Source organism: Prochlorococcus marinus str. MIT 9314, assembly GCF_000760035.1.
Lineage (GTDB): Bacteria > Cyanobacteriota > Cyanobacteriia > PCC-6307 > Cyanobiaceae > Prochlorococcus_A > Prochlorococcus_A marinus_B.
In genome coordinates this window covers 172769-230439 of record NZ_JNAO01000012.1, presented here as the reverse complement: position 1 = coordinate 230439, position 57671 = coordinate 172769, and the positions used below count along the sequence as shown (strand labels likewise).

Here is a 57671-nt window from a genome sequence, read left to right as displayed (position 1 = left end):
GAATAATTAGGATAAGTACCTTCTAAAGTTCTTGTAGTAATTATTTGATTAGAAGATATAAATACTACTTGACCTTTATCATAGAAAAGCTTTATTGAATTTTCTGAGCTTCTCAAAGATACTAGTTTTTCAATTTCTCTTAATGATCTAGTTGGGATCGTTACCGATAAATCATCAGGATTTGAAGATAAGTTTTCTTTATTTTCAATATGTTCTTCATTCCCAATTAAAGCAACAGCCAATCTATGGCCATCTGTGGAAGCAGACTCTAAATAATTTGGTTTGAAAGTAAAATTGACACCTGTGAGTAGCTGCTTTGAATCATCATTACTGCTGGCAAAAATTGTAGATTTTAAAGACTTTAAAAAAGAACTAGGATCAATATTCAAAGAAGTACCACTTTCAACAAATGGTAAATTAGGATATTCATCAGAGGGTATCCCCTTTAGATTAAAAGAACCTCTGTCACTTTTTATAAGGATATTATCTGAATTCTCTTCTACTTCTAGAGAAACAGGAGTTTCATTAGGTAGTTTATTTACTATTTCGGATAAAAGTTTTGAAGGTATAGTAATAGCTCCACTATTTTTAACGGTTCCATCAAAAGAAGTTTGAATTCCTAAATTCAAGTCAAATCCTGTGACGCTAATTTTATTAGTCCCTTCGTCAGCTGTTAACAGTATGTTTGCAAGAATTGGATGCGTCGGTCTTGAAGGAACTGCTTTGCTTACTAGTTGGATAGCATTATTTAATTCATTTTGATTACAAATAATTTCCATCAGAATTTGGAAGTTTTTACAAATACAATATACTTTTTTCGTAAATTAAATTCAATAAATTCTTTTTTTACTTTTTTCTAATATAAAAATAAAATAATAAAATAAAAATTTAGTAGTAGTAGTTCTTGTGGGAACTGTGGAATTCTTAAATTAAATAGCTTGTCTACCTAGTTTACGAAGAAAAGAATATGTGTAAAAAATTTTTAATTTGTTGAATATTTTTTTCTTTTTTCATGAATTACAAATTTATTCAACAAATAGAATTTCTTTTTATGAACTTCTCAACAAATGATGTTTGTTTTTAATTGATTTCCACAGACACTTTTTTTTTTGGATTTTAATATCCTAATATTTTAGTTATATTTTTTAGTGAAGGTTCAATATTTTTCCTAAAAATAGCATCATTGTTTTTTATAGCGCAATCAGGATCTTTCAAGCCATTTCCAGTCAGAACACAAACAATAGTCGATTCTTTCTGAATTCTATTTTTATTTTTAATAAGTCCAGCAACTGATGCTGCACTGGCAGGTTCACAAAACACTCCTTCTTTGGCAAGGATTTTATAAGCATTGATTATTTCTTCATCTGTAACTGACTGAAAATCTCCTTTACTCTCTTTTTTTACTTTTTTTGCTTTTTCTCTATTAACGGGATTACCAATTCTTATTGCAGTTGCAATTGTTTCTGGATCTTTAACTATTATATTTTTTACTAATGGAGCAGAGCCTTCGGATTGAAAACCCATCATTATTGGTAATTTCAAATTTCTTTTTATTTTTGAATATTCTTTAAATCCCATCCAATAAGCAGTTATATTTCCTGCGTTACCCATTGGAATACAAAGCCAATCAGGAGCATGACCTAGGTCATCAACTATTTCAAAAGCTGCCGTCTTTTGTCCTTGTATTCGATATGGATTAACAGAATTAACAAGTTCAATAGGATGTTGTGCGGATAAATCTCTAACAATTTCGAGAGCCTTATCAAAGTTTCCATTAATAGATATTATCTCAGCGCCATACATTAATGCTTGCGCAAGCTTTCCTTGTGCAACAAATCCTTCTGGGATTAAAACATAAGGTTTTAATCCTCCTCTCGAAGCATATGCAGCAGCAGCAGCAGAGGTGTTTCCAGTACTTGCACAAATTACTGCTTCACGGCCTTCTTCTTTTGCTTTGCTAATTGCCATAGTCATACCACGATCTTTAAAAGATCCTGTTGGATTAAGGCCATCATATTTTAAAAAAACTTTTGTTCCATTTCCAATTAAGTTGCTAATTGACTTGCTTAGAATTAGTGGTGTATTTCCTTCATTGAGGGAAATAATAGGAGTTTTCTTTGTAACTGGGAGATATTGTTTATAAGCTTCAATTAGACCTGGCCATCTTTTTTTTCTGTAATTGATACGCAGTTTATTTTTAATTTTATTTAATAAAACCATGGCTGTTTAATTTGATTTGATTTTTTCTATAGGAGAATTGGTAAAAAAGGTTAATAATTCTGAGATCGATTCTACTTTATTCATAACTTTGCTCAAGGCACTCACATCTAAAATGACAGTTTTAGTTGGATATCCTTCAAAAAAATTTATTAGATTTATTTTTCCATTTCCTATGTTAATTCCTTGAATTACACTTGCTCTAAGAGCCAACATGCCTGTTCTTTCATCAGTTGCTCTAGGTGGGTGGATAATAGATGAAAGTCTTCTTAAAAAAACATTACCTATTTCAGAATATACTAATTTGCTAGCAATAGTAATAGGAACTTCAAAATCTTTATTTAAAACTGTTCTAATCTCTTCATCAGGAGCACCGGTTGCTTTTAAAATTCTTTTTAATGTTTTTGTTGATTTACCTTCTTTAGCATAAGTTTTTAAAGAATTTACTTTAATTGTTCTAGAAAATATACTGTATGTGATTTTAATTTCTTCAGCAGCATTAGTTTTTGAAATATTAAAAAATAATGGAGAAATTATTAAAATAAAAAATATTCTAAATATTAAAAATTTACTAAACTTCATTTAGATATTTGCACCAGCCGCAATCTTAACAAGTCTTACTACTCCTTTTTCTGTTACTTTTTTAGCGATTTTTATACCCATTTCTTTTGTATAAGGCTCATTTATAAGTCTCGGTACCCTTTTTAGAAAAATGTCAATTGAATAGCCGGGCACTTTTTGTAAAATCTCTAAAAAGTTTCTTAATGGCTCTACATACATTATAAGGTCGTTCAATTTGATACTTTCGTTTTTAGTATTTAATTTAAATGATTGTGGAAGAAAGTTATTCAAATTTTTCAATATTTTTAGACTAAGTAAATCTATCTGATTTGTTAGACCTTCAACTATCTCATTTCTAAGAAATCCTCCGTTTGGAGAAAAGAGAAGATTTATAACTTCGTCTAAAAGTTTTTCTAAATCGAGATTTGTTTGCTTTGCAGCGTTAGAAAGCAGATCTTCTAAACGGTCCCATTTAAATTTTTTATTATCAAAAAGCATCTCTTTAAGGCTTTCCCTTAATTGTGGATCCGGGTCTTCCATCAATCTTCTCGCAAAATATGGATAAGCTGCACCTAATATTTTGAAGTTAGGATCTACGCTTAACGCTATTCCTTCTAACGTAAGTAATGACCTAATTATAAGAGCATAATATGGAGGAAGCCTGAAAGGGAATTTATACATAACACCAGACATATCATCTGTAACGCTCTTAAAATCCATTTTCGAAACTCCTTGTTCAACGGCGTTAATAAAAACATCTTGAAATGCTGGAACAATAGGTTCTAGATTAACTTCCTCTGATAAAAATCCCAATTTTACAAAATCTTGAGATAATTTATCAAAGTTTTTATTTACTAAGTGCACTACTGCCTGAATTAATCCTGATCTAGATTCTCTTGAAACCTCACTCATCATTCCAAAATCTAGATAACATAACCTTCCATCTTTTAAGGCTAATAAGTTACCTGGATGTGGATCTGCATGAAAAAAACCATGTTCTAAAAGCTGTTCTAAACTGCATTGCACTCCTATATCAATCATTTCATCAGGATTAATTCCTAACTTTTTTACGTCTTCTAAATTTGTTAATTTTTTACCGTCTATCCATTCCATTGCTAAAACTCTTCTTGAAGTGATTTCTTTATATATTTTTGGTACGGCAATCATTTTATTATGTTTATGCATTTCTCTAAATTTTTCGGCATTTGCAGCTTCGTTTAGATAATCCATCTCTTCAAAAACTCTCTTACCTAATTCATCGATTAAAGCCACTAGATCACTTCTGATTAATCCGATATTGTTTTTTAGCCAATATGCAATATTTCTCACTATGTAAAGATCTAAGGTTATTTGTTCTCTTAAGCCTGGCCTTTGTACTTTTATTGCAACGATCTCTTCATTTTTTAATTTAGCTTTATGAACTTGTCCTAAAGACGCAGCGGAAATTGGCTCTTTGTCAATTTCTAAAAAAATTTCATTTATTTTGTATCCTAAATCTTCTTCTATTAATTCCATAGCTTTATCTCCATCAAATCCTGGCAGTTGATCTTGCAATTCAGATAATTCTTCTAATAGAATTCCTGGAATTATATCTGGTCTTGTTGATAAAGCTTGGCCTGCTTTAACAAATGCAGGTCCAAGTTCTACTAACAAATTTGTTAATTCTCTTGCTCGAAATCTTGCTTGCTGTTCATTTTTCAATCTTCCAGTTAATTTATCCCATCCAATGGAGAAGATGTAAGCAAAAATAGGTATGAGTGTTTGCCAAAGTCTTTTTAAAAGTCTTTTAGGGTTTTTTTTGTAAATTTTAGAAATTGTATCTGGATCATAATTTAAGAGTCCAGATACCTCAATAAAATCAGTAAAATCTTCTTTCATAACTTTATATATTTAAACCCTTTATTTTTTTTAAAAAGAAGTTAATTTTTTTATATGGAAGATTTATCATGTTAATACAACTGAAAATAGAAAATATTGCCTTAATAGAAATTATAGAAATTAATTTTGAAAAAGGTTTGAATATCATAACTGGGGATTCAGGTTCAGGGAAATCATTAATTTTAGATTCTTTAAATGCTTTATTTGGTGGAACTAATATACCTCTAAAACATTTAATACGTCCAGAAAAAGATTTTTGCATTATCGAGGCGATATTTTCTTCTTCTTCTCAAATTAGTAATTGGTTAATTAGTAATGGATTTGAAATAACTTCTTCAGAACTAAAAATTAAAAGAAAATCTTATAAAAAAAATAATAAAATCTTATCCAAATATAGCCTTAATGATTTACCAATTAATAGACAATCCTTACAAAAACTTGGGCTATTTTTAATAGATTTTGCAGGTCAATCTGACACTTTTATCTTTGATTCTCAAGAGAAGAGAAGATTAATAATTGATGACTTATGTTCTCAAGAATCAAGAGATACTAGCGAAAGGATTAAAAGTATATGGGGAGAGACTAAAGTCCTAAAAGGATTAATGAATGAAAAAATAGAATTATCTAGGAATCAAGAAGAAAAAAATTTGGTAATTAAACACATGTTGAAGAGTTTAGAAGAAGCTAATTTAAATTCCAGTGAAGAAATTTTAGAGTTAGAGTTATTAGAAACTAAACTCGTAAATAATCTCGAAATAAATAATTCAATTAAATCATCATTAGAAAACTTAAATAATTTCAGTCATGAAGTACCGTCAGTAACTTCTTTGATAAATCAGTCAATAAAGATTTTAAATAAAACAACAGATTTCGATTTAAAGATTCAAAAATTTAGAGAGAAGTTATTAAATATTCATGCTGATGTTGAAGATTTAATTTTTGATTTAAACTCATATTTGCAAGACATGGAAAATTATGAATCAAATCTTCCAGAAATACAGAAAAGATTATTTTTTTTAAAAAACTTAGAGAGAACTTTTTCATTAGGTTTACCTCAATTAATTGAAAAGCGCGATCAATTAAAGACGTATTTTCAACAAAATGATCAAGGTAATGAGATTTGCGGAATCAAAGCTCAAATTGAGAATTTACAAAGTAATTTAAATTCTTTATTTGTTATTCAATCGAATGAAAGAAAAAAAATTGCTAAACATTTACAAAGTTCAGTAATGTCGATTTTAGGCAATCTTGGTTTAGAAAATGCAAATTTTTCAATTCAATTTTCTGAATGTAATCCTTCTGGCGATGGAATTGACGATATAAATTTTTTGTTTTCGGCTAATCCTGATCAGAAGCTTGCTCCATTATCAAATGTTATTTCTGGCGGAGAAATGTCAAGATTTTTATTAGCTATTAAATCTAGTATTTCTAAAAAACCCAATACTTTCTTTTTAGATGAAATTGATAGTGGTTTAAGCGGGAAATCTCTATTTTCTTTAGTTGAGCTAATAAAAGAAATTTCTAAAAATCAACAAGTCTTATGTATTACGCATCAACCATTCTTAGCTGCTAGTGGAATAGCTCATTTCAAAGTCAATAAAAACGTAATTAATGGCATAACTTATACTTCAATTGCAAAACTAACTACAAAAAATCAAAGAAAAAATGAACTAATAGAACTTATAGGTGGAGGTTCTTGCGAAGTAAACGAATATGCTTCTAGACTTCTTGATCGTTCAGCTGCGTAAAGTAGAAAAAATTTTACTATAATAATCTTTTTAAATCATAATTTAGATTTAAACATGGTTAATAAACTTGATAGTAGTTTTGGAGAAGATCACTCAATTAATATTAGGGGAGCTCGTCAGCATAATTTAAAAAATATTGATCTTTCTCTACCTAGGAATAAATTTATAGTTTTTACAGGTGTTAGTGGAAGTGGTAAAAGTTCTTTAGCCTTTGATACTATTTTTGCTGAAGGTCAAAGAAGATATGTTGAGAGCCTCTCTGCATATGCACGACAATTTTTGGGTCAAGTAGATAAACCAGATGTTGACAATATTGAAGGTTTATCACCTGCTATTTCAATTGATCAAAAATCTACAAGTCATAATCCTCGATCAACAGTTGGAACAGTAACAGAGATACAAGATTATTTAAGATTATTGTTTGGTCGTGCTGGTGAGCCACATTGTCACCACTGCGGGATTCCAATTGCGCCTCAAACAATTGATGAAATGGTGGATCAAATTCTTCTTTTGCCAGAAGGAACAAGGTACCAATTGTTGGCTCCTGTTGTAAGAGGTAAGAAAGGAACACATACAAAATTAATAAGCGGACTAGCTGCTGAAGGATTTGCTAGGGTAAGAATCAATGGAGAGGTAAGAGAACTTGCTGATAGTATTGAATTAGATAAAAATCAAATTCATAATATTGAGGTAGTAGTTGATAGATTAATTGCAAGAGAAGGAATACAAGAAAGATTAAATGATTCTCTTCAAACTTGCCTCAAAAGAGGGGATGGCTTAGCAATAGTAGAAGTTGTTCCAAGAAAAGGGGAAAAATTACCTTCTAACTTAGAGAGAGAAAAACTTTACTCAGAAAATTATGCATGTCCTGTACATGGCTCTATTGTTGAAGAACTTTCTCCTAGATTATTTTCTTTTAATAGCCCATATGGCGCCTGTCCAGATTGTCATGGGATTGGTTATTTAAAAAAATTTACTGCGGATAGAGTTATACCTGATAAAACATTGCCTGTTTATGCTGCAATAGCTCCTTGGAGTGAGAAAGATAATACTTATTACTTCTCTTTACTTTATTCTGTAGGACAAGCTTATGGCTTTGAATTAAAAACTCCTTGGAAAGATTTAAGTGATTTGCAAAAACAAGTTCTACTTTTGGGATCAGATAAACCAATATTAATTCAAGCTGATAGTCGTTTTAAAACCTCTAGTGGTTTTGAAAGACCTTTTGAGGGTATTTTACCAATATTAGAAAGGCAATTGAATGAAGCTAATGGAGAATCAGTTAAACAAAAATTAGAAAAGTATCTAGAATTAGTCCCTTGTAAGACATGTTCTGGAAAAAGATTAAGACCTGAGGCTTTGGCTGTTAAACTGGGTCCATACAACATTACTGACTTAACTTCTATAAGTGTATCTGAAACCCTAAATCACGTAGAGCTCATCATGGGTTTAGGTGAGACAAAGAAAGAAAATATATCTTTATCAGAAAAACAAAAGCAGATAGGTGAATTGGTTTTAAAAGAGATTCGTTTACGTTTGAAGTTCTTAATAAATGTTGGTTTAGATTATTTGACTTTAGATAGACCAGCTATGACTTTGTCTGGTGGTGAGGCTCAGCGTATTAGATTGGCTACACAAATAGGCGCAGGTCTTACTGGGGTTTTATATGTATTAGATGAACCAAGTATTGGTTTGCATCAGAGAGACAATGACAGATTATTAGAAACATTAAAAAGCTTAAGAGACTTGGGAAATACTTTGGTTGTCGTTGAACATGATGAAGATACTATGAAATCCGCAGATTATTTAGTAGATATTGGTCCAGGGGCAGGTGTTTATGGTGGGGAAATTATTGCAAAAGGATCTTATCAAGATGTCTTAAATTCAGAAAAGTCATTAACTGGAGCTTATCTCAGTGGTAGGAAGTCGATTCCTACTCCAAAAGAACGAAGATCATCTGTAAAAAAAAGTTTAATTTTAAATAATTGCTCTAAAAATAATTTAAAAAATATTTCTGTGGAATTTCCTTTAGGCAGGTTAGTTTCTGTAACTGGTGTAAGTGGAAGTGGAAAGAGCACTTTGATAAATGAATTACTTCATCCTGCATTGTGTCATTCTCTAGGATTAAAAGTTCCTTTTCCTCAAGGTGTAAAAGAGTTAAAGGGTATAAAGGCAATTGATAAAGTTATCGTTATTGATCAATCTCCAATAGGAAGAACCCCAAGATCAAATCCTGCTACATATACCGGTGCTTTTGACCCTATAAGGCAGATATTTACTGCCACAGTAGAAGCAAAAGCAAGAGGTTATCAGGCCGGTCAATTTAGCTTTAATGTCAAAGGGGGAAGATGCGAAGCCTGTAAAGGCCAGGGAGTCAATGTTATTGAAATGAATTTTTTACCTGATGTGTATGTTCAATGTGAAGTATGTAAAGGAGCTCGTTTTAATAGAGAAACTCTTCAAGTTAAATATAAAGGTTTTAATATATCTGATGTTTTAGAGATGACTGTTGAACAAGCTGCAGAAACTTTTTCTGCTATACCTCAAGCCGCTGATAGATTATCTACATTGGTTGATGTTGGCTTAGGATATGTCAAATTAGGCCAGCCAGCTCCTACATTATCTGGTGGAGAGGCTCAAAGAGTTAAGTTAGCTACTGAATTATCAAAAAGGGCTACTGGAAAAACTTTATACTTGATTGATGAACCAACTACAGGGTTAAGTTTTTATGATGTTCATAAATTAATGGATGTGATACAACGTTTGGTAGATAAAGGTAATTCAGTAATTGTTATTGAACATAATTTAGATGTTATTAGATGTTCAGATTGGATTATTGACTTAGGACCTGATGGAGGGGATAAAGGCGGAGAAATCATTGCAGAAGGTATTCCTGAGGATGTAGCTAAAAATCCTATAAGTCATACAGCAAAATATCTTAAAAAGGTTCTAAAATAAGGAAACACTTGTTGTATTTCTTTTTATTTTAATTATTTCAGCAAAACGAAATTTTCTTTTAAAGGGGCATAAAACTATTCTATAACTGTTTTTTTGAAAACTTTTATATAAAAAATTTTTTAAATCATAATAGTTTCTTAATATTTCCTTAGAAAATTCAGCTTATTTGTATTAAAGGCCGTTGATCGGAGGATTTGCTGAATGAGGTTAAAATTTTTACATTTACATTTACATGGTCTTATACGTTCCAAAAATCTTGAGTTAGGCAGGGATGCAGATACAGGAGGGCAAACACAATACGTTTTAGAGTTAATTAAAAGTTTGGCTAATACTTCAGAAGTTGATCAAGTTGATTTAGTTACTCGTTTAATAGAAGACCCTAAGGTAGAAGATGAATATTCTCAAGAAGAAGAATTTGTAGAACCTGGAGTTAGAATTTTAAGATTCAAATTTGGACCTAATAAATATTTAAGAAAGGAATTGCTTTGGCCTTATCTAGATCATTTAACTGAAAAACTTATTTCTTACTATAAAAAAAATAAAAAGCCTAATTTCATTCATGCACATTATGCAGATGCTGGATATGTAGGAGTTAAACTAAGTAAATCCTTAAACGTTCCTCTTATTTTTACTGGTCATTCTTTAGGAAGAGAGAAAAAAAGGAAATTGCTTGATACTGGTTTAAAAAATAATCAAATAGAAAAACTCTATTCTATAAGTAAAAGAATTGAGGCAGAAGAAAAAGCCTTGAAGTCTGCAGATATTGTAGTTACAAGCACTAAACAAGAGTCAGTGTATCAATATTCTCAATATTCTTCTTTTTCACCTCACAAAGCTAAAGTTATTCCTCCTGGTGTTGATCATAATAAATTTCACCATATTCACTCCACAAGCGAGACAGCTGAAATTGATAATATGATGAATCCTTTTCTAAAGGATTCTACTAAACCTCCATTTTTGACTATTTCTAGAGCTGTACGAAGGAAAAATATTCCATCTTTGATTGAAGCATATGGAAGATCTGAAAAATTAAAAAGAAAAACTAATTTAATTTTGATTTTGGGTTGTAGAGATAGTACTTCAAAACTTGACCCTCAACAAAAAGATGTTTTCAATAATATTTTTGAAACAATTGATAAATATAATTTGTATGGAAAGGTAGCTTATCCAAAAAAACATCTTCCAAGTCATATTCCTGCTTTATATAGGTGGGCTGCAAGCAGAGGTGGTGTATTTGTAAATCCAGCTTTAACAGAGCCTTTTGGCTTAACTCTTCTTGAAGCTTCTTCATGTGGATTGCCAATAATATCAACTAATGATGGAGGGCCAAAAGAAATCCGTTCAAAATGTGAAAATGGACTTCTAGTAGATGTTACTGATATTAATGAGCTGAAAGTTATTCTTGAAAAAGGAATTTCAAATAATAATCAGTGGAAAATATGGAGCAGAAATGGAATTGAGGGTGTTAACAGGCACTTTAGTTGGAACACTCATGTACGCAATTATTTATCAGTACTTACTAAAGAATTTTCAACTTCAAATAGTTATTCTTCATCTGACATTAAACAAAGTTGTTTAAAAGGGACTTCCTCACTTATAAAACCCCATTGATCAAAGACTTTGGGATCAGGGTGAAGAATTAGTTGATTATTTTGAGTTTTCTTTAGTTTAAAGCCCTTCTTAGATAGTTTTTTCATTAAGTTAGCAGTTTCTTCAAATCTTGATGCCATTGCATCAAGACTTGAGCAGTCACTTGTTAATCCATTATCTTTCCATGTAAAAAAATTCATAACAAATTTTTCAAAGGTTGATTTTTAAAACTATACCTAAAATTACAAGTAAAATGTTGATTTTCCAAAAATTTTCAACTATTTTTTGTTCTTTCACTCCCTTAAGTTCAAAATGGTGGTGTAGTGGAGCCATTAAAAATATGCGTTTACCTTTGTGAAAAAATTTTTTTGTAATTTTAAAAAACCCTACTTGAATAATTACTGATAACGATTCAATAATAAATATTCCTGAGAAAATCGATAAGGTAAAAATGCTATTGGTTAATAACGCTATAGAACCCAAAATTGCTCCAATACTTAGAGATCCTGTGTCTCCCATAAATATTTTTGCCGGAAAACTATTATATTTAAGAAATCCTAAGCATATGCCGGACATAGCAAAACATAAGATGCTAAAAACAAAAAGTTCTTGCTGTTCCTTTAGTAATATTTCTGTTCCTAATCCATAAAAGACAATCCCACTGCATCCAGCTGCTAATCCATCTAGTCCATCAGTCAAATTTACTGAATTACTTATGCCTACAAGTACTAAAAAAGAAACTGGCAATATGAAAATATTCATATTTATTCCCCATGAGTCGGAAACTGTTATAAATGGACTGATTAAATTTTTTTCATAGGCTAACAATATAAAAATTATTGAGATAACACTTTGTAAGGTAAATTTCTCTTTTGTTGTTAAACCTGTGTTCTCTTTTTTTTTAATGCTTAAATAATCATCTAAAAATCCTGTAATAAAGAAACCAAAAATAGTAAGTAATAAAAGAAATAATTTCAGAGAACCTAAATTGATAGTTATTATCAAAAGCAAAAGTAAAAAAGGGATTATCATAAAAATCCCACCCATTGTTGGAGTATCACTTTTTTTAAAGTGATTAGCTGGGCCTTCATCTCTAATATTCTGAAGTAAATTAAATTTTTTGATAATCTTTAGACCATTTTTTGTTGTAAAAATAGAAATAAAGAAGAATAATATGTAAATTCCTATAAAAATAAAATTATTTAAAAAATAGGAGGTAATTATTAAAGCAAAAGTATTTAATATTATTAAAGATTCAAAGTTAAACTTTTTAATCTTCCCAATCATCTTCTAAAGAAGGATCTTCTTCAGTTTTATAATCTTCTTTTTCTCCCATAAGTGCTGAAAGTTCTTCTTCTTCTATTGTACTAATCTCCTGTGAATCTCCATCTTTTTCTGCAACAAGTCTACCTGTATTTTCGAGCCAAGATAGTAAATCAGGTTCTTCTCTTAATGGCAACACAGGAGCTGGATCATCTCTGTGATAGCAAGTTAAAGCAGGATTGACTTCCGAAATGTCATCCAATCTAAGTTGTAATTTATCTGAATCCATTAAAGGTTATGCTCTATATATAAGATAATACATAATGATGCATACGAAAAACTTTGTTTGATAAAGCAAATTTAAAATATTTTTTTATCTGGCTAATTTCATTGTTGCTCGCTGGATTATTTAAACTTTTTGGATATTTAGATCCTAATGTTTTAATAATTAATAACTTTCTTCTCTTGTTACTAGTTTTTGGTCCAGCTCTTTTAGTTACAATAATATTAGTTTTTAATAAGCTTTCAAATTCTTAATTACGTCAAAAATTTAAATTTATGGAGCAAATTTAAATGCAACAGATAAAAAAAGTTGTACTAGCGTATTCTGGTGGGGTAGATACGAGCGTCTGTATTCCATATTTAAAAAATGAATATGGAATTACAGAGGTGGTTACTTTTGTAGCAGATCTTGGACAAGGCGAGGATTTAGAACTTATTAGGCAAAAAGCTTTAAATTCTGGCGCATCTAAATCAATTATTGGTAATTTAGTTAATAGTTTTGTTGAGAGATTCGCTTTCTCAGCTATTAGAGCAAACGCTTTATATCTAGATAAATATCCTTTATCTACTGCTCTTGCCAGGCCTTTAATTGCTGAAAGTCTCGTTAATATTGCTAGAGAGATTAATGCCGATGCAGTAGCTCATGGATGCACTGGTAAAGGGAATGATCAAGTTCGGTTTGATTTAGCAATTAATGCTTTAGGTCCCGATTTAAAAATAATTACTCCCGCAAGGGAGTGGAATATGAGTAGAGAAGAAGCAATAGTGTATGGAGAAAAATTTGGTATTCCCGCACCAGTATCAAAAAAATCACCATATTCAATAGATGTTAACTTGCTTGGCAGGAGTATTGAAGCAGGTATATTAGAAGACCCAATGCAAGAAGCACCTGAGGAAATATTTTCAATGACATCATCAATTGATAATTCACCTGATTCTCATCAAGATATAGAAATTGTTTTTAAAAATGGTTTTCCAGTTGGAATTAATGATGAATTTTTAAATCCAGTAGAAATTATTCAAAAAGCTAATGATCTTGCAGGTAACCACGGTTTTGGAAGAATAGATATGATTGAAGATCGAGTAGTAGGAATTAAAAGTAGAGAGATTTACGAAACACCTGGCCTTTCACTTTTAATCAAAGCTCACAAAGAATTAGAGAGCATAACATTAAACCCTGATGTTGTTGACTTTAAGGGAATAGTGGAAAAAAAATGGGGTCAATTAGTCTATCAAGGTTTTTGGTTTGGACCTCTTAAAGAAAGTTTAGATGCATTTATATCATCGACTCAAACTTCAGTTAATGGAAGAGTAAAGATTAGACTTTATAAAGGGAACGCTATAGTTATTGGGAGAATGTCTGCAAATAATTCACTTTATAGGGAGGATCTTGCAACTTATAGCAATAATGATGTCTTTAAACATTTTTTAGCAGAGGGGTTTATTTACATGTGGGGTATGTCTAATAAGATATGGGCTGAATTAAATTCAAAAACAAAAGATTAAAATTTAAGATTCTGTATTTTCTTTAGTTTCGGCATCAGCTTTCCCAGAAGTTGAATTATCTCCAGTTGTTACTGGTTGTTTTTCTTTAGATGCAACTTTGGCATCTTGATCATCTTTATTATCTTTATTCTCTGATTGAGATGAACTCTTGTTTGAGGCTTTTGGAGTTGGTAAGAGACCTTCTTGTTTAACGGTCATGTATCTAATAACATCTTCACTTAGTCTCATTGCTTTTTCAATTTTGAAAATATGTTGCCCATCACCTTGATGACTAAGTTGCACGTAAATGCCTTCTCTATGTTTTGCTATTTGATAAGCTAATCTTCTCTTACCTCTCATTTGACTATCGAGAATTGTACCGCCAAATTCTTCTAAAAGCTTATTGTATTTATCAATGTGATTAGCTACTTCATCTTCCGCAATGTCTGGGCGGAGGATATACATGGTTTCGTAATAAGATTGTTGATCATTCATAGTTTCAGACAAGGTCTTTGGCTCATGAGTTAGTGTGATGAGCGTCTGTTCATTATTTACGATACATTATGATGGGCAATTTCTTGAAAAATAGGATTATTTTTTTTAAAGATATTTTTTTAGTGCGTCATTCATTACATCAAAAGGCACTTCTAAACCATCTGTCCAAAATGATAATGATTTCATTCCTTGAGCAACAAGCATTTCCACGCCATTTATAGTGAAGCATCCTTTTTTGGAGCTAAATTTTAATAAAGGAGTTGGGGCAGGATTATAGATTAAATCGTAAACAATTGTCTTTGAATTAAGAGCACTCCAAAAAGCTTCGCCATATGGCATTACATTATTTTCATATTTGGTTGTTTTCATCCCTGCTGGTGTTGTATTTACAATCAAATCTGCTTCCCTAATTAAAATTTGGGCTTGTTCATCATTATTTAAAAAACCCTGCAATTGAATTTGATTATCAAAGTTTTTTATTAATTCATATAGAGATGATTTGTTTCGTGATATTACTGAAATTGTTGAAAGATTTAAATTTATTAAACCTTGAATAACAGATCTTGCTGCACCTCCGGAGCCAAGAACTATTGCTTTTTTCATTGCTAATTTTAAATTTTTTAATGGATAAATAAATCCCTCTACATCGGTATTAGTTGCGCTCCATTCTTTTTCAGAATTTAATTTAAGTGTATTAATTGCTTTAAGTTTGTTAGCAATAGGGGAGATTTCACTACAAAGGTTAATTACTTTTTCTTTGTGTGGAATTGTAATGTTTAAACCCTTGCAATTAATCTTTTTAAAAGAATTAAGAACTAATTCTAGATCTTCACCTTTACAAGGTATAGCAATATATATTAAATCTAAGCCTAAATATTGAAGGGCAGCATTTTGCATAATTGGTGACAAAGAATGACTTATTGGATTGCCAATTAATGCTATGAAAGATGTCTTACTTGAAATCATATTTAGAATTGTAACCTTAAAAGTAATGATCTGTTCGGGAACCACACCCCGTCTTTGAGTAACAATAATGACGTCAATGACCGATTATGGGTAATAACAAATATAAAGAATTTACCCATGGGTAAGGTAGTAGGAATTGATTTAGGCACAACTAACAGTTGTGTCGCTGTTATGGAAGGTGGCAAGCCTACTGTAATAGCAAATGCTGAGGGTTTCAGAACTACTCCATCAGTTGTTGCATATACAAAAAATCAAGATCAGCTTGTTGGACAAATAGCAAAAAGACAAGCTGTAATGAATCCTGAAAATACTTTTTATTCTGCAAAACGTTTTGTTGGTAGAAGAGTTGATGAAGTTAATGAAGAATCTAAAGAAGTTAGCTATTCCGTTGAAAAATCTGGTTCTAGCGTCAAATTAAAATGTCCTGTTTTGGATAAGCAGTTTTCTCCTGAAGAGGTGAGTTCTCAAGTTTTAAGAAAGTTAGCAGATGATGCAGGTAAATATCTTGGTGACAAAGTTACACAGGCTGTAATTACAGTTCCAGCTTATTTTAATGATTCCCAAAGACAAGCTACGAAAGATGCTGGAAAGATTGCAGGTTTAGAAGTTCTTAGAATTGTTAATGAGCCAACAGCTGCAGCTTTAGCATATGGTTTGGACAAAGAAAATGAAAAAATTCTTGTTTTTGATTTAGGAGGAGGAACATTTGACGTCTCAGTTATTGAAGCTGGTGATGGAGTAACTGAAGTTTTATCTACATCTGGAGATACACATTTAGGTGGTGATGATTTTGACAGATGCATTGTAGATCACTTAGCTAATACTTTTAAATCAAATGAGGGTATTGATCTCAGGCAAGATAAGCAAGCTTTGCAAAGATTGACTGAAGCTGCAGAAAAAGCAAAAATAGAGCTCTCAAATGCTACGCAAAGTGAAATAAATTTACCTTTTATAACAGCTACGCCCGAAGGACCAAAACATTTGGATTTGAATCTTACTAGAGCAAAGTTCGAGGAATTAGCAGCTTCTTTAATTGATAGGTGTAAGACTCCAGTTGAGAGGGCCATAAGTGATGCAAAAATTTCTACTAGTGAAATCGATGAAGTTGTTATGGTGGGAGGCTCATCTAGAATTCCTGCTGTTTTAGATTTAGTTAAAAAAATAATTGGTAAAGAACCAAATCAAACTGTAAACCCTGATGAGGTAGTAGCTGTTGGTGCTGCAATTCAGGGAGGAGTTTTAGCAGGAGAGGTTAAAGATATATTGTTGCTTGACGTTACTCCACTTTCTTTGGGTGTTGAGACTTTAGGAGGAGTAATGACAAAAATGATAAATCGAAATACTACAGTGCCTACCAAGAAATCTGAAACATATTCAACTGCTGTAGACGGTCAAACAAATGTAGAAATACACGTTCTACAGGGTGAAAGAGAGATGGCGTCTGATAACAAAAGTTTAGGAACTTTTAGATTGGACGGTATACCTTCAGCACCAAGAGGTGTTCCGCAAATTGAAGTTACATTTGATATTGATGCAAATGGAATTCTTAGTGTTACTGCTAAAGATAAAGGAAGTGGCAAAGAGCAAAGTATTTCTATCACTGGTGCTTCTACTCTATCTGATAATGAAGTAGAAAAAATGGTAAAAGATGCTGAATCAAATGCATCTGCAGATAAAGAAAAAAGAGAAAAAATTGATCTAAAAAATCAAGCTGAAACACTTGTCTATCAGACAGAAAAGCAACTTGGCGAGCTAGGTGACAAAATTGATGCTGCAGCAAAGTCTAAAGTTGAAGAAAAAAGTAATGCTTTAAAAGAGGCTACTTCAAAAGAAGATTATGAATCAATGAAAAAACTTCTTGAAGAACTCCAGCAAGAACTTTATGCAGTTGGTTCATCTGTTTATCAGCAACCAGGCAATCAGCCACCATCACCTGGCGCAGCAGGCGGTTCTGATCAGAGTGATTCAAATGAAAAAGGTGGAGATGATGTAATTGATGCAGACTTCACTGAAACAAAAGATTAGTAAAGGTAATTTTTAACTTCATTAGCAACCCATTTAGAACAAGCTGGAGCCAGTAGAATCCCATTTTTATAAAAACCTGTACATATAATTAGTCCATCTTCAAGATTTTTCATTATTGGTGAAGGTTCACCATTTGGTCTTGACCTAATTCCGTACCACTTTTTAGAAATTTTTCCTTTCTCCAGCCATTGTGGTTTTTTATCGAGAAAATTTGTGAGTTTTCCGAATGTATTTTTTTCTGGCTTAGTACTATATTCGTCAGTTGATCCAATAATTAGCTTATTTTTTGATTTAGGAATTATATTTTTACCATTGATATTGAATTGTTTTGGCAGCGATAACAAATCAACTTCTGCATCATTAATCTCAATTTCCATAGCTTGACCTAAAACAGGCTTTAATTTGATGTTGTGAGATTGGTAATCTATTAAATCAATCGCTTTTAATGAATTACACAAAATAACCATGTCAGATTTTATATTTTCATTATTCCTTGTTGTAGAAATCCATTGATTGTTTGATCTTCTGATTTTTATTATTTCTGCCTGCAAATAATTTACTTTTTTATGTTTTAGATATTTATCTAATGTTTGAAGTAACGATAATGCATTTATTCTTCCATCTTTGAAGGAGATCATTCCTTTTATATTTTTTGTTTGGAAGGCTTTATTTATATTCTCGACTAATATTGAGTCTCTTTCTAAAATTAATAACCCTGGATCATTATTTTCAAAAACAAATTTCTCTAATTTTTTAAACTTTTCTTCATTAGTAGTTAGTTGTATTAATGGTTTTTCGATATTTAATTCATAATTAAATTTTTGTAGGAACGTAATCCATTGTGGCCATAATTCAATGCTTTGTTTCCTGAGATCCCAGCTTCTACCACGTCTTTTTTGATACATATTACCCATTAGCAAGCCTAAAGCTGCATTGCTACTATTTTGGAGTTGAGTTGGATCTATTATCGTTACTTGGAAACCTAATTCTGATAATTCTAAGGCGTTAAATTTTCCAATAATCCCTGATCCAATAATAACTATGTTTGCTTTTTGAAAATTTTCTTTTAAGCTTTTCATTGATATATTAGATATACTTGCTTATTTGACTTAATAGTTAAAGATTTTTTGGAACATCCTTCAATTATATTCAAAATTGTTTGTCCCGATCGTCCTGGCCTTGTAAGTTTACTCACAAGTTGGATTTCAAATTACGGTGGCAACATAAAACATTCTGATCATCATACAGATCAAGATGCAGGTTTGTTTCTTAGTCGAATTGAATGGAATAGTAACAATGTATCTTTTAATAGGGATGAAATTTATAAAGAATTTGAAAAAATTGCAGATGAAGTAGATGGACAATTTAACATAAATTATTCTGATGAAATCCCAAATGTTGCTATTTTCGTGAGTAAACAAAATCATTGTTTGATTGATTTACTTTGGCGAGTAAGAAATGGAGAACTCAAAATGAAAGTTCCTTTAATAATTTCAAATCATTCTCATCTTGAAAATATTGCAGATGATTTTAATGCAAAATTTGTCCATATTGATACCTTTAAATTTGATAAAACTATTGTTGAAGATCAATTTTTAAATTTACTAAAAGAATATGACATTGATCTTGTTGTATTAGCCAAATATATGCAAATTTTGAGTGACTCTTTTTTAAAAAAGTATTCTTCAATAATAAATATTCATCATTCTTTCTTACCTGCATTTAAGGGTGGGCAACCATATCATAGAGCATGGAAGAGAGGTGTTAAATTAATCGGCGCTACTGCTCACTATGTTACTGAAGATCTTGATGAAGGCCCGATAATAGAGCAATGTACAGTTAATGTAAGTCATAGGGATGAAGTTGATGATTTGATTAGAAAAGGCAGAGATATTGAAAGAATAGCTCTAGCAAGAGCAGTGAGATTACATCTAAATCATCAAGTATTTGTTTATAACAGCAAAACTGCTGTTTTTGATTGAAGATAGTTTCTTAGTTTTCTAATTCTATTAGTATTTGTCTTTCATAAATTGATTCTTCATTAAAAGCTCTTGCTACTAAGAAACTGGCAATGCAGCTGATTAACACAGGTTTCATTATTAATAAATTTTTTGTTAAAGCAAAAGCTAAAAACATTGCTGTTATTGGCGTTCGCGAACATCCTGCTACGAAAGCTCCCATTCCCGCAAAAATGTATGTACTTGGTGCATGTCCGGTAGCAATTTCCACCCAGCTCCCCATTATTAGTCCGATTGACCCTCCTAAAGTGAGCATTGGATAGAATAATCCTCCAGGAGCGCCAGATGCTGCAGCTAAACCTGTCGTGATAAATAGTACTAAAACTGCTAATAAAGCAATTCCAATACTTGTATTTTGTTCGGCTATTATTTTCTGTAATTCATCTAAATTATGAAACGTACTGGGTAAGAAAGAGTAGATACTTCCTAAAATAAGTCCACAGATACTCATTTTTAAAACAAATTTATTTTTATACCACTTTTTCCCAAGATTTTGCATTAATAAAACATATCTGCTGTACAATTCTGCAAATATCCCAATAATTATTCCTAATAAAACTAAGTAAATAAAATCAATAGGTAAGAAAAAAACTGATGGGTTATATTCTTTTTGAATCAAAAATCCGAGGTTAAAATCAAAGCCTCCTGCTTTAGGATCTAAACCCAAGGCTTGAATAATATCCGCAGATGAATCTGCAATAAAAGTTGTAATTACTACTAATAGTAAAATAACTGGTCTAGCAGAGTTTAATAACTCCTCTATTGCATAGATAAACCCTCCTAATGGAGCGCTAAATACTGCAGCTATTCCAGCTCCACCACCTGCTGCTACTATTACTCTTCTGAAAGCTGTAGGAGCTTTGAGCCACTTTGCCATTTGCCAAGCTACAGATCCTCCCATTTGAACTGATGGACCTTCTGGACCCAAAGGGAATCCACTACCAATCGCAATAATTCCTGATATGAGCTTTACTAATCCTACTTTTAAATTCATTGGAACTTTTTTATGTCTTAAGAAACCCATGATTTGACTCACACCTGAACCTTTTGCGGCAGGTGCTATATTTTTGATCAAATATCCTGCAATAGCTCCTCCTACAGCTCCAAAAATAGGTAAGACCGTAATAGATGGGAATTGGTCTAATAATGCTAATCTCCAATTATTAATAAAATAGATTCCAGTTTTAAAAGAAATGCTTGTCATTGAAGCCCCCAGACCCGTTAATAAGAGCGAAAATGCAACGACTAGAGATTTTTGTTTTAATAATTTTTTGATGCTACGAGAAGAATTATTACTTGTTTTTTGAATATTATCTTTTATAAAATTTGGCATGGTCCATGATTACTTTGTCAAGCTGAAATCGTGTATTTCATCAAATTGAAGATAGCGATAAAGTTCATCTGAATATGGATTAATTTTATTTTTAGTAATATCCTGATATTCTTCTATTTCAGGTATTTTTCCAAGCAGTGCACAAACTGCTGCCAGCTCTGCACTCCCTAAAAATACTTGCGCATTTTTGCCAAGTCTATTGTCAAAATTTCTTGTACTGGTAGAAAATACTACAGAACCTTCATCAACTCTAGCTTGATTTCCCATACATAAAGAACAGCCTGGCAACTCTAATCTTGCACCACAATCTTCAAATATTTTATAGTAGCCTTCAGCTTTTAGAGTTTCTTCATCCATTTTTGTTGGTGGACAAATCCATAATTTAGCTTTTAAATTTTGTACTCCTTCAAGAACTTTTGCAGCTGCCCTGTAATGACCAATATTTGTCATGCAAGAACCTATAAAAACCTCGTCAATATTTGTATTTGCAACATCAGTGATTTCTTTTACATTATCTGGATCATTAGGGCAAGCAACTATTGGTTGTGTTACTTTTGCTAAATCAATTTCAATGATTTCTTCATACTGAGCGTTTGAATCTGGTTGAATTAATGATGGTTTATTTAACCAATTTTTCATATCATTTATTCTTCTTGAAATCGATTTTGAATCTTCATAATTGCTCTCGATCATTTTTTCTAGCAGGCAAATATTGCTTTTTAAATATTCTTGAACAGTTTCTTGGGATAAAAGTATTGTGCTTCCAGCGCATGAGCGTTCTGCAGTAGCATCAGTAAGTTCAAAAGCTTGTTCAAGTTTTAGGTTTGGTAATCCCTCAATTTCCATAATTTTCCCGTTGAATATATTTTTCTTATTTTCTTTCTCAACAGTTAATAGTCCTTTTTTAATAGCGAAGAGAGGGATTGCATTAACTAAATCTCTAAGAGTAATTCCTGGTAATAATTCTCCCTTAAATTTAACCAGCACAGATTCCGGCATATTTAATGGCATTGATCCTATTGCAGCGGCAAATGCAACAATGCCTGAGCCTCCAGGAAATGAAATGCCAAGGGGAAATCTTGTATGACTATCTCCACCTGTGCCAACAGTATCAGGGAGAAGCATTCTGTTAAGCCAGCTATGAATGATGCCGTCTCCGGGCTTAAGAGCTACTCCACCTCTTTGAGATATAAAATCAGGTAATTCTTTATGGGTAAGTAGATCTACTGGTTTAGGATATGCAGCTGTATGACAAAAACTTTGCATCACTAAATCTGCAGTAAAGCCTAAACAAGCTAATTCTTTTAATTCATCTCTAGTCATAGGACCAGTAGTATCTTGACTACCAACTGTGGTCATAATTGGCTCACAGGTCATTCCTGGCCTAACTCCATCTAAACCGCATGCTTTGCCTACTATTTTTTGAGCTTGAGTAAATCCGGCACTACTTTCGGTTGGAGTTTGTGGTCTAGTAAATATTTCACTTGGTTGATAATCTAATTTGTTTCTAATTTTGTCCGTAAGAGATCTTCCAATCATAAGATTAATTCTTCCGCCAGCTTGAATTTCATCAGTAAGAGTTGATGGATACAACTCGAATTTGCTGATTAATTCTTCAGTATTTGAATCTTTTTTAATTTTTTTAATAATGCCTTTATAGGGATAGATTTTAATAATATCTCCTGTTTTCATTTGAGATACGTCAGCTTCTATAGGTAAAGCTCCTGAATCTTGTGCAGTATTGAAGAAAATTGGGGCTATTTTGCTGCCAATTATTATTCCACCTGTTTTTTTGTTGGGAACAAAAGCGATATCTTCTCCTATATGCCAAATGAGAGAATTAATAGCAGATTTTCTAGAACTCCCTGTTCCAACAACATCTCCAACATAAGCTATTGGTATATTTTGTTTTTTTAAATTATCAAGAATCTTTAGTCCATCAGGTTTTTTAAATTCCAACATAGCTAATGCATGCATTGGAATATCCGGGCGTGTTGTTGCATGTACAGCTGGAGATAAGTCGTCTGTGTTTGTCTCACCGTCAACTTTAAATACTAAACAAGTAATCTCTTTCTCCAGAACTTTTTTATTTATAAACCATTCTGCATTTGCCCAACTATTTACAACTTCTTTTGCATAAATATTATTTTGAGATAATTCATAAATTTCATTAGCCGAGTCGTAAACAAGAATAATATTTTTTAAAACTTCTGCCGCTTTTTTAGCGAGTAAACTATTTTCTCCTTTAAGTATTTCAACCAAAGAATTTACATTGTATCCGCCTATCATTGTTCCTAGTATTTCAATTGCTTTTTCGGGATTAATTGATTTGCAATATTTTTCGGAATTAACAATAGCCGTGAGCCAGCTTGCTTTTACGTAAGCAGCCTCATCAACTCCTGGGGGTACTCTATTAATTAGTAAATCAAGTAAATAAGATGAATCGTAAGTACTATCTTGTTCTAATAATTTTGTAATACAATTTGTTTGTTCAGCATTTAAAGGTAAAGGAGGTATACCTTTGGCAGCTCTTTCAGCTTCATGATCTGCATAATCTTTTAGCAATGTTTCCAAATTCTTCATTAGTAAGGTTTAATGCCTAATCTATTGTTATTTTTAATATTGAAAAGGAGAGTATTCATAAATGCTTTTTTAAATATTCAAACTTCTTAATTAATCAATGACGACATCATCAAATAATTCAGCTTTAGAAAAGACATCAGATTTACATGTTCTTGAAACCCGTCCATTAATACCTCCAAGCAGATTACATAATGATATACCTTTAGATCACGACTCTGCTAATACAGTATCTAAAACAAGAAGATCGATACAAAATATTTTGCATCATAATGACCAGAAGCTTTTAGTCATTGTGGGTCCATGTTCAATACATGATCTTGAGGCGGCAAAGGAATATTCAAAATATATTGAAAAATTCCGAGAAATGTATAAAGATAAATTAGAAATAATTATGAGAGTATATTTTGAAAAACCAAGAACAACTATTGGTTGGAAGGGATTGATAAATGATCCTCATCTGGATGATTCTTATGATATTAATACTGGTTTAAGAAGGGCAAGAAGTTTGCTTTCATATTTAGCAACTCGTGGCATACCTTCTGCTACAGAATTACTAGATCCAATTGTTCCTCAATATATTGCTGATTTAATAAGTTGGACAGCCATAGGTGCGCGGACTACAGAAAGTCAAACTCATAGAGAAATGGCATCAGGATTATCAATGCCTATAGGCTTTAAAAATGGAACAGATGGTTCTTTTACTACTGCAATTAATGCAATGCAGTCAGCTTCTAAATCCCATCACTTCTTAGGTGTAAATCAAAATGGAATGGCTTCTATAGTTAATACTACAGGAAATCCAGATGGACATATAGTTTTAAGGGGCGGTTCAAAAGGCCCAAATTTCGCAAGTGATCATGTACAAAGAATTTCAGCAGAATTGAGGCAGTGTAATCTTCCGTATAAAGTGATGATTGATTGTAGTCATGGAAATTCCAATAAAGATTTCCGAAAACAGTCGGAAGTGCTAAAAAATGTAGCGTCTCAAATTAGTAATGGTGAAAAAAATATATTAGGAGTTATGCTTGAAAGTCATTTGAAGGAAGGAAATCAAAAACTTTTAAAAAAAGAAGATCTCCAGTTTGGCAGAAGCATTACAGATGCATGTATAGATATAGAAACGACAAAAGAATTAATATCTATTTTATACGATTCACTTAGCTAGTTATTAAAAAATTAAAAAATAACGCTGAAGAGATTGGAACAATGAAATTATCTATTCCTAGAACACTAAATTGTTCGAGCAAAGTCGCAATAAAAGCTATTGTAAAATAATTTAAATTTAGATTATTTTGTTGAGAATATCCTATTGAGCAAACTACTATTAAACTTGTTAAAAACATTGTTATAGTTCCATATAAAGATTTTTTTTGTTTAAAAAAAATCCAACTCTTTGAGTTAAAGCTTTTTCCTATTAATCCAGCTAATCCATCACCAAAAGTCATTATGAAAAATCCACTAATTAGTGCATATGGATCTTTATCCCAGAAAAGATAAATCAAAATAAATAAACTTAGACAATAAAATAATGTCCCATAACTTTTTCTCTCAACATCTTCAATGGTTGGGAATAATTTATAGTTGTAATTGATGAAAACCATTAATGAAACAATTCCTGTAAAAATTAGAGCAAAGTTTTGATTAATTTTTAAAAATTGAGCAATGGGTATTAAAGGTCCTATTCCAATATGTATAATTTTTCTGACGATTTCTCTGCTATCTTCATTATATTTTTTAAAAATTATTGATATTAAAAAAATTGAAAATAAATATAATAAAATTACAGTAAATTTTATCAATTTGCTTAAGCTGCTTTTTGATGAGTTGTCATTACTCGAAGCTTTAATATTGCCTTAGCTTCTAGTTGCCTTACTCTTTCTCGTGAAACATTAATTTGTCTTCCTATTTCTGCGAGTGTTAATGGTTCTTCACCATCTAGCCCAAATCTTAGCCTCATGATTTTTTGCTCTCTTTCATTTAGTTGAGAAAGCCATGTTCCTAAATGCTCTTTTTGAATAGTTCTATCCATACCCTCCATAGGCTCTTCACAGTTTGGATCAGGTATGAGTTCGCCAAGAGTACTTCTGTCTTCTTCCCCTCTTGCATGCGCATCTAGGGAGGCGCAAGGAGCACTTTGAGAAATTAAATCTTCTAAATCTTTTTGATCAATTCCCATCTCAGTTGCCATTTCCAATCTTGTAGGTTGTCTTCCGAATTTATGCGATAATTCTCTAGAGACTCTTCTCATTTTGGACAGTTTTTCACTTATGTGAATAGGCAAACGGATGGTTCTAGCACTGTTATCAATTGCCCTCGTCATTCCTTGTCTAATCCACCAGTAAGCATAAGTTGAGAATTTATATCCCATAGCAGGATCAAATTTATCTACAGCTCTTTCAAGGCCAATAGCTCCTTCCTGGACAAGATCTAATAATTCAAGCCCTTGGTTTTGGTATTTTTTTGCAACCGAGACAACGAGCCTTAGATTAGCTGCCATCATTCTATCTCTTGCTCTTTTGCCAATCTTAATTTGATAAAGATTTCGTTGGGTTCTATCAGTTTCAGGAATTTGTAGCAACTTTTTCATGTTCTGAACATGATGAGCTAACTCTATTTCCTCTGCTGGAGTCAAAAGAGGTACTCTTCCAATGCTACTTAAGTAATAGCCAATAGAATCTGAAGCGAGTCTGCCAGATTTTTTTTGGCTTTGTTTTGCCGTAAGACTGGATTTCGATTTGCGAGACTTGCCCGCAGTGTTTGGTAATCTTGGCTCATCAAAATTATTATCTGAAGAGCTTTTCGCAGATTCCAGAGGGATCCCCATCACCCTGGCCTCCTAAATAATGGATTTTTTAAAAAGCTAGCACTGAAATTGAAATAAAAACTACTTTTACGTTGAAATTTTAAAGACAAAAATTTTTTTTTAAAAGCTTATTTCTTGAAATCCCTTGATATGAAATGATTTTATAAAAAATAAAAAAAATTTGAAATATTAAGTATTTTTTTAAATGTTGTAAAAATCAATATTAATTTTATTTTTCTATGAGGTCAATTTGCGAACGATTATGCGATGAATCTAATTCATATTTCGAATATGAACCATCATCTTTCATTATCCAAGAAAAGTAATTATCTTTAATGTAAGTTTGCAAAAGCGAGTATATTTTAGCTTTCAATTCATAATCCTCTATAGGAGTTATAGCTTCTATTCTTCTATCAAGATTTCTTCTCATCCAATCTGCACTCCCGATAAAAACCTCATTATCCTCGTTATTACAAAACCAAAAAATTCTTGAGTGTTCAAGAAAATGGCCAATAATGCTTATAACTTTAATATTTTCACTTAAATTTTTTCTTTGGGGATATAGGCAACAAATACCTCTTACGATGAGGCTAATTTTTACACCTGAGTCAGAAGCTAAATAAAGCAGTTTAATTATTTCTGGGTCTACTAAAGAATTCATTTTTGCAATTATTTCGGCTTTTTTGCCTTCCTCTGCATTTTTAATTTCTCTCTTTATCAGAAATATAAATTTCTCTCTCATCGATGAAGGAGAAACTAATAACTTTTGATAACTTTTTTGTTTAGAAAAACCAGATAAGTAGTTAAATAACTCAAGTAAATCAGATGCAATATCAGGATCCGTTGAAAGTAATCCTAAATCTGTATAAAACTTTGAAGTATTAGAGTTATAGTTTCCTGTTCCAATATGGAAATAATTTCTTAAACGTCCTTTCTCTTTTCTTACTATCAAAGCAATTTTGGTATGTGTTTTAAATCCGATGATTCCATATACAACATGAATTCCAGCTTGTTCAAGTTGTTTTGCCCATTGAATATTATTGTCTTCATCAAATCTTGCTTTTAGTTCAACAAGAGTCATTACTTCTTTCCCATTCTCTGCAGCTTTCATTAAAGCTGCAATGATAGGGGAATCTTGGGAAACTCGATATAAAGTAATTTTTATAGCCATTACAAGTGGATCATCAGCTGCTCTGTTTATAAATTCTTCAACTGAAGTTTTAAATAAGTCGTAGGGATGATGAAGCAGAATATTTTTTTTTCTAAGTATTTTGAAAATAGAATGAGGGTTTTTGTTTGAAGGCAAATCTAAAAGTTTTAATTCTGGATGAGTTTTTCCAATTATTAGATTTTCTTTTAAATCATCTCTATCAATTTTTATAAGCTGATTTAAATCGTCTAGGCCTAATAAACTTTTGCAAAAGTATATATATTCTTTCTGTATTGAGATACCTTCAATAAGTAACTTTAGAATATTTTCTGGCATATCTGACTCCACTTCTAATCTAACTACGTCTCCACCTAATCTTCTTTTTTGCAAACTTTGTTCAACAGCTAAAAGTAGGTCATCAGCTTCAAGTTCTTTTAATTCTAAATCTGCATCTCTTGTCACTCTAAAAAAAGAGTAATTTATACATGCCATTCCGTTAAATAAAGTATTTATATTATTCCCAATTAAATCTTCAACACTTATGAAATAATAAGATCTTTCATTACTAAGTTCAGTAATTTCATTGGGAATTCGTATAAAACGGGGTATATTTTTTGTTGGTATTTTTACTCTGACAAACTGATTTTTAGAATCCTCCTCATCCTTTATTAAAGCTGCTAAATTTAGACTTAAATTACTTATAAAAGGAAATGGATGTGCCGGATCAACAACTAATGGAGTTAATAAAGGAAAAATAGATGTTGTAAAGAAGTTATTACACCAATTTCTTTGATTTTCACTTAGATCCTTATATTTTTTTAAAATTACACCTTTTTCTTTTAATTCATTTTTTAATTCATTATTTACATAGTTTTCTTGGAGAATAGTTAACTTTTTTATTTCATTATTGATTTTTTTTAATTGCTCTTTAGGGGTAAGTCCGTCAATACTTTTTTTAGTAATTTCTGCTTCAACTTGAGCCTTTAATGAAGCTACTCTTACCATAAAAAACTCATCAAGATTATTACTAAAAATTGAACAAAATTTCACTTTATCTAGAATTTTGTACTCCTTTTCCATACCAGTAAGGAGTACTCTTTTATTGAATTCAATCCAACTTAATTCTCTATTAATAAAAACATCAGTCTGGCTTTTCATTAAAAAACTTTTAATTTTTGATTTTTAAAAGAATTATTATTTTTACCCTCTGCAATAAGGTATATCATGAAAAGTAAGATAACGGAACCAGCTATAAAAGGAGATTTAGGACCAAAACTATCATAAACCCTTCCTGCCATTGCAATTCCTAAAACTCCTCCAAGACTCTGTAGACCTTGAAGGTTACTTAAAATTGATCCTTGTTTATCAATGTCTAATTTCTTAGATATTAGTGCTCTTAATGTGGGTGTAATTAACCCTGCTCCAATGGCTAAAAATGAAACGGCTGAGTAAATATTAATTGTCGCATTTTCTTTTGGAGCAGTTATTAAAAGAGCACATGCCACAAGAATAAAGCCTGATCCGACGAGTGTTAATCGCATTTCGCCAAATTTTTTTACCAGAGGCCCAATTAATCCTCCCTGAACTATAATTGCAATGATTCCTACTACAACAAGAGTTCCACTTGATGCTTTGGTCGTCCAGTTTAAAGATTCTTGAAGGAAAAATATCAAGATATTGGTCAATCCAGTAAAAGCAATAAAGTAAATAAAAAAAGCTAATGATAATTTTTTAATCTTTTCTTCTTTGAAAACTGTAAAAAGAGCTTTTAAAGGGTTTTTTAAAATAGTTTTTGATTTACTTGAGTCACTATTAGGCTTGGTTTCTGGTAAGTAAAAAAATACAAGGAGAAAATTTATTATTGGAATGATTGAGGCTATCAAAACTGGAATAATAAAATTATTATTTGTATTTCTTGCAAAAATTACAACAAAAATATTACCTAAGAAAAAACTTAAACCAAAAGCTACGCCAATAAGCCCAAATGTTTTTGCTCTTTTTTCAGGGCTTGAAATATCTGCAAGAATTGTTGTTGCAGTAGCTGCAGTCCCTCCACTTAAACCGTCAATTAGTCTCGCTAAAAATAATAAAAATAACGGGATAGAGGCTATTGAATTTGACCAATTAAAAAGAACTGTAAAAGATAATATTGATATTCCTATTACTGAACCAGTAATACAAAAAAGAGTGACAGGTCTTCTCCCATATCTATCACTCATAAGTCCTATAAAAGGAGAAGCTGTAAATTGAGCTAATTGATAAGTGCATGATAATAAACCATATGTACTTGCTTTAGAATCAAAAAGTAAAACAAAAGAGGGTAATATAGGTAAAAGTATACTTTCACTTAAACGATCATTTAGAAGAGTGATAAACGCACTAAGTAGAGTAAATTTTTTATTTGGTTTTAATAAACTTTTTTTCATAATATTTACCCTTATTGCGATTAACTTTTACTACCATACTTGTTAATGGAGATTATTGTGCCCGGCATTGTTTATTTGGTTGGATCAGGTCCTGGTGACCCTGAGCTTTTAACTCTTAAAGCTTTACGCCTAATAAAAAATTGTGATGCATTAGTTCATGATGCTTTAATTCCTGATGAAATAACAAAGGAGGCAGGAAAAAATACAGAAATTTTCCATGTAGGCAAAAGAGCTGGGAAGTGTTCTGTACCTCAGGCTGAAACTAATGCTCTTATTTTGAAATTGGCAAAAGAAGGCAAAAATGTCGTAAGGCTTAAAGGGGGAGATCCATTCGTTTTTTCTAGAGGTGGTGAAGAGGTATCGATTTTAGAAAAAAATGGAATTTCAGTTGAAATCGTTCCTGGCATTACTTCTGGGATAGCTGCCCCCACATATTTTGGTATTCCACTAACTCATAGAGATGCTGCTAGTTCCGTAACTTTCGTCACTGGACATGAGCGTGTAGATAAGGAAAAAAAGACAGTGAATTGGAGAGATTTAGCTAAATCATCAGATAGCTTAGTAATTTTTATGGGTATAAAAAATATTGAATATATTGTGGAAGAATTAATTCTAGGTGGTTTAGATAAGAATACTAAATGCGCTGTGATTCAAGAAGCTACCTTAAAAAGTCAAAAATGTTTTATAGAGAATTTAGATAATCTTCCAGATAAAATCAAAGATAAAGAATTTTCAGCTCCATCAATTATCATTATTGGAAAAATTGTTGAATTCAAGGTTAATAACAATATAACTAAAGTATCTGATGTCTATTTACCAGATATTAATAAAGTTCAACTGTATAGTAAATCCCAAAAATAAATTGGATCAAATTTAGGTTTAAGCTTTAAATCATTAACTTGATTAATTTGTCTGCAAGATAAGCTATTAATTGCAATTATTATGTCATCATTATTAAATTCTGGAGGAATTAATTCTTCTTTTACAATTTTCAATTTTAAAGCTTTAGAAATCATAATCCCCTCTAAACAGCCGCTCTCTTTTCTAGGAGTTATCCATTGATTATTTCTTTTAATTAGAAGATTAAATGTACTTCCACAACAAAGTTCACCTGTCGTATTCAAAAGGATAGAATCATCAAATGATTTTTCATTAGCTTCTGCCAAAACTTGTATTGCCTGATTATATGAAAATGTTTTGCATTTACTTATAAGACTGAATTCATTTATTTTTTCTGTTTGACTAATGCAAACGCTTATTGGATCAAAATTTGGTTTGATTCTATAGAACTCAAGCCATATATTATCCAAATCTTTTGTCTCTGAAGTGCTATCAATTGTTAGTGTTCGACCTTTATTAGTTCCTCGACTATAGTTTATTCTTACTGAAGCAAATTGATCATTTTTAAGCGATAACTTTCTAATTCCATCGTAAATAAGTTGTCTCAAAGTTAATTTATTTATTTTGAGATTAATATTTAAAATATTGCTACTTTTTTCTAACCTTTTCAGATGTTCATCAAAAAGAATAGGTTTGTTTTCTTTGATCAAAATGGTCTCAAATATACCATCAGCAAATTTTAATCCTCTATTATTAGCAGCAATAAATATTCTATCAATATCCAACCATTGATCCTTGTGCCAGCCTAATGTTTCAATCATTTGAGTGAATCAATTAATGGTAAAAGTTTCCACTTTAGTTCATTAGTTTCCTCTTCAGGGTTTGAGTCAATAACTATTCCGCAACCAGCATATATATTGATTTTTTTGTCTTTAATTAAAAATGATCTTATTAGTATATTGCTGTCAAACTCTCCATTCCAGTCAAGCTTCAAAAATGAGCCACAGTATGGTCCACGTTCACATTCTTCTAATTCAAAAAGTCTCTGGCATGATCTTAATTTAGGTGCTCCAGTTATAGAGCCTCCAGGCCAACAAGCTTTTAGTAAATCAATCCAGTTTTTGTCTTTTTTTAATTTGCCTCTGATTACTGATGTTAGATGATGAACTTTTAAGAAACTTTCAAGCTTTAATATTTCTGGCACGATAATACTTCCAGTTTCGCAAACTTTACTTAAATCATTTCTTATTAGGTCAACAATCATAATATTTTCGGCTCTATCTTTTTCGTTCGTTATTAAATCGATTGCATTAAGTGCGTCTTGATTAAAATCCTTATCTCTGGATCTAGTTCCTTTTATTGGTCTTGATTCTACAAAATTTTTATTATCTATTTTTATAAATCTTTCTGGCGAGGTAGATAATACAGCCTCTTTATAATTATCATTATTTATTATTATTCCTCCAAAGGGAGATCTTAATTTTCTTCTTATTTTCAAATAAATATCTAGAGGACTATAGTTTTTGGAAGATTCAATTTCACATTTAGTTGTTAAGTTTGCTTGAAATATATCCCCTAGGGAAATTAATTTTTTCAATTTTAGAATATTTTTCTGAAATTTTTCAGCCATTTCGTCCAAATTGATTTTTGAAAAATCAAAATTCAAATTTGTTTTAATAATATTTTCTTCTTCAATATTTTTAATATTGTTGATTATGTTTTTATAATTTATCAGTTCAGAAGAGTTTGTACCTTCGATAATTATTTCCTTTTTTATTAGATTACATTTAATGATTGGATCATATGATGCAATCCATAAAGTTGCCATATTAGATTTTCGCCATGGGTTTTTGGGTTCTATGAAAACTCCAGCTTCATAACTTAACCACCCGATCCAAAATCCTTTTTCAATATTTCTTAAATTGTTAAACGGATTATTAGTTTTGTCTAAGTTATTGATATCTCTTGATTCGATTATTTTTTTAGGTTTAATTCCTATTATTGACCATTCTCCATTTTCTTTGCCATCACTGTCTAGCCAAGCTAATCCTTTATCTCCGAATTTTTTTGTTAGATGATGTGTAATCAGTGCTGGATCTATCCATTTTTCTAGAATTATTTTTTTTATTTTCATTTTTCATTATTGTTATGAAGCCATTTTTCATAAGCGGCATTTCTAATTCTGCAGCTATCACACTTACCGCACGGTTTTGAATTACCCAAATAACAACTCCATGTTTTATCTAAAGGAACATGATTATCAAAAGCTAATTTAATAATTTCCTCTTTATTTAAATCTATTAGTGGTGTCCAAAGTTTTATTGGATTATTTTCTCTTCCTCTTTTATTCGCTAAATCTGCTAACTCTTGAAATTTTTTAATGTAGTCAGGTCTGCAATCTGGATAACCAGAATAATCTAGTGCATTAACTCCTAATCCTATAAAATCAGCATCTATTGCTTCGGCATAACTTAGTGCAACGGAAATAAATATAGTATTTCTCCCAGGAACATAAGTATTAGGAATTTTATTAGTTTGTACCCCTTCTATTGGAATATTTTTTTGAGTATCAGTTAATGACGAGCCTCCCCATAAAGATAAGTCGAGCTTAATAATTTTAAATTCTTCGATATCAAAGTGTTTTGCAATTATTGATGCAGAATTTAATTCTTTTTTATGACGTTGACCGTAGTCAAATGAAAGGCCAAAAATTTTAGCTTCGGATTTTTTGGCGATACCAGTAACTGTAGAAGAATCCAAACCTCCAGATAATAAAACTACTATCGATTTATTTTTAAGAGTCATATGATTTCAATTAATTTTTAAGTATTTGTGAGTTTGAAGGCTCAATTTCCAATCAGGGTTAGTTTTTACGAAATCGATAGCAAGAGAAAAACCATTCGCATTGTTCCATGCTGGCTGTAAATAAAAAATTTTATCTTCTTTTTTTAAGCCATCTTCGCTTTTAGAGACTTGATATTGTTTTAAAGTTTCTTTTTTTATTTGAATAGCAAATTCAATATCTTCTATTTCATTTATGATTATTTTGATTTCATTACAGTTTTTTAAAAAATAATTTTTTGGAGGTGAGTGTCTTTTAGGAGATAAAGTAATCCAGTCATAGCTTCCTGATATCGAATTAACACCACTCGTCTCAATATGTATCTTCATTGGCTTTTGTTCTTCTCCCATAGTCATTTTTTTTATTGCTTTGCAAAAATTATCCAAGTTATGTTGTAAAGGTTCTCCACCTGTAATAACGCAAAAAGATGCTCCTTTTTTTCTGGCAATTTTTATGCGATCTATTATTTTTTCAATTGATATAGAAGGGTGTTTTTTCTCGTCCCATGAATTCTTAGTATCGCACCACGAACATCCAACTTTACATCCGGCTAATCTTACAAAAAAAGCACTTTTTCCAGCGTGATAACCTTCACCTTGTAATGAATGAAAGTGTTCGACTAAGGGTAAAAAATTTGTCATTTTCATTCAAAAAAATAAAGAATATTAATTTGATTCAGTTAACTTATCTTGAGAGGCTTTTATTAATCCTTTAAATAAAGGATGAGGTTTGCCAGGTCGTGATAAAAACTCAGGATGATATTGACAGGCTAAGAAGTATGGATGATTTTCTAACTCAATTAACTCAACTAATCTGCCATCTGGTGATGTACCACTAATTTTGTATCCAGAATCTAAAAAACTTTGTTTGTAGTAATTATTAAATTCGTATCTATGTCGATGTCTCTCATAAATAACATCCTCATCGTATAAGTTTTTTCCAGTTGTGTTTTTTGTCAATCTACATGGATAAACTCCAAGTCTCATTGTCCCACCTAAATCAACTACATCTTCCTGTTCTGGTAATAAATGTATCACTGGATTTGGAGTGTTTGGGTCTAGTTCTGAACTAGATGCATCTGGAAGATTAGCTACATTTCTGGCCCATTCTATAACTGCACATTGCATACCAAGGCACAAACCTAAAAAGGGAATTTTATTTTCTCTTGCGAATTTTATAGCAGAAATTTTTCCATTGACTCCTCTATTGCCAAATCCCCCGGGTACGACAATTGCATCAACTTCATTTAAGTAAGTTTCTGCTGAATTTTTTTCTATCATTTCAGCACTTACCCAATGTAAATCTAATAAAGCCTTTTGTTCAATGCAGGCATGTCTTAAAGCTTCAACAACGGATAAATATGCATCTCCAAGTTCAATATATTTGCCTACAAGGGCAACTTTTATTGGATCTCCAGGATTTCTTAGGTTGTGTATTAGTTGCTCCCAATTTCTCAAATCACATTTTTTATCTTCAAGGTCTAAATACTTCAGGGTTTCTTTGCATAAACCTTCTTTTTTTAAAGAAAGAGGTACAGAATAAATACTGTCTGCGTCTAAAGCTTCAATTACAGAGTTGATACTGACACCGCAAAAACCACTAAGCTTTTTTTTAAGAGCTTCATTGATAGATTTATCACTTCGGCATACAAGTAAATCTGGCTGAATTCCAATTGATCTTAATTCTTTTACTGAATGTTGTGTTGGTTTAGTTTTTATTTCGCCAGAGGTTTTGATGTAAGGAAGTAATGTTACGTGTATGTATGCAACATCGTTCCTATTGACATCATTTTTGAATTCTCTTATTGCCTCTAAAAAAGGTAAAGATTCAATATCACCAACTGTTCCACCAATTTCAGTAATAATAATATCTGCATTGCTGTTAGCGGCTACTCTATGAATCCTTTCTCTAATTTCTCCCGTTATGTGAGGTATTACTTGTACAGTTCCTCCGTTATAACTACCTCTTCTTTCTTTATTTATAACAGCTTGATAGATAGATCCTGTGGTGACACTATTTAGCCTAGTCATTGCAGTATCAGTAAATCTTTCATAGTGACCTAAATCTAAATCAGTTTCAGCCCCATCTTCGGTTACAAATACCTCTCCATGTTGGAAAGGGCTCATTGTGCCTGGATCAACATTGAGATATGGATCTAGTTTTAATATTGAAACACTATATCCTCTAGACTTTAATAATCTTCCTAAGCTTGCAGCTACAATTCCTTTACCGATGCTAGAAACTACTCCTCCAGTGACAAATACAAATTTTGACATTAAATATTTTTAATTAAGCTCATCCTCCTTATATTTTATTTAAACAAAAAACTTTTAGAACATCCATATATATTCTTATTCATCAATTGTTATTTCAATATCTAATTCTTTTAATTGTGATTCAGAGACATTTGAGGGTGCATTTGTGAGAAGGCATTTTGCTTGTTGATTTTTTGGAAACGCAATGGTTTCTCTGATTGAATCTGCACCTATGATTAGCATGGTAATACGATCTAATCCAAACGCTATTCCACCATGAGGAGGAGCACCCATTTCTAAGGCTTCTATTAGAAATCCAAATTTTTCATTAATTTCTTTAGCAGTAAGTCCTACCGTTTTCAAAACCTCTCTTTGCAAGTTTGCTTCATGAATACGTAAAGAGCCTCCCCCTAATTCCAAGCCATTAAGAACTAAGTCATAAGCATTTGCTACAGAATCCTCGAGTTCTTTTTGCAAGTTTTCAGGATCTTTAGATTTTATATTTTTTGGAGAACAAAAAGGATGATGTAAAGCTTCATATCTATTTTCCTCTTCATTTCTCTCAAACATCGGGAAATCAGTTACCCATAAGAAATTCCATTTACTTTTATCTATGAGATTCAAGTCTTTTGCGATGTATTGTCTCACTCTATCTAATGACTGGTTGACAATTTGTTTATCTCCAGCACCCAAGAGGATTAAGTCTCCATCTTGCGCTTCGGTGATTCTTAAAATATCAGCTATATGTTCTTCATTTAGATTATTTTTAATTGCCCCAATAGTCTCCAGCTCATCTCCTTTGACTCTTATAAAGGCCAAACCACCAGCTCCTGCATCTTGAGCTACTTGGAAGATATCACCTCCGGGTTTAATTCTTACATTGCTAATACTTAAATTACCTCCTTTGACTGTTATGGATTTTATAGAACCTCCAGACTTAATTGCTTTGGTGAAAATATTAAAGCCAATATTACCTAATACATCTCCTAAATCTTTTAATAACATTTGATATCTAGTGTCTGGTCTATCAGTGCCGTAATTATCCATTGCTGCTTGCCATGACATTCTTGGAAAAGCATTATCAAAATCAATATTTAATACTTCTTTCCATATTTTTTTTATAAGACTTTCATTAAAAGAGATTATTTCTTCTTCATTAATAAAGCTCATTTCAATATCTAATTGCGTAAACTCTGGCTGTCTATCTGCCCTTAAATCTTCATCACGGAAACATTTTGCGATTTGATAATACTTATCTAAGCCTCCCACCATTAAAAGTTGTTTAAATAGTTGTGGGGATTGAGGTAGAGCAAAAAATTCTCCATTCGAAAGACGAGCAGGAACAAGAAAATCGCGAGCGCCTTCTGGAGTTGATTTTGTAAGTAATGGAGTTTCTACTTCTGTAAATCCAAAATTATCAAGAAATTCTCTAGCAACTTTAATAATTTTATGTCTTGCTTTTAAATTTTCTAGTAATTTGCCTCTTCTTAAATCAAGGTATCTATATTTTAATCTGAGTTCCTCTTTTGTATTTTCATAATCATGTATAGATACTGGAAAAGGTAGGTTTTTTTTAATTTGGTTGAGAATTTGCAAATCTTTAACTTTAAGCTCTAACTCTCCAGTACTTAAATTTTTATTTATTGAATCTTTTGGCCTTTCGTTAATAATTCCGGTAACCATTATTACTGTTTCATTTCTTAGAGTTTCTGCCTGTTTAAATAGATCTGCACCATCATCGGGGTTAATTGTTATTTGTAGAAATCCACTATGGTCTCTTAAGTCAATAAAAATTACACCACCATGATCTCTTCTTCTATCTACCCATCCGCATAAATTAACTAATTTACCAATATCTGTATTATTGAGTTCTTTGCAAATTTTGTTTCTCATCTAAGTATGATTTATTTATCAATAACTTATAATAATTCTTTAAGGGTAAATTTAGTTAATAATTTTTTTTATAAAACGCTCTCTTTGTTATTACCGCTTTGAATTTTTTGCCTCTTATTGATATTTGAACTTCATTATTTATTAAGGCATGCGAAGTATTGATGTATGCAAAAGCTATAGCTTGTTGTTTAGTTGGAGACCAACTGCCGCTTGTGATAGTCCCAATATTTTCTTCACCTTTAAAAACTGCGCAACCTTTTCTTCCTATTGCTTTACCTTCTATAGAGAGACCAACTAACTTTTTTTGAATACCTAATCTTGACTGCTCTTCAAGAAATCTTCTTCCAAAGAATTCGTGATTATTTTCTAGATGTACTAGCCAGCCTAACCCTGCTTCATATGGAGAAGTTTCTTCATTTATGTCTTGACCATAAAGATGCATGCCTGCTTCAAGTCTAAGAGTATCTCTGGCTCCTAAACCACAAGGTGCAACATTTTTGGAAATTGAGAAATCCCATAAATTAGTTGCTGCTTTTTTAGATAAAAGTATTTCTAGGCCATTTTCCCCTGTATAGCCAGTCTTTGAAAAGAAAATTTTTTCTTTAGACGAAATATGTTCAAAAATTTTATATTCGCATCCAAAGTTAGGGATATGTGAGATCGAAGATTCAATCCATTCTTCAAATAAATCGAATGAGTTTTTTCCCTGTAGTGCTAAAAGTACTTTGTCTTTTTTAAAGTTTGTTATCGAAATTTCAGACATATTTAAATTATTTTTTATCCACTGAAAATCTTCTTCATATCTACTTGCATTAACTATTAACAATAATTCTGATATATCATTTTTTTGTATACCAAGGTCATAAATTATTAAGTCATCTATTATTCCTCCTTTATCATTGAGCATTACTGTATAAAGTCCCTGTCCTGCAGAAAAGGAATATAAATTAGTAGGAAAAAGTTTTTGAATATAATCCTTTGGATTGATTCCTTTGATAGAAATCACACCCATATGAGAAATATCAAATAATCCTGCTGAAGATCTAACTGATTCATGCTCTTTAATTAATCCTGAAAATGATATGGGCATTTCCCAACCTGCAAAATCCACTAATTTTGCATTGGATTCAACATATTTTGAATAAAGAGGACTTTTAAGCAAATCCATGAAATATTTAGTTTTTATTTAGTATTTTTACACTGTAGTTTAGAAATTTTTTATTGCATATTTTCTAATGACAAAATTAAGCTTCTAAGTACTTTGGCTGCAACGATGCTACTTACTCCGCTTTTATCAATTTCTGGAGATAATTCCACAATATCTGAAGCCACAATTCTAAGGTCTTTCAAAGTTTTAAGTATTTCTTCAAAATCATTCCAAAAAAATCCTCCCGGTTCTGGAGTGCCCGTCCCTGCTAGTAAACTGGGATCAAACCAATCTAAATCTATTGTTAAATAGATTGGAGACTTCGTGTATGGTAGAAGAGCTTGTTTTAATTCATGTGCATTTCCGCCTGGACAAAAGTTAACTAATTGGTTGTTGTTATGCATAATTTGAAATTCTTCTTTAGTCCCACTTCTAATTCCTACTTGCAAAATTTTTTTTTCAGGTAGCACTTCTAAGCATCTTTTCATAGTACAAGCATGACTATGTTCATTCCCTATATATGATTCTCTTAAATCTGCATGAGCATCAAGTTGAACCAATATCAAATCTGGATATTTTTTTACTAATGCTTCAATAGCACCTCTTGTAATAGAGTGTTCGCCTCCAAGCATAATTGGACTAAGGCGTTTACTAATTAAATAATTTGTTGCTGATTTAACCGATTCAATAACGGACTTTGAGTCATTTTTATCAATTAATATTGATCCAAAATCAACATACATAACATCCTCTAAGTCTTTTTTTATTTTTGGACAATATGTTTCTAAACAAGAACTGACTTGTCTTATTGCTTCTGGACCAAATCTTGCTCCTGGTTTAAACGAACATGTCCCGTCATAATTAACGCCAAATATACCAATTGAGCAATTCTTGGGACTTCTTTTTGCTCCCATATAAATTGCATTTTCGTTATCAAATAAATTTTTTGTCATCTTATGAATCTAGTTCTTTTATAATTTTATTTGGCATCATTTTGAATGCTGCATTTTGAAAATTTAAATTCCAAATTTCACATCCTTTTTCTATTTTTAGGACATCATCATAATTTTGCTTTGATAAATTTAGATCTTCTGAAGAAGCGAATGTCCAACTCCAAATACCACTAGGATATATAGGCACAAAGGAATACATAGTTTCAGAAACTTTAAATATTTTTTTTAGGGTTTTCAAAATATTTATGTGAACATCTTTGAAGGATTCAGGAGATTCGCTTTGCGTTGCTAATATCCCCTTCGGTGTAAGTATTCTTTTACATTCTTTATAGAAAGAATCTGAAAATAATAAATTTGAAAATTCTGAGGGATCTGAACAATCTATAAATATAACGTCGTAAAAATTATCTCTTGTTTTTTTTACCCATTTAACACCATCATCAACATGTATTTCTAATCTTTTGTCATTCCATGCTTCGCCTCCAATTTCTTTTAAAAATTTTTTACATATTTTGATTACCTCCTCATCAATTTCTACTAGATCAATTTTTGATATTTGAGAATATTTAACGCATTCTCTTGCTGTACCGCCATCTCCTCCGCCAATAATTAGTACATTAGATTTTTCGTCAATGCTACTTAATGCTGGATGCACAAGACACTCATGATAATATTTCTCGTCTTTTAGTGATGTCATCCAACAACCATCAAGCATTAAAGCTCTGCCATAGCATTCATTTTCAATAACAATAATTTCTTGATATTGTGATTTTTGTTTAATTAAAACATCTCCATTTAGACCGAATCTTGAGCCTTTATGATATTCATCTATCCATGTTGCAATATTAGTCATTTGCGTTTAAGAATTTTTTCTTTTAAGTTTTCGTTTGGCTATTTGCCAAAGCCTTTGAAAGTCTTTAGGAGTTTGTTTTTTAATATTATCGCCTGCATGATGCTCAATGATTGAAAATCTGTCTAAAAATTTTTTATTAGTTTTTTGAAGAGCTGATTCAGGATTTATTTTTAAAAAGTTTGAGAGATTTAGAAGGGTAAAGTAAATATCCCCAAATTCATTTTTTATTTCTGAATGATTGTTACTTTTAATTGCTTCCTTTAATTCATTAATCTCTTCTTCTAACTTTTCAAAAATCTGATCGGTACTCTCCCATTTAAAACCATATTCTTTAACAACATTTGTGATTTTATCTGTTCCAATCATTGGTGGTAAATTTTTGATTTTCATATTTAAATTTTTACTAATTGATGATTCCATATGAGGTGTTTCTTTTTCTGAATTTTTAATGTTTTCCCAAATCTGTTGCGATTTTTCTAGAGATACTTTTTCTTTTTTTTTAAAAATATATGGATGTCTATTAATAATTTTCTTGTTTAGATTTTTTATAACATCATTTAGTTCAAATTCTTTTTTTTCGTAACCGATTTCAGCATGAAGCATTACTTGTAATAAAAGATCTCCTAACTCTTCACACATGTTATCCTCCTTTTTTTCATATATCGCATCTATAAACTCATTACTTTCTTCATGTAAAAATGGGATCAACGATTTATGCGACTGTATTTTCTGCCAAGGGCATCCCCAAGTTTTATCTTTTAATGATTTGATATTAGATATTAAAATTTTAAAGCTTTCTATAGTCTCTAAATCGGAATTTTTTTGTAAGTTATATCTATCGTTTGAGGACATAGGATATATTTTATTAATTTAATTTTGCCTCAATCATGAAATATTTAAATACTTAGTATAAATATTTCAACTTCATCTATTAGAATGGTTTATTATAAGGGCGATTAGCTCAGCGGTAGAGCGCCTGCCTTACAAGCAGGATGTCCCTGGTTCGAACCCTGGATCGCCCATTTATTATTTTTCTAATGACTGAGATCGTCAATCTTTCAATCAGTCAAAGCGCTGCTTCAGAACTATCTAGGCAATCTTCTTTTGGAGGTTTTCCAGGAGAAATGTCGATTGATTTGGTAGAGGATAAAAATTGTTCCGAAGGATGGATGCATATTAAATTAAGGCCAGGGACATGTAATGGATCCCCTATTTCCAGAACTGAAGGAGTAACTTTATACGCGGATGTAAAAAAGTTTAATTTACTTAAAGATTTAAAGTTAGATTATTACGGTGACTTGAGCGGTGGTGGATTTCTTATTTCAACACCAAAAAATGCAATACGTTGTTCCTGTGGTTCTGGCTTCAAACTTTTGTAGAATGAAGGTGTCTTTTTTTGCAAACTAATATTATTTTCATTAATTGGCTGCTCTCAAGATAAAATAAACAAAAAGTTTATTGAAATAAAATTTGGACATGACAGAGATGAATGATCAATTATCTTTAGAGAATTATTCACCTTTTGAAGTAGAGGAAAAGTGGCAAGAAAAATGGGAAAGTCTAAAGGCGTTTAGTCCTAACCCTGAGGATGATGGTGAGCCTTTTTGTGTTGTTATTCCGCCACCAAATGTAACTGGATCTTTGCATATGGGGCATGCATTTAACACGGCCTTGATAGATGTTGTAGTTCGTTTTCAAAGACTTTTAGGGAAAAATGTTTTGTGTTTACCGGGAACTGATCATGCTTCAATAGCTGTTCAAACTATTCTTGAAAAACAATTAAAAAGCGAGGGTAAAACAAGCGAGGTTGTTGGAAGAGATGAATTTCTTAAAAAAGCATGGAAGTGGAAAGAACAAAGTGGCGGCAGAATAGTTTCTCAATTAAAAAGGATAGGATATTCAGTCGACTGGACTCGAGAAAGATTTACTCTTGATCAAAAATTAAATGAGGCAGTTGTTGAGGCTTTTAATATTCTTTATAAAAAGAATTTAATTTATAGAGGTGAATATTTAGTTAATTGGTGTCCTGAATCACAATCTGCCGTAAGTGATCTAGAAGTTGAAATGCAAGAGGTAAATGGTCATTTATGGCATTTTAAATACCCTTTAATTTCTGAAAGTGGTGAACAGTTAGATAAGTACTTAGAAGTTGCAACAACAAGACCAGAAACTCTTTTGGGTGATACTGCTGTGGCAGTTAATCCTGATGATGATAGATATAAAGAATTTATTGGTGTCAAAGTAAAAGTTCCTTTCGTTGATAGAGAAATACCTATTATCGCTGATTCACATGTTGATAAAGATTTTGGTACGGGTTGTGTGAAGGTTACTCCAGCCCATGATCCAAATGATTTTGCAATAGGAAAAAGGCATAATTTAAAACAGATTAATGTAATGAACAAAGATGGCACTTTAAATATTAATGCAGGTATTTTTCAAAATTTAGATAGATATGAGGCTAGAGAGAAAATTATCAATGAATTGGATAACTTAGGCCTTTTGACAAAGATAGAGGATTATAAACATACTGTTCCTTTTTCTGATAGAGGTAAGGTGCCAATTGAACCTTTATTGTCAACACAATGGTTTTTGAAAATGGATGATATATCACAAGGATGTCTTAATGAAATTGATTCTAAAAAACCATCGTTTATTCCTCCACGATGGGAGAAAGTTTATAAGGATTGGTTAGATAATATCAATGATTGGTGTATCAGTCGTCAATTGTGGTGGGGGCACCAAATACCAGCTTGGTATGTTTTAGATGAATCTCAAGACTCAATAGAACAAAATACTCCATATATCGTTGCAAGAAATGAAGAAGATGCCTTAATCGAAGCTAATAAAAAATTTGGATTAGATATTAAATTGGTTCGTGATAAAGATGTTTTGGATACATGGTTTTCAAGTGGTTTATGGCCTTTCTCAACCCTTGGTTGGCCAAATACAAATGATCCGGATTTTAAAAAATGGTATCCAAATAGTGTTCTTGTTACTGGTTTCGATATTATTTTCTTCTGGGTGGCAAGAATGACAATGATGGGGAATACTTTTACAAATAATATTCCTTTTAAGGATGTTTATATTCATGGTCTAGTTAGAGATGAAAACAATAAAAAAATGAGTAAAAGTTCAGGTAATGGTATTGATCCAATACTATTAATTGATAAATATGGTTCTGATGCTCTACGATTTGCTTTAATTCGAGAAGTTGCAGGCGCTGGACAAGATATCAGGCTTGATTTTGATAGGAAAAAAGATACCTCTTCAACTGTTGAAGCTTCAAGAAATTTTGCGAATAAATTATGGAATGCAACTAAATTTGTGTTAATTAATAAAACTTCTAATAATAATTATTCGCTTAATGAGAGTGATGAAACTTCTTTAGAGGTATGTGATAAGTGGATTTTATCGAAATTGAATCAGGTAAATATAAAAGTCGCTGCTTTGTTGCAAGAATATAAATTAGGAGAATCTGCGAAACTTCTATATGAATTTACGTGGAATGATTTTTGTGACTGGTATGTAGAATTTGCTAAACAAAGGTTTAATAATAAAGAGACTAAAAATAGACAAATATCTGAAAAAGTTTTAATAAAAGTGCTCAATGATATTTTGGTAATGATTCATCCTTTTATGCCGCATATTACTGAGGAACTTTGGCATGTGCTGCAACTAAAACCAGATAATGTATTATTATCTCTTCAAAAATGGCCAATTCACGAAAATAAATTTGTTGATAATAAGCTTGATAATTCCTTTCAGCAACTCTTTGAAATTATAAGGCTGATTAGAAATTTGAGAGCTGAATTAGGCCTTAAGCCATCAGAAAAAGGTCCTGTATATTTAATTTCAGACAATGATGAATTGATTAATTTTCTAAAAACTTTAGTTGATGATATTCAAACCTTAACTAAATCTTCTGAAGTATTTATTTTTAAAACTAATGCTGTTGATAAAAAAGAGTTTGCTAAATCTTTTTCCGGGATAATTAGTGATTTAGAGGTTTACTTACCTTTTCAGGATTTTGTAAATATAGATGCATTAAAGGAAAGGTTAACCAAGGATTTAAAAAAGGTGACTATTGAATTAGAAAATTTAAATAAGAGATTATCTAATAAAAATTTCGTTGATAAGGCTCCAAAAGATATTGTTGAAGAATGCAGATTTAAATTAAATGAGGGTTCGGTACAAAAGGAAAGAATTAGTAAAAAACTCAAACTTTTGAATTGAGAATGAATATATTTCTTGAAAATATTTATAATTTGTCTTTTTTTTTTAATACTGGTATTGGGATCTTTTCGTTTGTTTGTATTTATATTTTAATTGTTTTATTAATACTTCCAGCCTCTTGGTTATCGTTATTATCAGGTTTTTTATATGGCTCATATTTAGGATCAATTATTGTTTTCATTTCCGCTTCCATAGGAGCATCAGTTGCTTTTTTTGTATCAAAAAGTTTTTTTGCAAAAAAGCTAAAAAATCTTTTTAGCCGTTATCCAAAATTAAGTGTCATGGAAAAAGTAGTAGAAAAAGGCGGACTTAAATTAATTTTTTTAGCGAGATTATCTCCGATATTTCCCTTCAGTATTCTTAATTATTTTTATGGTTTGAATAATGTTAAATTTAGAGATTTCGCTCTTGGTCTTCTTGGAATAATTCCAGGAACTTTTCTTTATTGTTCAATAGGTAGTTTGGCAAAAAGTATTCAGGAGTTAAAAAATGTGCAATCACCAAATAATTTATATATTACTAGCATTGGAATTATTTCAACTTTTTTAGTTGTATATTTCTCAGCTAAATACTCCAGAGAATATTTTGAAAAATCTTAAGAATTTACTCTTTAATATTCCAATCTCTTATTGTTGCAATTAAGATAAACCAAAAAAGCCTTAATTTACCTAGTAAAGTTTTGTTGGCTTCTAATTCTATATATTTCGCCTGTCCACAAGGTGTTTTTATGAAGTTGAAAACTGTTTTCTTCGTCATAAGTCTCTCAAAAAGTCCTGATAATTATTTTTATATTTTATAGCCAAGATTTTTATTTTTTCTATTTAAAAACCACATTTTTCTTTGACTACTTTGTTGAATATTATTTTTTGAAATTTAAACTTTTTCTCCAGCTTTAAATCCTCTAAAGCATTTAAATCTAGGAAACCTAAGACTAAAAGCCACTGCATCCTTTGACTTGGTTTTTGCATCAGCTCTTATTTCTACAAGTTGACCAACGAGATGATTACGTTTTGACCAATATTCTTCACGTTGAATATCACTAAATCCGCTCCCGCAACTAAGACTGTATTCATAACCATCATCTTCTCCTTCTACCAGGATTGCTCCCAGTCTCCCTTTGTTGCGACCTGTACCTTCCTCAACTGATATAACTTTTAAAGTGACTTCAATGAAAGGTTTTGCTTTTAACCAACTGTGTGTTCTTTTACATTCATACATAGCATCAGGATCTTTAATCATTACTCCTTCATACCCACCTTCCACAGCAGATTTATTCAGCTCTACAAATCTTTTTTGTCCTTCAATAGTGTCGAGATCTACATTTTCCCATTCAAGTGTTTGTACATGGTTTAAAAGCATAGAATGTTTTGCTACCCATTCTTTTACTAATAAACTTCTTTTTGTTTGACTAGTGTCCCATCTTCCTTTTTGAAAGTTTTCAAGGGGACACAAGTCAAATAGGTGGAGAATTGCGTCTTTGGTTTCTTTGCCATCTTTTCTATGTACCTGTTTCATTAAATCCTGAAAGTTAGCGCTCATTACTTCACCATCTAGTACTAAGTCATGAGGTTCAGGATCTTCTTTTAAGACGTTTTCTATTTCTGAGATAATATGACCAAAATTATGGAATTGTTTTCCATTACGAGAAAACATTTCTACTTTATTTTGTCTAATAATAGTTAAGACGCGCACACCATCTAATTTGATTTCAATTTGTTTTTTTCCTATCATTTTTTTTTCATGATTTGCACTGTCATGAGCTAATGGACACGAAAAAATTGGAATCGCATATTTGGGAAATTTCTTTGCTATCTTGTTGATTGTTTTTTCAGATACACCACATCTAAGATCTTTAATTAAAACTCGTCGATAAAATCCATTCCACTCTTCTTTCGTAGCAGATTCCATAGCCGTAATAATTGCATCTCGAGCAGCGTGACCAGTAAGTTCTCTTTGAATAAGCTTATTTGCTAATTCCCTAAAATCATTCCATAAAAAATTTTGACTTTTTTCATTCTTTTTTTCAGGAACAATTTTTACACCAAAAGTTACCAATGGATCAAGTGCCATACGAATTCCCTCAAAAAAATCATCTAGACCTTGTTCCATTGCATCTGAAATGATTTTTTCTTTATCTAATCTACTTGGGTGTAATTCTAATTGATGTATTATCTCTTCTTTAAACAATTCTTTTTGCCTCACAAGAAATTATTAATTCACTTTTGCTATTCTGTCTATTTTCCAATCATTGTCAGTTTTTGCGAAAGTAAAATCTAAGGGGAGCTCATCTTGTTTATCTTCTGATTTTAAATTCAAAGTTATTATGATTTGATCTTCTTGAACTCTAGGTCTTCCTGATTTTAAATTTCTGTATTTATTGAGGTTTAAACTAGCTAAAAATTTAAGAAAGTCTTGACGCTTAACATGAGTTTTATAAGTTTTTGTAGTCAAACCGTATGCTGCATCAATTCTGCCAGCAGCTATTTGATCAAAAAACTTTCTTACTAATGGATTAATTCCTCTGGCGCTTATAACTAATTTGACTGCATTAAAAGTCCAAAAAGAAACTAGTACAGCACCGCCAACTAATAATGCTTTAATTCCGATATCTTTAACTAGTGTTGCATCCATGTTGATTTAAGTTTTTTATTACTTTAAGAAAAGAAATCGTTTTTGATGGCTTTTTTTGTCAAAATAATACTAATTTTAAACCATAATGCCTGTAATTCCTCTTTTACCCTTATTTCATAAATTTAATAGCCAATATTTTGAAAATTCTCTAGCAGTTAATAATCAACCTTTAGTAAAAGTTAGATGGAGTGATAATAGATTAAAAACTACTGCTGGTTTTTATAAAAGAAAACGAATCAATGGACTTGTAGATTCCGAAATTATTTTATCGAAACCTATTTTGAGTAAATTATCCTCTAGTGAAATAAAAAGTACTTTATGTCATGAGATGATTCATGCATGGGTAGATAGGATATTAAAAAAAAATGAGATACATGGTCCAAATTTCTTAGAAAAGATGAATAAAATTAACGAGAAAGAGGAGAATTTTCAAATTTCAGTGAGGCACTCATTTCCTATTGAAAGGAGAGAATTAAAATACATAGGAACTTGCCAAAATTGTGGTGAGAAATTTTTCTACAGGAAAAGGATAAAGAATATTGCCTGTAAAAAATGTTGTGTAAATTTCTTTAATGGATCATGGAATAAAAAGTGCTTAATTTTGTTTGATTAAAAATATAAGATGTGTTTTTGTTTCTATATTTGGAATTATTTATTTTTTTAATGTAATTTATATTTTAAAAAGCATAATAATTTATGGATTCAAGGAGAATTAGAAATCTTAGAAATAGTTTTGATAAAAATATTGTTGATAAACAGGTTGATAAAATTTTCGAAACTGGTAGACAATTTGTTGATGGAGTATCTGGTGCTAGGCCAGGAAAAAGAAGGAACTCTGATTTGCAAGGAATAACAAGTAAGAGTGTTAAAAAAGTAGGAAGATGGGTATCTGAAAAAGTGGATTTATTTTTTGATGAAGATAATGATGATTGGAATGATGAGGATTTTTACGATGATAAAAGCGATATTAAGACATTTTCCAGAGAATCAAATTCTTATGAATCTGCTAAACAGCACTCAAAAAGACCTTTAGAAGCAATATCTTTAAGGCAATCAAAAAAATTACAGACAACTGAGCAAAAAAAATTACCTTATGTAAAAGAGAGTAAGGACGAAGAGTGGCCAGATGAAATGGATTTCAAAGTTGAAAGATGGCAAAGAGCTTCAGAAAAAGAGAATAATACTTGGAGAGATCAATCAAACCAACAAGTTCAATCAAAATCAAGAAATCTTCCCAGATCAAGAAGAAGAAGAGTATAGTTTCATAAATTCTTTAATTCCTGAATAGCCTAATAAACTTTCTAAATGTGGATTAAATACCTCTCTGATAATTGTTAGAGGTTTTTTGTCTCGAAAAAATCTATAATTTCTTGACCAGAATGGACCTTTAAAACAAAATTGATCCTCTAACCAATTTGAATTAACAAGTGAAATACGATCTACTTCTCTAAACAATTCTGATCTGTCTTGTGTCAAATTCTTCCAAATTGGTTCTTCTTTGGCTTTTAAATTTTCACTCACTTGATCTGCATTCCACCAACTTTCAGCCCATGCTAGGTTTTTATTATTGTTTTTAATCCATACTTGTCTTCTAATTAAAGGTCCATTTAACTGATTCAACTCTGTAGGGCCTTCTTGAGTGGATAGAGGATCTAATTGCATTGAAATTAATTTAATTTTTGTTTCTTGATTAGTTAAAAGCTGCAGATGTCTAGTTGGACTTCCATCCCCAAGCAACATTAATTTCCATGGACCAGATATTTTTGGTAGTGAATTCTTCACTAAAAAATTAGAGGCATTTTCTTCCCATAAAATTTTTGGAGAGTTAAAAAGTTTATTATTCAGAGCTCTGAACGCGTGCTTTTAAGATGATAACTTTTTTTCAGCAAAAATATTTGCCTTATTTTTTTTTATCTCTCTTATTTTTAGCCAAACAAGTAAAGCAGTTAAATCAGCTTTGCTAACCCCAGGAATTTTTGAAGCATCACCAAAATTTTTTGGCTTTATCTTATTCAAATTTTCTCTAGCTTCTAAAGATAATGTATCTATCTTTTCGTAATTTATTTCTTGAGGCAGAGATTTACAGCTTTGACGATTTATTTGTTCAATGTTGTTTTTTTGTCTTTTAAGATAACCCTCGTATTTAATATCTATTTCAACACCTTCTTGTATTGAAGAAGCTATATTTTTTTCAGTCAAATTATATTTAATTAAATCTGAATAATGAAAGTTTGGTCTTTTTAAGAGTTCTTTCAAAGTTGTTGAGCCTTTGATTTTTGATCCAGTAACTAATTCTAGTTTTTTTGATATTTCATCCGTGTTTTTTAAACGAGTATTTTTTAATCTTAATTTCTCTTCTTCAAGGAGTTTCATTTTTTCTTGATAGACCGACCATCTTTTCTCATCAATTAGCCCTATTTCATAACCTAATGGGGTTAATCGCCTATCTGCATTATCTCCTCTAAGGGTCAACCTGTATTCACTCCTACTAGTGAGAACTCTATATGGTTCTTTGAGATCTTTGGTAATTAAATCATTGATCATTGTTCCTATATAGCTGCTTTCTCTGGTGAAGATTATTGGATCTTTTTTGTTTAGTTTTCTTGTCGCATTGACTCCGGCTACTAATCCTTGTGCTGCTGCTTCTTCATAACCAGTAGTTCCATTAATTTGTCCGGCGCTAAATAAATATTCAATTTCTTTAGTTTCGAGTGATGTTTGGAGTTGTGTTGCAGGTATATAGTCATACTCGACAGCATAAGCTGGTCGCAACATTTTACATTCATTTAATCCAGGTAAGGTTCTTAGAAGTTCTAATTGAATACTTTCAGGTAAACCTGTAGAGAATCCTTGAACATATATTTCAGGGGTATTAATTCCTTCTGGTTCTAAGAAAATTTGATGTGATTCTTTATCAGCAAATTTAACGATTTTATCTTCAATTGATGGACAATATCTTGGCCCCTTACTATCAATAAAACCGCCGTAAATGGGAGTTAAATGTAGATTGTCTCGAATTAGTTGATGTGTTTTGGTTGTTGTTCTTGTGATATGACAACTAACTTGGGGCATATTATTTTTGATATCTGGATCAAACGAAAAATATTTATCTGCTGCAGTACTTGGTTGAATATCTAATTCATCAAAAATGATACTTCTCTTATCAACTCTTGCTGGAGTTCCTGTTTTTAAACGTTCTGTTTTGATACCAATTTCGTGTAAATTTTGAGTAAGACCTTTTGCTGCTTGTTCGCCCGATCTACCAGCTGACATTGATTTATTTCCTATCCATATTCTTCCTTCTAAGAACGTACCAGCTGTGATGATAACTGATCTTGCTGAATAATAACTACCAAAGAAAGTCTTTACACCCTTTATTCTTTTTTTTACGATTTTTTTTGAGCTCAATCCAATTTCTTCAGTTTTTCTGATATCCAGTTCAGTAATCATTGCTTCTTTTAATGATAAATTATCTGTATTTTGTAGTATTTCAATCATCTTTTTTGAGTATTCTCTTTTATCTGTCTGAGCTCTTAATGCCCATACAGCTGGACCTCTACTTGCATTTAATATTCTTTTTTGTATAGCTGTCTCATCAGCTAATTTACCAATAATTCCACCTAATGCATCAACTTCATGTACCAACTGACTTTTTGCCGGGCCGCCAACAGCAGGGTTGCAAGGTTGCCATGCAATCCTATCTAAATTGATTGTAAATAAGGCTGTAGAAAATCCTAATTTTGCTGTTGTTAAAGCTGCTTCGCATCCTGCATGTCCTCCACCAATAACGATGACATCAAAAGATTCATTTGTTGAGTGATGATCTTTCATTTTAGGATCGATTTAATTAGCTAAATTCCTAAATCTCGTAAATTGAGGTTCAAATAATAATTTAACAGTTCCTACGGGTCCATTTCTATGTTTAGTGACAATGATTTCTGTAATTCCTCTATCTTCAGTCTCTGGATTATAGTATTCGTCTCTATAAATCATTAATACTAAATCTGCATCTTGTTCAATAGATCCTGATTCTCTTAAATCGCTTAACATTGGTCTTTTATTTGTTCTAGACTCTACTCCTCTACTAAGCTGAGATAAAGCTACTACTGGTACTTTTAATTCTCTGGCCATGCTTTTAAGACCTCTTGTTATTCGTGAAAGTTCTTGCACTCTGTTATCAGGGGTTGATCCTTCCATCAACTGGAGGTAATCAATCACAATTAATCCAAGTTCTTTTTTTTGTTCAGCTATCAATCTTCTGCACAGAGATCTCATCTCTAAAACACTTAAGTTAGGCTTGTCATCTATAAATATTGGTAATTGACCTAATGAATTGATACCTTCTCCGAGTAATGGCCATTCATCTTGCTGCAATCTTCCTGTTCTTAACCTGCCACTCTCGATTCCAACTTCCATAGAGAGCAATCTATATGTCAATTGTTCTTTACTCATTTCAAGGCTAAAAACACACACAGGTAAATCTTGCGATTGTGCAACATTTTTTGCCAGATTAAGAACTATTGAAGTTTTCCCCATTGAAGGTCTTCCAGCAACAATTATTAAATCACTTCTTTGAAAACCTTGAGTCATCGCATCAAGGTCGTAGAAATTTACTGGAATACCAGCTACTGAAGTACCTAATGATCTTGACTCTATTTCATTGAAAGTACTTGTAAGGATTTCAGCTGCTTGAGTCAGGCCTTTTGAAGGTTTTTCTTGGCTGATTTCAAATATTTTTTGCTCTGCTTTATCTAGAACTTCATTAGTATCTTGAGTTTGATCAAAACCTAGTTGAACCACTTCATTCCCAGATCTGATAAGTTGCCTTCTCATGAATTTGTCGTTAATTAAATTAGCAACTTGTTCTATGGAAGCTGTAGAGGAAACATTTTCAACTAGTTCTACCAGTTTGCTGTTCCCTCCAATTTTTTCTAGTGATCCATTATCAGCTAACCAAGCACTCATTGATGTTAAATCAGTTGGTTTACCCTGGGTATGTAACATTAATGCTGTTCTATAAATCTCCTGATGGGCATTTATATAAAAAGCTTCAGGTTTAATTAAGTCTGCAATTCTTCCGATCGCGTCTGGATCAAGAAGTATGCCACCAAGAACAGCTTCCTCTGCTTGGACGTTTTGAGGAGGTACTAATCCAGAATTTTCACTATTAAAATCTTTTTTAAAATTTTTATTTTGCCCATTATTTGGAAAAGGTACGGAAACCATATATTTAATTGCTTAGATATATACTCTGGCTACTTTTTAAAATAATGCAACAAATTGATTAACTTGTTACTTCAATATTTACTTCTGCATTTACTTCTGGATGTAATTTTATTTTTGCAGTAAAGGAACCTAAATTATGAATATCAGGAACAGTAATGTTTCTTCTATCAATTTCTTTTTTAGTTGCCGCTTCTATTGCTTCGGCTACATCTCCATTAGTTACTGTTCCAAAAAGGACACCATCTTCTCCAACCTGTTTTTTGATAGTGAACCTACCTATTGTAGATAATGCAGTTTGGAAATCTAAAGCTTCCTGCTTTAATTTATCAGCAGCGATTTTTTCTTTTTCTTTCTTCCTTTCAATTTGCTTAAGGACTGCTGGTGTTACATTCATTGCCTTGCCATAAGGTAATAGAAAATTTCTTGCGTATCCAGGTGCTACTTCAACTAGATCCCCTTCTTTACCTAGTGATGCGATTGATTCAGTTAATGCGACTTGTACTCTTTTAGCCATGACAATATTGAACAATATAATTAATAATAAGACCTAGAGGGTAACTTTACTTTTTTTGCAAGACCAAATTTCGCAAGAATCTTAATATGTTCCCATGTTAAATCTATCTGACCTCTAAATAATCCTTGTTTTGCCGAATTGGGAAATGCATGATGATTATTATGCCAACCTTCTCCAAATGTTAATGCAGCAACCCACGCATTGTTTTTAGATGAATCACCACTTTCAAATGGTGCTTTACCCCAACAATGCGTCGCGGAGTTTACTAGCCAAGTTATGTGATAAACAACTACAAGCCTCAATGGAATTCCCCAAAGGACTAGAGCCCATCCTCCAACCCCTAATTTTTGACCAATTGCGTACAAGGAAAGTCCAATAGGTATTTGCAAAAATAAAAAATATTTATTTAGAAATCTATAGTATGGATCCTTGATTAAATCTGCACTTAGTTTTGGAACAGCTTTTAGTGCTTCTACGTCTTTAAACATCCAACCCATATGACTCCACCAAAAACCTTTTTTACTATTGTGATGATCTACTTCAGTATCTGAAAAAGAGTGATGATGCCTATGTAAACCTACCCAATCTATTGGTCCATGCTGGCAGCTTATGGCTCCACAGGTAGCAAAAAATCTTTCTAACCATCTTGGGACAATGAACGATCTGTGTGATAACAATCTGTGATATCCAAGGGTGACACCTAAACAAGCAGTGACCCAGTAAAAAAATAATAATGAAGTGACTGCAGGGAGACTCCAAAATTTTGGTTGTAAAGCTACAAGGGAAAGAATATGAATTGCAACCATAAAAACTATCGTTCCCCACGTCTTATGTAGTCTTGGAGGATATCTTTTTGAATGACTGGAAGGTTCCAGTAATTTTTCTGAGAGTTCTATAACTTTTTCAGCTGGAACAGGTTTTTTTAATTTTGCTGTTTCTTGGAAAATTACTGAGTTCATGATATTGAAATACTATTTTCAAAATTACCGATATGTAATATTATCATACTATACTATTGATAAGTTTAATTATCTGTGAGTCTCGGATATCGCGATAAATTATCTAGAGGTCGAAGGGCTATGGCTCATTTGATACACCTCTGGCATGAAAGAAATGGTTGGTCTCACAGAGTATTGCCATTACTTTCAGAAGTTCTTGATTTAGGTAAAGTTCATAATTCGCAAATTTCTAATCTTAGGAATGGGAAGTTATCTTCGCCTGGTCCTGAAGTTTTTCTTGCTTTAGCTCAAGTTAATACGATTCTTGATCAAGGTATTGAAAAAATCAGGGATCGTTTTGAAAGTGATTACCCAGAGTTATGGAAATCTTTGGAAGAGTCTGCATTACCCCTAAAAAATGATTCTGGTAATCCATTGTCGGCAGGGGAGTTATTCGAGATATTTTCAGGATTAAAACCTCTACCTTCATCTTTTGACTGGTACATAGAAGATGAAGAAGCTTCTACTTTAAGTGATGCTCTTTCAGTGCATTTTTGTCAGAATAAGGCTTGGAGATCATGTAAAATGCAGGTAATGGAAGCCTATGCTGTCAATAAATCTGCCCGTAGAGAACGTTTTGCTGAGGTAATTGCAGGAATTAGAGATTATACGGCAGAAGAATTAGATGGAGAACTTCTTGATTTATATGAGGCTTCAAAAAAACTTTCTTATTTTCAGGGCAAGGGACCTAATGCTTTCCTCGCAGAATTAAGAAATTTAGCTTCTGAAAAATAACATGAATTTTCATAATAAATGACTCTTGACAATAACTTAAAACTGGCTGAAAACACTGTTCTATCTGTCGAAGAGAGTTTAGGTAAAGTTTTCCAAGAAAGGTCTAATCAGGTTTTCCAGAAATTAGAAAATATTTTGAAAATTTTTAAGGAAGAAAAAGTTTCTGCTATTCATTTCAATCAATCTTCTGGTAGTGGACATGATGATATATCTAGAGAAAAAATTGATGCGGTTTTTGCAAGATTTTTTCTTGCTGAAAAGGCTGCTGTGAGGATGCAATTTGTTAGTGGAACCCATGCAATAAGTTCTGTCTTATTTGGAATTCTTCGACCTGGAGATGTAATGTTATCTCTTACAGGACAACCATATGACACCTTAGAAGAAGTCATAGGAATAAGGGGAGGAGGAAAAGGATCACTTAAAGATTTTGACATAGAATATAAGCAAGTAAATATCTGCGAGAATTTTGATTCTTTTAAAGAAAAAATTGTTCCTTTTTTTAAAGAAAATTCATGTAAATTAGTATTCATACAAAAAAGTTGTGGATATAGTTGGAGAAAGTCTCTTACGAATAATCAGATAGAGAAAATTTGTAGTCTTATTCATTCTCTTGATCCTAACTGTATATGTTTTGTTGATAACTGTTATGGGGAGCTTGTTGAAGATAGTGAACCAATTTCTAAAGGGGCAAATATAATTGCTGGATCATTGATTAAAAATTTGGGAGGAACAATCGTTCCTACTGGTGGTTACGTTGCAGGAGATGCAGAGTTGGTTGAGATGGCATGTTCTAGATTAACCTCACCAGGCATTGGTTCTTCTGCAGGAATAAATTTTGGACTAGGAAGATTAATTTTGCAGGGTTTGTTTTTAGCACCACAAATTGTTCACGAATCACTAAAAGGTGCTGATATGGTTGCAGCAGTCTTTAAAAATTTGGGATTTAAGGTTTTACCAGAGCCAGCAACTTATAGATCTGATCTTATTCAGTCAGTAAGGTTGAATAATCCTGATTTGGTACAAAAAGTTTGTCAATCTTTTCAAAATTCTTCACCTGTAGACTCTTTTCTGAATGTTGTTCCATCATCAATGGATGGATATGATTCAAAATTATTAATGGCAGGAGGTACCTTTATTGAAGGTAGTACAAGTGAATTTTCTGCTGATGCCCCTCTAAGAGATCCTTATAATATTTTTGTTCAAGGTGGTTCTCACATAGCTCACATCAAAATTGCATTAATTCGATTATTATCTGAACTATTAGAGGAAAAATTAATTTCAAAGGATTCTCTACTTCCTTTATCTAAGTAATCATGTCTTACAATTTTCCAGACAACCTCAACTATGCTGATACTCATGAATATGTCTTGGAAGAAAATGGATTATTAAAAATTGGAGTTAGTGAATTCGCAATAGATCAATTAGGAGATATTGTTTTTGTCGAATTAGCTGATGAAGGGGCGACTTTAGAGAAAGGCGAGACTTTTGGAACAATAGAATCAGTTAAGGCCGTAGAGGAAGTCTATCTGCCTTTTTCAGGGGAAATAGTATCTGTAAATGAAAGTGTTATTGAGAATCCTGAGCTTTTACAGAATGATCCGATTGGAGACGGTTGGTTAGTCATTTTGAAACCAGAACCAAAAGCATCAATTGCTGATTTGATGACTTCTGAAGAATATCAATCAAAGGTTGTACCAAAATAAGGCAAACTTTCTAAAAAGAGCTATTTTAAAGAAAAATATTTTAATATGACATCCAAATTTGGGTCTGAATTGTTTATAGATAGGCATCTTGGGTTAGGAGATAATGATGAAAGAATTATGCTGAACAAGCTTGGTTTTAATAATATTGATCAATTTATAAATCAAGTTATTCCTGAAGATATTCAGCTTAAAAATAAATCTTCAGAAATATTGCCCCAAGGTTGTTCAGAAATTGAGGCTTTAAACGAATTAGAAGATATTGCGAATAAAAATACTAAAATGAGATCACTTATAGGCCTTGGTTATTACGACAATCATATGCCTAAAGTAATCCAAAGACATGTTCTTGAAAACCCAAGGTGGTACACCTCTTATACTCCATATCAAGCAGAAATTGCACAAGGAAGATTAGAAGCTCTATTTAATTTTCAGACTATTGTTTGTGAACTAACAGGATTCCCTGTCGCTAATGCATCTTTGTTGGATGAGGGTACTGCTGCAGCAGAAGCCATGGCCATGAGTTTTTCCGCAAGAAAAAATAAATCTTCAAAAGTGTACTTAGTGGAGTCAAATGTTTTTGATCATACTTTTAATGTTCTACAAACCAGAGCAAAACCTTTGGGAATATCCTTAAAACGCTTTACTCAAAGCAACCTTCCTAATCATGATGATGTTTTTGGAATGTTGTTGCAATTACCAGGTAAAAATGGACAATTATATGATCCTACATTCTTAATATCTCAAGCACATAGATCAGAAATTATTGTTACGGCATGTATTGATCCACTGGCACAAGTTTTGATTAAACCAATTTCTGAATTTGGTGTTGATGTGGCAGTGGGGAGTATGCAAAGATTTGGTGTTCCAATGGGTTTTGGTGGTCCCCATGCAGCATATTTTGCTTGTAGCGAAAAATTTAAAAGGCTGATACCCGGAAGAATAGTTGGGCAAACTTTATCTAAAAATGGAGAAAAATCACTAAGATTAGCATTGCAAACAAGAGAGCAACATATTAGAAGGGAAAAGGCCACTAGTAATATTTGTACTGCTCAATCTTTGTTAGCCAT

51 protein-coding genes and 1 tRNA gene (2 of these 52 running past the window's edge) are annotated in these 57671 nt (G+C 31.7%); 18 read left to right on the top strand and 34 right to left on the bottom strand.

Annotation, left to right across the window (positions count from 1 at the left end):
• From dnaN to EU98_RS02000, 4 genes are all read right to left on the bottom strand, one after another.
• A protein-coding gene (gene dnaN, locus EU98_RS01985) for a DNA polymerase III subunit beta (RefSeq protein ID WP_032516217.1) crosses the window boundary here: on the bottom strand, positions 1 to 779 show its 5' portion. Its footprint begins 379 nt before the window's first position; only the first 779 of its 1158 coding nucleotides appear in the window; its start codon is at positions 777 to 779; its stop codon lies off the left edge, out of view.
• Positions 780 to 1116: 337 nt separating this feature from the next.
• Positions 1117 to 2220 (bottom strand): threonine synthase, encoded by a 1104-nt coding sequence (thrC, locus tag EU98_RS01990; protein WP_032516216.1) that lies wholly within the window; start codon positions 2218 to 2220, stop codon positions 1117 to 1119.
• 6 nt (positions 2221 to 2226) lie between these two features.
• Complete coding sequence (locus EU98_RS01995; RefSeq protein ID WP_032516215.1) at positions 2227 to 2799, bottom strand: alpha/beta hydrolase; 573 nt, start codon at positions 2797 to 2799, stop codon at positions 2227 to 2229.
• A complete protein-coding gene (locus EU98_RS02000) occupies positions 2800 to 4656 on the bottom strand; it encodes an ABC1 kinase family protein (RefSeq protein WP_032516214.1) in 1857 nt (618 codons plus the stop codon).
• 68 nt (positions 4657 to 4724) lie between these two features.
• On the opposite strand from EU98_RS02000, the gene EU98_RS02005 reads away from it, so the two are divergent.
• The 3 genes from EU98_RS02005 to EU98_RS02015 all read left to right on the top strand — a co-directional run bounded on the left by EU98_RS02005 (position 4725) and on the right by EU98_RS02015 (position 10973).
• Positions 4725 to 6404, top strand: coding sequence for an AAA family ATPase (locus EU98_RS02005; protein WP_032516213.1), 1680 nt, complete (start codon positions 4725 to 4727; stop codon positions 6402 to 6404).
• A gap of 54 nt (positions 6405 to 6458) precedes the next feature.
• Entirely contained in the window at positions 6459 to 9362 is a 2904-nt protein-coding gene (uvrA, locus tag EU98_RS02010; RefSeq protein ID WP_032516212.1) for an excinuclease ABC subunit UvrA, read from the top strand.
• 201 nt (positions 9363 to 9563) lie between these two features.
• Positions 9564 to 10973, top strand: coding sequence for a glycosyltransferase (locus EU98_RS02015; RefSeq protein WP_032516210.1), 1410 nt, complete (start codon positions 9564 to 9566; stop codon positions 10971 to 10973).
• On the opposite strand, the gene EU98_RS0109110 is transcribed toward EU98_RS02015, so the two are convergent.
• The 3 genes from EU98_RS0109110 to EU98_RS0109105 are packed head-to-tail and all read right to left on the bottom strand — an operon-like array spanning position 10907 to position 12504.
• Positions 10907 to 11152: a hypothetical protein gene (locus EU98_RS0109110; RefSeq protein WP_032516209.1), complete on the bottom strand. Its 246-nt coding sequence runs from the start codon at positions 11150 to 11152 to the stop codon at positions 10907 to 10909. The genes EU98_RS02015 and EU98_RS0109110 overlap by 67 nt on opposite strands.
• Before the next feature lie 10 nt (positions 11153 to 11162).
• Entirely contained in the window at positions 11163 to 12239 is a 1077-nt protein-coding gene (gene mraY / locus EU98_RS02020) for a phospho-N-acetylmuramoyl-pentapeptide-transferase (RefSeq protein WP_032516208.1), read from the bottom strand.
• A complete protein-coding gene (locus tag EU98_RS0109105; protein ID WP_032516206.1) occupies positions 12223 to 12504 on the bottom strand; it encodes a DUF3134 family protein in 282 nt (93 codons plus the stop codon). The genes mraY and EU98_RS0109105 overlap by 17 nt, the downstream gene beginning before the upstream one ends.
• Before the next feature lie 284 nt (positions 12505 to 12788).
• Between EU98_RS0109105 and EU98_RS02025 the strand changes: the two genes are divergently transcribed.
• Positions 12789 to 14003 carry an argininosuccinate synthase gene (locus EU98_RS02025; RefSeq protein WP_032516204.1) on the top strand — a complete coding sequence of 405 codons (1215 nt, stop codon included), beginning with the start codon at positions 12789 to 12791 and terminating at the stop codon, positions 14001 to 14003.
• Between the two features lie 3 nt (positions 14004 to 14006).
• Here EU98_RS02025 and rpsF read toward each other — a convergent pair whose 3' ends face one another.
• Positions 14007 to 14477, bottom strand: a complete 471-nt coding sequence (gene rpsF / locus EU98_RS02030) for a 30S ribosomal protein S6 (RefSeq protein WP_032516203.1) — start codon at positions 14475 to 14477, stop codon at positions 14007 to 14009.
• Between the two features lie 105 nt (positions 14478 to 14582).
• Positions 14583 to 15443: a shikimate dehydrogenase gene (locus EU98_RS02035; protein WP_032516202.1), complete on the bottom strand. Its 861-nt coding sequence runs from the start codon at positions 15441 to 15443 to the stop codon at positions 14583 to 14585.
• A gap of 117 nt (positions 15444 to 15560) precedes the next feature.
• Between EU98_RS02035 and dnaK the strand changes: the two genes are divergently transcribed.
• Complete coding sequence (gene dnaK / locus EU98_RS02040; protein ID WP_032516201.1) at positions 15561 to 17468, top strand: molecular chaperone DnaK; 1908 nt, start codon at positions 15561 to 15563, stop codon at positions 17466 to 17468.
• Here dnaK and EU98_RS02045 read toward each other — a convergent pair.
• Positions 17465 to 18547 (bottom strand): FAD-dependent oxidoreductase, encoded by a 1083-nt coding sequence (locus EU98_RS02045; protein ID WP_032516199.1) that lies wholly within the window; start codon positions 18545 to 18547, stop codon positions 17465 to 17467. The genes dnaK and EU98_RS02045 overlap by 4 nt on opposite strands.
• A gap of 48 nt (positions 18548 to 18595) precedes the next feature.
• On the opposite strand from EU98_RS02045, the gene purU reads away from it, so the two are divergent.
• A complete protein-coding gene (purU, locus tag EU98_RS02050; protein ID WP_032516198.1) occupies positions 18596 to 19450 on the top strand; it encodes a formyltetrahydrofolate deformylase in 855 nt (284 codons plus the stop codon).
• 10 nt (positions 19451 to 19460) lie between these two features.
• Here purU and EU98_RS02055 read toward each other — a convergent pair whose 3' ends face one another.
• Both EU98_RS02055 and acnB read right to left on the bottom strand, forming a co-directional pair.
• Complete coding sequence (locus EU98_RS02055; RefSeq protein WP_032516197.1) at positions 19461 to 20819, bottom strand: ClC family H(+)/Cl(-) exchange transporter; 1359 nt, start codon at positions 20817 to 20819, stop codon at positions 19461 to 19463.
• Positions 20820 to 20828: 9 nt separating this feature from the next.
• Positions 20829 to 23402 carry a bifunctional aconitate hydratase 2/2-methylisocitrate dehydratase gene (gene acnB / locus EU98_RS02060; protein WP_080725816.1) on the bottom strand — a complete coding sequence of 858 codons (2574 nt, stop codon included), beginning with the start codon at positions 23400 to 23402 and terminating at the stop codon, positions 20829 to 20831.
• Between the two features lie 97 nt (positions 23403 to 23499).
• Here acnB and EU98_RS02065 point away from each other — a divergent pair, with 97 nt between their 5' ends.
• Positions 23500 to 24567, top strand: a complete 1068-nt coding sequence (locus EU98_RS02065) for a 3-deoxy-7-phosphoheptulonate synthase (protein WP_032516194.1) — start codon at positions 23500 to 23502, stop codon at positions 24565 to 24567.
• Here the strand turns inward: EU98_RS02065 and EU98_RS02070 are convergent.
• From EU98_RS02070 to EU98_RS02085, 4 genes are all read right to left on the bottom strand, one after another.
• The gene (locus EU98_RS02070) at positions 24560 to 25201 is read right to left on the bottom strand and encodes a diacylglycerol/polyprenol kinase family protein (RefSeq protein WP_032516193.1); all 642 of its coding nucleotides are present in this window, start codon (positions 25199 to 25201) and stop codon (positions 24560 to 24562) included. The two genes, EU98_RS02065 and EU98_RS02070, sit on opposite strands and share 8 nt — an antisense overlap.
• Before the next feature lie 5 nt (positions 25202 to 25206).
• Positions 25207 to 26226 carry an RpoD/SigA family RNA polymerase sigma factor gene (locus EU98_RS02075; RefSeq protein ID WP_032516192.1) on the bottom strand — a complete coding sequence of 340 codons (1020 nt, stop codon included), beginning with the start codon at positions 26224 to 26226 and terminating at the stop codon, positions 25207 to 25209.
• Positions 26227 to 26434: 208 nt separating this feature from the next.
• Positions 26435 to 28513 (bottom strand): polyphosphate kinase 1, encoded by a 2079-nt coding sequence (gene ppk1, locus EU98_RS02080; RefSeq protein ID WP_032516191.1) that lies wholly within the window; start codon positions 28511 to 28513, stop codon positions 26435 to 26437.
• Positions 28513 to 29781 (bottom strand): MFS transporter, encoded by a 1269-nt coding sequence (locus EU98_RS02085; RefSeq protein ID WP_032516190.1) that lies wholly within the window; start codon positions 29779 to 29781, stop codon positions 28513 to 28515. The genes ppk1 and EU98_RS02085 overlap by 1 nt, the downstream gene beginning before the upstream one ends.
• A gap of 57 nt (positions 29782 to 29838) precedes the next feature.
• Between EU98_RS02085 and cobA the strand changes: the two genes are divergently transcribed.
• Entirely contained in the window at positions 29839 to 30642 is an 804-nt protein-coding gene (gene cobA, locus EU98_RS02090) for a uroporphyrinogen-III C-methyltransferase (RefSeq protein WP_032516236.1), read from the top strand.
• Here cobA and EU98_RS02095 read toward each other — a convergent pair.
• From EU98_RS02095 to mazG, 10 genes are all read right to left on the bottom strand, one after another.
• On the bottom strand, positions 30615 to 31442 hold the full coding sequence (locus EU98_RS02095; RefSeq protein WP_032516188.1) for an aminotransferase class IV: 828 nt from the start codon (positions 31440 to 31442) through the stop codon (positions 30615 to 30617). The two genes, cobA and EU98_RS02095, sit on opposite strands and share 28 nt — an antisense overlap.
• On the bottom strand, positions 31439 to 32755 hold the full coding sequence (locus EU98_RS02100; RefSeq protein WP_032516187.1) for an anthranilate synthase component I family protein: 1317 nt from the start codon (positions 32753 to 32755) through the stop codon (positions 31439 to 31441). The genes EU98_RS02095 and EU98_RS02100 overlap by 4 nt, the downstream gene beginning before the upstream one ends.
• The gene (gene queC, locus EU98_RS02105; RefSeq protein ID WP_032516186.1) at positions 32752 to 33426 is read right to left on the bottom strand and encodes a 7-cyano-7-deazaguanine synthase QueC; all 675 of its coding nucleotides are present in this window, start codon (positions 33424 to 33426) and stop codon (positions 32752 to 32754) included. The genes EU98_RS02100 and queC overlap by 4 nt, the downstream gene beginning before the upstream one ends.
• A gap of 6 nt (positions 33427 to 33432) precedes the next feature.
• Positions 33433 to 34104 (bottom strand): 7-carboxy-7-deazaguanine synthase QueE, encoded by a 672-nt coding sequence (locus EU98_RS02110; protein WP_032516235.1) that lies wholly within the window; start codon positions 34102 to 34104, stop codon positions 33433 to 33435.
• Positions 34105 to 34128: 24 nt separating this feature from the next.
• Positions 34129 to 35739: a CTP synthase gene (locus tag EU98_RS02115; RefSeq protein WP_032516185.1), complete on the bottom strand. Its 1611-nt coding sequence runs from the start codon at positions 35737 to 35739 to the stop codon at positions 34129 to 34131.
• Between the two features lie 75 nt (positions 35740 to 35814).
• Complete coding sequence (gene aspS, locus EU98_RS02120) at positions 35815 to 37611, bottom strand: aspartate--tRNA ligase (RefSeq protein ID WP_032516183.1); 1797 nt, start codon at positions 37609 to 37611, stop codon at positions 35815 to 35817.
• A gap of 55 nt (positions 37612 to 37666) precedes the next feature.
• Positions 37667 to 38779 carry a glycine cleavage system aminomethyltransferase GcvT gene (gcvT, locus tag EU98_RS02125; protein ID WP_032516182.1) on the bottom strand — a complete coding sequence of 371 codons (1113 nt, stop codon included), beginning with the start codon at positions 38777 to 38779 and terminating at the stop codon, positions 37667 to 37669.
• A gap of 50 nt (positions 38780 to 38829) precedes the next feature.
• A complete protein-coding gene (gene speB / locus EU98_RS02130; RefSeq protein WP_032516181.1) occupies positions 38830 to 39711 on the bottom strand; it encodes an agmatinase in 882 nt (293 codons plus the stop codon).
• 1 nt (position 39712) lies between these two features.
• Complete coding sequence (speE, locus tag EU98_RS02135) at positions 39713 to 40564, bottom strand: polyamine aminopropyltransferase (RefSeq protein ID WP_032516180.1); 852 nt, start codon at positions 40562 to 40564, stop codon at positions 39713 to 39715.
• 6 nt (positions 40565 to 40570) lie between these two features.
• The gene (gene mazG / locus EU98_RS02140) at positions 40571 to 41416 is read right to left on the bottom strand and encodes a nucleoside triphosphate pyrophosphohydrolase (protein ID WP_032516179.1); all 846 of its coding nucleotides are present in this window, start codon (positions 41414 to 41416) and stop codon (positions 40571 to 40573) included.
• Between the two features lie 98 nt (positions 41417 to 41514).
• On the opposite strand from mazG, the gene EU98_RS02145 reads away from it, so the two are divergent.
• The 4 genes from EU98_RS02145 (at position 41515) to EU98_RS02160 (ending at position 45396) form a co-directional block, all read left to right on the top strand.
• Positions 41515 to 41586 (top strand) — tRNA-Val (locus tag EU98_RS02145).
• Positions 41557 to 41943 (top strand): AIR synthase, encoded by a 387-nt coding sequence (locus EU98_RS09560; protein WP_072165465.1) that lies wholly within the window; start codon positions 41557 to 41559, stop codon positions 41941 to 41943. The genes EU98_RS02145 and EU98_RS09560 overlap by 30 nt, the downstream gene beginning before the upstream one ends.
• A gap of 97 nt (positions 41944 to 42040) precedes the next feature.
• A complete protein-coding gene (locus EU98_RS02155) occupies positions 42041 to 44797 on the top strand; it encodes a valine--tRNA ligase (protein ID WP_032516177.1) in 2757 nt (918 codons plus the stop codon).
• Between the two features lie 2 nt (positions 44798 to 44799).
• Positions 44800 to 45396, top strand: coding sequence for a TVP38/TMEM64 family protein (locus tag EU98_RS02160; RefSeq protein WP_025954954.1), 597 nt, complete (start codon positions 44800 to 44802; stop codon positions 45394 to 45396).
• 4 nt (positions 45397 to 45400) lie between these two features.
• Here EU98_RS02160 and EU98_RS09920 read toward each other — a convergent pair whose 3' ends face one another.
• From EU98_RS09920 to EU98_RS02170, 3 genes are all read right to left on the bottom strand, one after another.
• Positions 45401 to 45553, bottom strand: a complete 153-nt coding sequence (locus EU98_RS09920) for a hypothetical protein (RefSeq protein WP_072165464.1) — start codon at positions 45551 to 45553, stop codon at positions 45401 to 45403.
• A 117-nt stretch (positions 45554 to 45670) separates the two neighbouring features.
• Positions 45671 to 46984, bottom strand: a complete 1314-nt coding sequence (locus tag EU98_RS02165; protein ID WP_032516234.1) for an RNA ligase family protein — start codon at positions 46982 to 46984, stop codon at positions 45671 to 45673.
• Between the two features lie 24 nt (positions 46985 to 47008).
• Positions 47009 to 47428 carry a hypothetical protein gene (locus EU98_RS02170; protein ID WP_011819289.1) on the bottom strand — a complete coding sequence of 140 codons (420 nt, stop codon included), beginning with the start codon at positions 47426 to 47428 and terminating at the stop codon, positions 47009 to 47011.
• Between the two features lie 85 nt (positions 47429 to 47513).
• Here EU98_RS02170 and EU98_RS02175 point away from each other — a divergent pair, with 85 nt between their 5' ends.
• Entirely contained in the window at positions 47514 to 48041 is a 528-nt protein-coding gene (locus EU98_RS02175; RefSeq protein WP_032516175.1) for a SprT family zinc-dependent metalloprotease, read from the top strand.
• An 83-nt stretch (positions 48042 to 48124) separates the two neighbouring features.
• Positions 48125 to 48688 carry a hypothetical protein gene (locus tag EU98_RS02180; RefSeq protein ID WP_032516173.1) on the top strand — a complete coding sequence of 188 codons (564 nt, stop codon included), beginning with the start codon at positions 48125 to 48127 and terminating at the stop codon, positions 48686 to 48688.
• Here the strand turns inward: EU98_RS02180 and EU98_RS02185 are convergent.
• Genes EU98_RS02185 through EU98_RS02205 form a run of 5 tightly spaced genes read right to left on the bottom strand, consistent with a single transcriptional unit; the run spans position 48668 to position 54127 of the window.
• Positions 48668 to 49243, bottom strand: coding sequence for a chorismate lyase (locus EU98_RS02185; protein ID WP_193743028.1), 576 nt, complete (start codon positions 49241 to 49243; stop codon positions 48668 to 48670). The two genes, EU98_RS02180 and EU98_RS02185, sit on opposite strands and share 21 nt — an antisense overlap.
• Positions 49244 to 49291: 48 nt before the next feature.
• Positions 49292 to 51259 carry a tRNA uridine-5-carboxymethylaminomethyl(34) synthesis enzyme MnmG gene (gene mnmG, locus EU98_RS02190; protein ID WP_032516171.1) on the bottom strand — a complete coding sequence of 656 codons (1968 nt, stop codon included), beginning with the start codon at positions 51257 to 51259 and terminating at the stop codon, positions 49292 to 49294.
• A gap of 12 nt (positions 51260 to 51271) precedes the next feature.
• Positions 51272 to 52654, bottom strand: coding sequence for a replicative DNA helicase (gene dnaB, locus EU98_RS02195; RefSeq protein ID WP_025891221.1), 1383 nt, complete (start codon positions 52652 to 52654; stop codon positions 51272 to 51274).
• Between the two features lie 58 nt (positions 52655 to 52712).
• The gene (gene rplI, locus EU98_RS02200) at positions 52713 to 53168 is read right to left on the bottom strand and encodes a 50S ribosomal protein L9 (protein WP_011863768.1); all 456 of its coding nucleotides are present in this window, start codon (positions 53166 to 53168) and stop codon (positions 52713 to 52715) included.
• A gap of 20 nt (positions 53169 to 53188) precedes the next feature.
• A complete protein-coding gene (locus EU98_RS02205; protein WP_032516169.1) occupies positions 53189 to 54127 on the bottom strand; it encodes an acyl-CoA desaturase in 939 nt (312 codons plus the stop codon).
• Positions 54128 to 54202: 75 nt separating this feature from the next.
• Between EU98_RS02205 and EU98_RS02210 the strand changes: the two genes are divergently transcribed.
• The 4 genes in view from EU98_RS02210 to gcvP are tightly spaced (at most 45 nt apart) and all read left to right on the top strand, a layout consistent with a single transcriptional unit that may run on beyond the window.
• Positions 54203 to 54901, top strand: a complete 699-nt coding sequence (locus tag EU98_RS02210; RefSeq protein ID WP_032516168.1) for a hypothetical protein — start codon at positions 54203 to 54205, stop codon at positions 54899 to 54901.
• Between the two features lie 18 nt (positions 54902 to 54919).
• A complete protein-coding gene (locus tag EU98_RS02215; RefSeq protein ID WP_032516167.1) occupies positions 54920 to 56212 on the top strand; it encodes an aminotransferase class I/II-fold pyridoxal phosphate-dependent enzyme in 1293 nt (430 codons plus the stop codon).
• A 2-nt stretch (positions 56213 to 56214) separates the two neighbouring features.
• Positions 56215 to 56604, top strand: coding sequence for a glycine cleavage system protein GcvH (gene gcvH, locus EU98_RS02220; protein ID WP_032516166.1), 390 nt, complete (start codon positions 56215 to 56217; stop codon positions 56602 to 56604).
• 45 nt (positions 56605 to 56649) lie between these two features.
• On the top strand, positions 56650 to 57671 hold the 5' end (the start) of the coding sequence (gene gcvP, locus EU98_RS02225) for an aminomethyl-transferring glycine dehydrogenase (protein ID WP_032516165.1). 1888 nt of this gene lie beyond the right edge of the window; only the first 1022 of its 2910 coding nucleotides appear in the window; its start codon is at positions 56650 to 56652; its stop codon lies off the right edge, out of view.

Coding starts and splice junctions, on each gene's coding strand:
- thrC (WP_032516216.1), bottom strand. CDS start 2,220: ATGGTTTTATTAAATAAAATTAAAAATAAACTGCGTATCAATTACAGA.
- EU98_RS01995 (WP_032516215.1), bottom strand. CDS start 2,799: ATGAAGTTTAGTAAATTTTTAATATTTAGAATATTTTTTATTTTAATA.
- EU98_RS02000 (WP_032516214.1), bottom strand. CDS start 4,656: ATGAAAGAAGATTTTACTGATTTTATTGAGGTATCTGGACTCTTAAAT.
- EU98_RS02005 (WP_032516213.1), top strand. CDS start 4,725: ATGTTAATACAACTGAAAATAGAAAATATTGCCTTAATAGAAATTATA.
- uvrA (WP_032516212.1), top strand. CDS start 6,459: ATGGTTAATAAACTTGATAGTAGTTTTGGAGAAGATCACTCAATTAAT.
- EU98_RS02015 (WP_032516210.1), top strand. CDS start 9,564: ATGAGGTTAAAATTTTTACATTTACATTTACATGGTCTTATACGTTCC.
- EU98_RS0109110 (WP_032516209.1), bottom strand. CDS start 11,152: ATGAATTTTTTTACATGGAAAGATAATGGATTAACAAGTGACTGCTCA.
- mraY (WP_032516208.1), bottom strand. CDS start 12,239: ATGATTGGGAAGATTAAAAAGTTTAACTTTGAATCTTTAATAATATTA.
- EU98_RS0109105 (WP_032516206.1), bottom strand. CDS start 12,504: ATGGATTCAGATAAATTACAACTTAGATTGGATGACATTTCGGAAGTC.
- EU98_RS02025 (WP_032516204.1), top strand. CDS start 12,789: ATGCAACAGATAAAAAAAGTTGTACTAGCGTATTCTGGTGGGGTAGAT.
- rpsF (WP_032516203.1), bottom strand. CDS start 14,477: ATGAATGATCAACAATCTTATTACGAAACCATGTATATCCTCCGCCCA.
- EU98_RS02035 (WP_032516202.1), bottom strand. CDS start 15,443: ATGATTTCAAGTAAGACATCTTTCATAGCATTAATTGGCAATCCAATA.
- dnaK (WP_032516201.1), top strand. CDS start 15,561: ATGGGTAAGGTAGTAGGAATTGATTTAGGCACAACTAACAGTTGTGTC.
- EU98_RS02045 (WP_032516199.1), bottom strand. CDS start 18,547: ATGAAAAGCTTAAAAGAAAATTTTCAAAAAGCAAACATAGTTATTATT.
- EU98_RS02055 (WP_032516197.1), bottom strand. CDS start 20,819: ATGCCAAATTTTATAAAAGATAATATTCAAAAAACAAGTAATAATTCT.
- acnB (WP_080725816.1), bottom strand. CDS start 23,402: ATGAAGAATTTGGAAACATTGCTAAAAGATTATGCAGATCATGAAGCT.
- EU98_RS02065 (WP_032516194.1), top strand. CDS start 23,500: ATGACGACATCATCAAATAATTCAGCTTTAGAAAAGACATCAGATTTA.
- EU98_RS02075 (WP_032516192.1), bottom strand. CDS start 26,226: ATGGGGATCCCTCTGGAATCTGCGAAAAGCTCTTCAGATAATAATTTT.
- ppk1 (WP_032516191.1), bottom strand. CDS start 28,513: ATGAAAAGCCAGACTGATGTTTTTATTAATAGAGAATTAAGTTGGATT.
- EU98_RS02085 (WP_032516190.1), bottom strand. CDS start 29,781: ATGAAAAAAAGTTTATTAAAACCAAATAAAAAATTTACTCTACTTAGT.
- EU98_RS02095 (WP_032516188.1), bottom strand. CDS start 31,442: ATGATTGAAACATTAGGCTGGCACAAGGATCAATGGTTGGATATTGAT.
- EU98_RS02100 (WP_032516187.1), bottom strand. CDS start 32,755: ATGAAAATAAAAAAAATAATTCTAGAAAAATGGATAGATCCAGCACTG.
- queC (WP_032516186.1), bottom strand. CDS start 33,426: ATGACTCTTAAAAATAAATCGATAGTAGTTTTATTATCTGGAGGTTTG.
- EU98_RS02110 (WP_032516235.1), bottom strand. CDS start 34,104: ATGACAAATTTTTTACCCTTAGTCGAACACTTTCATTCATTACAAGGT.
- EU98_RS02115 (WP_032516185.1), bottom strand. CDS start 35,739: ATGTCAAAATTTGTATTTGTCACTGGAGGAGTAGTTTCTAGCATCGGT.
- aspS (WP_032516183.1), bottom strand. CDS start 37,611: ATGAGAAACAAAATTTGCAAAGAACTCAATAATACAGATATTGGTAAA.
- gcvT (WP_032516182.1), bottom strand. CDS start 38,779: ATGGATTTGCTTAAAAGTCCTCTTTATTCAAAATATGTTGAATCCAAT.
- speB (WP_032516181.1), bottom strand. CDS start 39,711: ATGACAAAAAATTTATTTGATAACGAAAATGCAATTTATATGGGAGCA.
- speE (WP_032516180.1), bottom strand. CDS start 40,564: ATGACTAATATTGCAACATGGATAGATGAATATCATAAAGGCTCAAGA.
- mazG (WP_032516179.1), bottom strand. CDS start 41,416: ATGTCCTCAAACGATAGATATAACTTACAAAAAAATTCCGATTTAGAG.
- EU98_RS09560 (WP_072165465.1), top strand. CDS start 41,557: ATGTCCCTGGTTCGAACCCTGGATCGCCCATTTATTATTTTTCTAATG.
- EU98_RS02155 (WP_032516177.1), top strand. CDS start 42,041: ATGACAGAGATGAATGATCAATTATCTTTAGAGAATTATTCACCTTTT.
- EU98_RS02160 (WP_025954954.1), top strand. CDS start 44,800: ATGAATATATTTCTTGAAAATATTTATAATTTGTCTTTTTTTTTTAAT.
- EU98_RS09920 (WP_072165464.1), bottom strand. CDS start 45,553: ATGACGAAGAAAACAGTTTTCAACTTCATAAAAACACCTTGTGGACAG.
- EU98_RS02170 (WP_011819289.1), bottom strand. CDS start 47,428: ATGGATGCAACACTAGTTAAAGATATCGGAATTAAAGCATTATTAGTT.
- EU98_RS02175 (WP_032516175.1), top strand. CDS start 47,514: ATGCCTGTAATTCCTCTTTTACCCTTATTTCATAAATTTAATAGCCAA.
- EU98_RS02180 (WP_032516173.1), top strand. CDS start 48,125: ATGGATTCAAGGAGAATTAGAAATCTTAGAAATAGTTTTGATAAAAAT.
- mnmG (WP_032516171.1), bottom strand. CDS start 51,259: ATGAAAGATCATCACTCAACAAATGAATCTTTTGATGTCATCGTTATT.
- dnaB (WP_025891221.1), bottom strand. CDS start 52,654: ATGGTTTCCGTACCTTTTCCAAATAATGGGCAAAATAAAAATTTTAAA.
- rplI (WP_011863768.1), bottom strand. CDS start 53,168: ATGGCTAAAAGAGTACAAGTCGCATTAACTGAATCAATCGCATCACTA.
- EU98_RS02205 (WP_032516169.1), bottom strand. CDS start 54,127: ATGAACTCAGTAATTTTCCAAGAAACAGCAAAATTAAAAAAACCTGTT.
- EU98_RS02215 (WP_032516167.1), top strand. CDS start 54,920: ATGACTCTTGACAATAACTTAAAACTGGCTGAAAACACTGTTCTATCT.
- gcvH (WP_032516166.1), top strand. CDS start 56,215: ATGTCTTACAATTTTCCAGACAACCTCAACTATGCTGATACTCATGAA.